Below are 57,671 nucleotides of genomic sequence, written 5' to 3'. Positions count from 1 at the left end.
CCAGGCTCCCTATACGAACCCCCGCAGATTTCGGTCTGCGGGGGTTTTCGCTATCTGCGGCTACAATTCCTCTTCTTTAGAAAGCAAGTGCTCATCCGGACGCCATGACTGAAGAATCTCTTTTTGGGACGACTGAATCGCCTCCCGTTATTGCCAGGCACGATCGCGGAGCCGCCGGAAAGCATTCGGCTGCACTGCCGATACTGAAGCCTTTAGCTGAACGCATGCGGCCGCAGACTTTGGATGAAGTCATCGGCCAGAAGAAGCTTTTGGGACCCGGAGCACCGCTGCGGGTGGCGTTTGAGAATCATCGTCCGCACTCCATGATCCTTTGGGGACCGCCAGGCGTTGGCAAAACAACGATTGCTCGATTAATGGCGAATGCTTTTGATCTGCCTTTTATCGCTATATCGGCTGTTTTGGGAGGCGTAAAGGACATTCGTGAGGCGGTCGATGCTGCTAAGCAGACGCTGGCTGCAACGCAGCGCCCAACCGTTGTATTTGTTGACGAGGTGCATCGCTTCAGCAAGAGCCAGCAGGATGCTTTCCTGCCGCACGTGGAGTCTGGACTTTTTATCTTTGTGGGCGCCACAACGGAGAATCCGTCCTTTGAAGTGGTTAATGCACTGCTGTCGCGAGCCACGGTCTATCAGCTCGAAAGCCTTTCCAAAGAAGAAACCGGGGAGCTAATCGACCGCGCCATGACTCGGGAGTTCAGCGAACTCACACTGAATCCGGAAGCACGCGGCATCTTGATTGAACTGGCCGACGGAGATGCCCGCCGTTGCCTGAATGCTTTGGATGTGTGCTGTACGATGGCCCGAGAGCGCCGCATCGGGACGATTGATGCTGCATTTCTCAGAAAAACGACACCCGCAACACTGCGCCGCTTTGATAAGGGCGGAGACAATTTCTATGACCAAATCAGTGCGCTTCATAAGTCCGTACGCGGATCGGACCCAGATGCAGCACTTTATTGGCTGATGCGTATGCTCGACGGCGGGTGTGATCCGCGTTACATCGCCAGACGTTTGATGCGTATGTCGGTGGAAGATATTGGTTTGGCCGACCCCCGAGCGATGGATGTTGCGGTCAATGCGGCTGAGATCTATGAACGTCTCGGCAGTCCTGAGGGTGATCTGGCGCTAGGCGAGGCTGCGGTCTATTTGGCGTGTGCGCCAAAGAGCAATGCCATTGAAGTTGCGATGAATGAGTTAAAGGATTTTATTCGCAGCGACGGATCTCGTCCTGTGCCCATGCATCTGAGAAATGCGCCTACAAAACTAATGAAGGATTTGGGATACAAAGAGGGCTATCGATACGCGCACGATGAACCGGGCGCTTTTGCTGCCGGTGAAATCTATCTGCCTGAAGGTTTAGAGGGCCGTCGCTGGTATCACCCGACGGACCGCGGGACGGAAGCGCGGATCGCAGAAAAGCTCAGGGGCTTGGCCGAACTCAATCAAGCGGCATGGAAAGCCGGTAAAGGACGCCGTCGCGGACAAGGTTGATTTGCAATAGAGCTCTGAAACCGCGACAATTATTATTTCAGCCCGAAGCGGTGCCCTGTGCCGCCTCACCTTATGCTCGCTGCCCGCAGATGCGTGCTGCGGACTGTTTTTTCCCTTTAGGACATATAAGAACATGCTCGATGTGACGATGCTCAGGAAGAACCTCCCGGAAGTGGTGGCTCGCCTGAAGACGCGCAATTTCGATTTCCCCGTGGACGCCTTCAACGAACTTGAGGAGCGCCGCAAGTCTGTCCAGAAGAAGACCGAAGAGCTGCAGGCCCGCCGCAATTCGCTCTCCAAGGACATCGGCATGATGAAGAAGAATGGGGAGGATGCTTCCGAGCTGCTCGCTCAGGCAGCTGCTATTCCGGGTGAACTTAAAGCGCTCGAGGATGAACTCGAGGAAATCCGTGAAAAGCTTCACGATCTGATGCTGCGTGTGCCGAATCTGCCTTCTCCCACCACGCCGATCGGCAAGGATGAAACGGAAAATGTGGAAGTGCGCCGCTGGGGTACGCCGCGTACGTTCGACTTCCCCGTTAAGGACCATGTGGATGTCGGTGCTCCGCTCGGTCTGGACTTCGATACGGCAGCCAAACTTTCCGGTGCGCGTTTTGCTTTCATGCGCGGCGAAGTCGCTCATCTGCACCGCGCGCTCGCTCAGTTCATGCTGGATGTGCATACGCGTGAGCAAGGCTATACCGAATGCTATACGCCGTACATCGTTACCGCTTCCACAATGACCGGTACGGGTCAGCTGCCCAAGTTTGAGGAAGACCTCTTTGCTGCGAAGAAGGGCGGTGCCTACAGCGATCTCGAGCAAATGTATCTGGTTCCGACCGCTGAAGTCACGCTCACGAATTCGGTGTCCGGTCAGATCCTCAAGGCTGCAGATCTGCCGATCTTCCTCACGGCCCATACGCCCTGCTTCCGTTCCGAGGCCGGTGCTTACGGTCGTGATACCCGCGGCATGATTCGTCAGCATCAGTTCGACAAGGTCGAAATGGTGAAGATCGTCCGTCCGGAAGAATCCTACGATCAGCTCGAAAGCCTGACCCATGATGCCGAAGTCATTCTGCAAAAACTCAATCTGCCTTATCGCGTAATGGCGCTTTCCACGGGTGACATCGGTTTTGGCAGCTGCAAGACCTATGACCTGGAAGTTTGGATTCCGGCACAGAACTGCTACCGCGAAATCAGTTCCTGCAGCAATTGCGAAGACTTTCAGGCTCGCCGCATGAGCGCTCGCTTTAAGGACGAAAACGGCCGTACCCGATACGTTCACACCCTCAATGGTTCCGGTCTCGCTGTCGGCCGTACGCTCGTGGCTGTGTTGGAAAACTATCAGAATGCCGATGGTTCCGTGACGATTCCTGAGGCGCTGCGTCCCTACATGAACGGCAAGGAAAAGATCGTTCCGGCGGCGAAGTAATGTACTGACGCTCTGCCAGAGATAGAGAGGCCGTCGAACACGGGAATGCTTTTCTCGGTCGGCGGCCTTGCTTTTTCTTGTAAGCGCAGATACAATCCGTCTTCTCTCTTGACGCGGAAGGGTGGCAGAGAGGTCGAATGCGCCGGACTCGAAATCCGGTATACGGTAATTCCGTATCGTGGGTTCGAATCCCACCCCTTCCGCCAGCATACACTGTGCCTCAGGCAATTCCGGGCAATATTTGCTGGGATCTAAAGTCTGGCCATAAGACTCGAAAAGAGCCCCGCACGGGATGATCCGTACGGGGTTTTTTGTTGATTGACTCTTCATAAACTGCCGACCTCGGAATTTTTGTTGAGCGTGCAATATCTCGTTCTCTCAAGGTCTTTCGCAGGCAAGGGTGTTGGTGATGGCTGAATTTACGACGCAGACTGTTTTAGAAGCTGCACTTCTCGCCGCGCGCAAGCCGCTCAGCATCCGGGAGATGCGGCGGCTCTTCAGCGACGAATTGTCGGCGAAGACAGTGCGGCAGGAGCTTGAGTCACTGCGGGTGTTCTGGGAGAATCGAGCTATGGTGCTTGAGGAACTCTCCGATGGCACTTGGCGGTTTCGCACTGCAGAGGGTGCAATGACATGGCTTGCCCGTATTGAAGAGGAGCGTCCGGCGCGCTACTCACGCGCGGCAATGGAAACGCTTGCCATCATTGCTTATCGTCAACCGGTAACCCGCGGCGACATTGAGGAAATACGCGGCGTGGCGGTCAATCCCGCGATTCTGCGTCAGTTTGAAGATCGCGGCTGGATTGAAACGGTGGGGTGGCGCGAAACGCCTGGTCGACCGGCGCTGCTTGGCACCACGAAGCATTTTTTAAACGATTTGGGGCTTAAAAGCCTTACGGAACTGCCGAGTCTGATGGATTCGGCGCCCGAAGAATTTGCGCTTGGGATCAATAACCCGAGCAATCATCTGCTAGACGACCCGTCTGATGCGGCGCCGACGCAGGAGGAGCTGAATTTTGACCAAGACCATGACGCGCAAAAAAGCGCCGGAAAAAAAGAGAACGCCGTTTCGCGCACCGATGAAGAAGCCTCGCTTCCCCAAGCCGCGCGATCCGAATCCTCTGACGGCTCAGATCAAAGCCGCTGAAGGCGATTTCCAGGGCGCTTTTGCGGCCATTGATCGCGCCGAAGCTCCTACGGAAAAGCTGCAGAAGGCGCTTGCCGATGCCGGTATGGGGTCGCGGCGCGAAATGGAGCGCTTGATTGAATCGGGCATCGTGACGGTGAACGGCAACCCTGCCAAACTCGGCGATCGCGTATCGGCTGAAGATGTGATCCGCGTTGAAGGACGTCTCGTGCGCCGTCTGTCGCCCGAGGCAGCCGACACGCCTCGTGTGCTTCTTTACCATAAGCCCGCGGGCGAAATCGTTTCGCGTGACGACCCGGAAGGCCGCCCGAGCGTCTTTAATCACCTTCCGCGCGTGCCGGGCGGCCGTTGGATTGCGGTTGGCCGTCTTGACTTCAATACCGAAGGACTGCTTCTCTTTACGACGTCGGGAAGTCTGGCCAATCGGCTCATGCACCCGCGCTACGAAATGGAGCGCGAATACGCAGTGCGTACGGTTGGTGAACTGACGCCTGAAGATGAGGCCAAACTGCTCGCCGGCGTTGAGCTCGAAGATGGTCCGGCCAAATTCGAAACGCTCACCGATGAGGGCGGCAAAGGGTTGAACCACTGGTATGTGGTGACCATTCGCGAGGGCCGCAACCGTGAGGTTCGTCGTCTCTTCGAGTCGGTGAATCTGACGGTTTCCCGTCTTATCCGCGTGCGATACGGCGCTGTGGAGCTGCCGCCAGGGCTGGTGCGCGGCAAGCGCGAGGAAATGGATCCGGCGGATGTGCGCCGTTGGATTACAGAGCTCGACCGCATGGATCGTGCCAGTTCGCCCGAAGAGGCGGCTGCCAAGGCCGCAGAAGTCAAGGCGCTTAAAGCTGCGGCGCGTCTGAAGTGGCGCGAGCGGCTTGAGCGGGAGGCTGCAGAAGCTGAACGCGCGCCTCGCCGCGGTGCGCCGGGCAAGTCTGACCGCACGGGCGTTCCTTTCTCTGAAAGCCGAGATCTGTCGGACCGCCGCACGCAGCGCGCTTACGGCAAGTCGAACGCCTCTTCCCGCACGCGCAATGAGGAAGACGGCCAACGCTCCGAGGGGGTGAAGCGTACACCTTTCGGCAAGCGCGGCAGCGGCGGCGCGAGCGGCCGGGGTCCGCGCGGCGGACGCCTCTAAGAGCAGCGTGTCCAAAGCCTCCCGCAGGTGCGGGAGGCCGAGCTCAATGTTATGCAGGGCTGTGCCTTGCGCGGCCGCACTATTTCTCCTAAAATCACGCAAAATCTTCAAGGCCGGTCAGAGCCGCCCAGCGCGTAGAGTCTTAAAACTTTACAAGGCGCAAATGGGTCGGAGACCGAATGTCCCTCTCAGCCTTTCGCAATCGACGGATTTTCGTCCGTTAAAAGACTTCCGGCAGGGACAGGCGCCGAACGCTCCTGAGGGCGTGCGCGCGCATGATGCCTTGAGACGTCGCATTCTGGCGTCTGCAGTGGTCGAATGATTTGACTGCGCAGCAGCGCCGCCTGCGGTTCCGATGATGAACTATCCGCACTGAAAAATGTTTGGACGGTGCGTTTTGGGGCCGACGGGAGAGGGAAATGGGCATTAGGCCCATTTTTTTTTGGTTTTGAGGCGACGGCGGTCGGTGTATCTGCTCCGATTCCGCCGAGGTCTCTATTTTTCGAAGGTTTTGTCAATGAATTCATCCGGAGCGCTCAGCGCCCTTGTGAAGAAGACGGTCGAAGGTCTCGGCTACGAGTTGGTAGACGTCGAGCGTTTGCAGCGCGGTCTTGTTCGCGTCACGATCGACATCGAACGCGACGGCGGTATTTCGCTCGAAGACTGCGAGCGCGTGAGTGATCAGCTCACGCATCTCTTCACAGTCGAGGATGTGTCTTATGAACGCCTGGAGGTCTCCTCGCCCGGTGTGGAACGCCCGCTCAAGCGTGCGCGTGACTGGGAGCGTTTCACGGGAGAACTCGCTTGGGTGGAGCTCTTTGCGCCGCTTAAGGCTGAAGGTTTTCCGGAAGCCGGCCGCCGCAAGCTCGAGGGCCGCATCGTCGGCATTTCGGGGGAATCCGGCGCAGAGCAGATTGAATTCGACTACTTCGAAGTCGACATTGCCCGCACGCCGCGCGCTGCCGCGCTGCGCGCCCGCAAAAAGCAGACCGTCGAAGCTGCGCCCGTGCGCGTTGTCTTCCCGCTTTCAGAGGTCGAGCAGGCTCACCTCCTCGTAGAATTGAATTTCAAAGGGTAATACACCAATGAACAGCCGCGATATGCTCGAGCTCGTTGACGTGCTCGCAAGCGAAAAGAACGTTGCTAAGGACGTCGTGTTCGGCGTTCTCGAACTGGCTCTGGCGAGCGCCGTGAAGCGCGCTCGTTTCCCGGGCGAAGACGCCGACATTGTCGTGCGGGTTGACCGCACGACCGGTGAGTTTTCCGCCGTGCGCCGCTGGCTCGTTGTGCCCGATGAAGAAGGGCTGCAGGAGCCCGATCATCAGGAAATGTATTCGGACATTCACGATGAATTTCCGGATCTGCAGCCTGGAGACTATATCGAACGTCCGCTTGAGAACGTGGATGTTGACTCTGCCGGCCGCCGCTTTGCTCAGGACGCCAAGCAGGTGATTCTGCAGCGTCTGCGCGACGCAGAGCGCGAACAGATCCTCGCGGAATTTCTTGAACGCCACGAAACGATCGTGACCGGTACGATCAAGCGTATGGACAAGGGCGATGCGATTGTTGAAGTGGGCCGTCTTGAAGCGCGTCTGCCGCGCAACCAGATGATCCCGCGCGAAAACATGCGCACCGGCGACCGCGTTCGCGCCTACGTCGATCATGTGGGCGATACGCCGAAGGGACGTACTGTGATCCTTTCGCGCACTTCCCCGGAATTCATCAAGAAACTCTTCGAACTCGAAGTGCCTGAGATTGAAGAAGGCATCATTGAGATCAAGGCTGCAGCCCGCGATCCGGGAGCCCGCGCCAAGATTGCCGTGGCTTCTCACGATCAGCGTGTAGACCCGATCGGCACCTGCATCGGCATGCGCGGCTCGCGCGTCAATGCCGTGACGACGGAGCTTTCGGGTGAACGCATCGACATCGTCGTCTGGAATGCCGATCCTGCTCAGTTCGTGGTTGGCGCTCTTGAGCCCGCCAAGGTTCGTTCGATCGTGATGCTCGAAGACTCCCACACCATGGAAGTGGTGGTTGACGAGGATAATCTCGCAGTGGCGATCGGCCGCGGCGGCCAGAACGTGCGCCTTGCCTCAGAACTCACCGGTTGGCAGATCAACATTCTGACGGCTCAGGAAGCCAGCGAAAAGCGCGCTGCCGAAGTGAACCGCATCCGCGAAGAGTTCATGAAGAGCCTTGACATCGATGAGGCTGCCGCGAATGTGCTGATTGACGAAGGCTTCTCGTCGGTGGAAGAAATCGCCTATGTGCCTGAAAAGGAACTCTTCTCGATCGAAGCTTTCGACCATGAAACGATCGAAGAGCTTCGTCAGCGCGCCCGCAACAAGCTGCTTGCTGATGCCATTACCCGAGAAGAAAACCTTCGCAAGGCTGATCCCAAGATGCTTGCGCTCGAAGGCATGGACAACGATCTTGCCAATAAGCTCGTTGCCCGCGGCGTGAAGACGCTTGACGACTTGGGCGACCTCGCCGTTGAAGAACTCGTTGAAATGACGGGGCTTGATGAAGAGCGCGCCAAGAAGCTCATCATGGGTGCCCGCGCACATTGGTTCGGCGACGGTGAATCAGCCGATCAGCCCGCTGAAACCAAGGCCGAAGAACAGAAGTAACCGCTCGAGCAGAGCATCCAATAAACCCTAATCCCGCAGTAATGCGGCGACTGGAGTTCCCGCCGAGGAAGCGTTGAAGAGCGTTCAAATGAATCGCTCTCCGCTCCGCGGGAACTCCCCGGCCTCCCCCGGAAGAGGGACCGCGTCTGCAGTTTCTCGACTGCACTCGCCGCATTCGAAGGAGAACATCACACATGACCAGCATGACGGTTAAAGAATTTGCGCTCGAGTTGAAGCTTCCCGTCAAGACGCTTCTCGCGCAGCTGCGCGCTGCCGGCGTCTCCAAGGACGCCGAAAACGACGTCCTTTCCGACGCCGACAAGAGCCGGCTGCTCGACAGCCTGCGCATTGAGCGTACGCAGACAAGTCAGCGCAAGATCACCATCAACCGAAAAGAAAAGAGCGTCATCAAACAGACCGACGCTTCGGGGCGTGCCCACACCATTCAGGTTGAAGTTCGTAAAAAACGCGTCTTTATGAAGAATCCCCAGATTCAGGCCGAAGAAGAGGCGAAGATCGAGCAGGCGGCTCGTGAAGAAGCCGCTCGCCGCGAAGCAGAAGCCAAGCGTCAGGCCGAAGAAGAAGCTCGCCGCAAGGCCGAGGAAGAACGCCGCGCAGCTGAAGAAGCAGCGCGCCGCGAACGCGAAGAAGCTGAACGCCGCGCTGCCGCCGAACGTGCGGCCGAAGCCAAGCGTCTTGCCGAGGAAGCCAAGGCTCGTGAAGAGGCCGCTAAGAAGTCGGCCGACGAGGCTGCGCTTAAGGCTGCCCGCCGTGAAGCCGAAAAGGCCAAGCTCGACGCTGAAGTTGCGCAGGCTACGGCTGCCCGTATGGAAGCTGATGCCAAGCGTCGTGACGATGCTCGCCGGCAGGCCGAAGAAGAAGCCCGCCGCATCCGCGAAATGATGAGCCGCAAGGCCGGTGTTCTGACGGCTAAAAAGCCCGTTAAGGAAGAAAAACCCAAGCCTGAAGCGAAGCTCGCTCAGAAGACTGAAGACGGTCAGTCTCGTCAGAATGCGGGTGAGAAGAAGCAGCAGCCGCGCCGCAGCAACGCCACGCGTCCGGCCGCTGCGCCTGCCGCGGAAAAGAAGGGACATGGCGACAAGAAGGGCAGCCGCAACAACGCTAACCGCAGCAACGGCGCCTGGGACGAGGAAAATCGGTCACATCGCTCCATCAAGACGCGCGGCGATTCCGGCGACGAGTCGACTGGCTGGCGTACCGCCCGCGGCCGCCGCAGTCAGGATCGTCATCGTCAGAACGAGCCCGCGCCGCAGCCAGCAGAAAATGTCGTGCGCGAAGTGCAGGTGCCGGAAACGATTTCCGTTGCCGATCTTGCCCACAAGATGTCCGTGAAGGCTACGGAAGTCATCAAGACGCTGATGACGATGGGTCAGATGGTTACGATCAACCAGATGCTCGATCAGGATACGGCGATGCTCGTCGTCGAGGAAATGGGCCACAAGGCGATTGCTGCTAAGGCCGATGATCCGGAAGCATATTTGGGCGAACTCGAAACGAAGGAAGAGTATCCTGCTCGTCCGCGTCCGCCGGTTGTTACGATCATGGGCCACGTTGACCATGGCAAGACCTCGCTGCTCGACTACATCCGCCGCGCTAAGGTCGCTGCGGGTGAAGCGGGCGGCATTACCCAGCATATCGGCGCTTATCATGTGAAAACGCCGCGCGGCATTATTACGTTCCTCGATACCCCGGGGCATGAAGCCTTTACGGCCATGCGCGCCCGCGGTGCTCAGGCGACTGACATCGTCATTCTGGTGGTAGCGGCTGACGACGGCGTGATGCCCCAGACGCTCGAAGCTATTTCGCATGCCCGCGCTGCCGGCGTGCCGCTGGTGGTGGCGATCAATAAGATCGATAAGCCCGAGGCCAATCCTGACCGCGTCAAGCAGGAGCTCGTCAATGCGGGCGTCCTGCCTGAAGAGTACGGCGGCGATGTGCCGTTCTGCCCCGTGTCAGCCAAGTCTGGCCAGGGCGTGGACGAGCTGCTCGAGAATGTGTTGCTGCAGGCCGAAATGCTTGAACTCAAGGCGCCCAACGAAGGTCCGGCTCGAGGTCTGGTGATTGAATCTCGTCTTGACAAGGGGCGCGGCCCGGTCGCTTCGATCCTTGTGCAGTCCGGCATGCTGCACCGCGGCGATGTGGTGCTTGTCGGCGCCGAGTTTGGCCGCGTGCGTGCCATGCTGAACGAATTCGGCAAAGCTCAGCAGTCCGCTGGTCCGTCGATCCCGGTTGAAATTCAAGGTCTCTCCGGTGTGCCGCAGGCGGGCGACGAAGTGATCGCGCTCTCTGACGAACGCAAGGCCCGCGAAATTGCGCTCTTCCGTCAAGGCAAATACCGCGACGTGAAGCTCGCCAAGCAGCATGCGACGAACCTCGCCAATCTCTTTAGCGATGTGGGTGAAGGCGAAGCCAAGACGCTGCCGCTCATCATCAAGGCCGACGTTCAGGGTTCGCAGGAGGCGCTGATTCATGCCCTCACGCAGCTCTCGACGAGCGAAGTTCGCGTGAGCGTGGTGCACGCTGCCGTGGGCGGTATTTCCGAGTCCGACGTGAACCTTGCGGCCGCTTCCAAGGGCGTCATCATCGGCTTTAACGTCCGTGCTGATGCGCAGGCCCGCAAGGTGGCAGAGGCCGAAGGCGTTGACATCCGCTACTACAACATCATTTACGATGCTGTGGACGATGTGAAGGCTGCGCTCTCGGGCATGCTTTCGCCCGAGAAGCGCGAAACGGCGCTTGGTCTCGTCGAGATTCGTCAGATCATCCGCGTGCCGAAGGTGGGCAACATCGCCGGCTGCCGCGTGCTCGAAGGCGTGGTTCGCCGCAATGCGAACGTGCGGCTCCTGCGCGACAACGTGGTCATCTGGACGGGCGAGCTCGCCAGCCTGAAGCACTTCAAGGACGATGTCCGCGAAGTGAAGGCCGGTCAGGAATGCGGTCTGTCGCTTAAGGGCTATGACGACATCAAGGTGGGCGACCAGCTTGAAGTCTTCGAAGTGACGGAAGTTGCCCGCACGCTCTAAGCGTGCTCTTCCCTGCGGACAAAATCCGCAAAACTGCGCTGCTGGGGGCGTTGCTTCGCTCCCGGCAGGTATCATTCCCGCCCGGCAGACAGTGCGCATGCTCTCACGCAGAGAATGCGTCCTCCTTCCGGGCGATTTAACGCTGAAAGAATTTTTTATGAAGAATGTCAAACCCGGCCGCGCTCAGCGCATCGGCGAGCAGATCGCACGCGACCTCGCGGAATTGATTCCGCAGGAAGTGCGGGATCCCCGCGTGGGACTCGTCACCATTACGGGCTGCGAAGTGACGCCGGACTATGCGCATGCAAAGGTCTACTTCACGGTGCTCGGGAGCGACCCGGCTGCATCTGCTGCTGGTCTGAATGCCGCTGCGGGGATGCTGCGCAGCATTCTCTTTAAGCGCCTGCACATTCATACGGTGCCGACGCTGCATTTTGCCCATGACCAGAGTACGGTGCGCGGCTTCGAAATGGATGCGCTTATCAAGCAGGCCGTTGCAAAGTCCGGCGACGCCGACTGATTTGGAGCACCGCATGAAGAAAAAAGGCGATCCGATCGACGGCGTTCTGCTCTTTGACAAGCCCGAAGGTCTCTCGTCCAACGCAGCGATGCAAATCGTGCGCCGGCTGGCCAATGCACAGAAAGCGGGACACACCGGCACACTCGACCCCATGGCAACAGGTCTTCTGCCGTTATGTTTCGGCAATGCAACGAAGTATTCGGCAGACCTCCTCAATGCTGAAAAAGGGTATGAAGCCCGCGTGCAGCTCGGAGCAGAAACCGATTCGGGGGACCGCACGGGCACCGTCACACAGACGTTCGATGCGTCGGGTGTGACCGCAGACATGGTTCGCGAGGCGGCGGCCGCATTTTTAGGCGAAATTGAACAGATTCCGCCGATGCATTCAGCACTCAAAAAGGACGGCCAGTGCCTCTATACGCTCGCTCGCCGAGGCGAAGTCGTAGAGCGCGAACCGCGCCGCGTGACGATTCACGAGCTCTCCATTTCGGATTTTGCCGACGGCGCCTTCACCATGAAGTGTTTGGTTTCCAAGGGCACGTACATTCGCGTGCTGGCCGAAGACATCGGCCGCCGACTCGGCGTCGGCGCTCATTTGATCGGTCTGCGCCGTACGCGTGTTGGTTATTTGATGATTGACAACGCGACAACGCTTGAAGATCTGCGTACGCTCGGCACACCTGAGGCGGTGCGCGCTAAACTCTTGCCCGCTGATACGCTTATCCTTTCGCTTGCCCGCGTCGACCTTGACGAAGCGGGCGAGTCGCGTTTTCTCTGCGGCCAGCGCCTGGCGCTTGGCCTTACAACACGCGGGCGCACCCGCGTCTACGGCCCCCGCCGCGGCCTTCTGGGCACTGCCCTAGTCGGTGACCGCGGCGTGCTGGAGCCCGAACGGCTCGTTACCGTAGAACATTGATCCATTTTTATTAGAACCTTCAACATTAGATTCCCATGACTCGAGCTATCCGCAATATTGCGATCATCGCCCACGTCGACCACGGCAAGACCACAATGGTCGACCGTCTTCTTCAGTGTGCGGGCACCTTCCGCGCCAACCAGCAGGTTGAAGAGCGCGTGATGGACTCCAACGCGATCGAACGCGAGCGCGGCATCACCATTCTGGCCAAGAACTGCGCAGTTGAATATGAAGGGGTGCACATTAACATCATTGACACCCCGGGTCACGCCGACTTCGGCGGCGAGGTCGAGCGCGTCCTCTCGATGGTCGACGGCGTATTGCTGCTCGTTGATGCCGTTGAAGGCCCGATGCCGCAGACGCGCTTCGTTACCCGCAAGGCACTCGCACAGGGGCTTAAGCCCATTGTCGTTGTCAATAAAATCGACCGCCCGGGCGCTCGTCCGGACTGGGTCCTTAACCAGACATTCGATTTGTTCGACAAGCTCGGCGCGACGGAAGATCAGCTCGACTTCCCGGTGATCTACGCCTCGGCGCTCAACGGCTATGCCGGCACGACTGACAACGTCGAAGAGCTCAAGAAGATCGGCAACATGCGTGCGATCTTTGACGCGGTTATCAAGTACGTTCCGGTTCGCGACGACAATCCCGACGGTCCGCTGATGCTGCAGATCTGCTCGCTCGATTACTCGACCTATGTGGGCAAAATCGGCGTCGGCCGCGTGCACCGCGGCCGCATCTATCCGAACTCCGAAGTGGCCATCATGGACGGTCCGGATGGTACGCCCCGCCGCGCCAAGATCAATCAGATTCTTGAGTTCGAAGGGCTTGAACGCAAGGAAGTCAACGAAGCTCAGGCCGGTGACATTATCCTCGTGACTGGTATTGAAGAACTCAATATCGGCACGACGATCACCGACAAGGATCATCCGGAAGCGCTTCCGATGCTCACGGTTGACGAACCGACCCTTACGATGAACTTCCAGGTGAACACTTCGCCGCTCGCCGGCCGTGAAGGCAAGTTCGTCACTTCGCGTCAGATTCGCGAACGTCTCGAACGCGAACTGAAGTCCAACGTTGCAATGCGTATGCGTCCTACCGCCGATGAGACCGTTTGGGAAATCGCCGGCCGCGGTGAACTGCATCTTACGATTCTGCTCGAAAACATGCGCCGCGAAGGCTATGAACTGGCCGTTTCCCGCCCGCGCGTTGTTATCAAGGAAGTCGACGGCGTCAAGATGGAGCCGTATGAACTCCTGACGGTCGACGTTGAAGAAGAGCATCAGGGTGCCGTGATGGAAGAACTCGGCCGTCGCCGCGGTGACCTTCAGGACATGGAACCCGACGGCAAGGGCCGCGTGCGTCTGGAATACCGCATCCCGGCTCGCGGTCTGATCGGCTTCCAGAGCATGTTCATGACGATGTGTCGCGGCACGGGCATCATGAGTCACGTCTTTGACGACTACGGGACTATCAAGACGGGTGATGTCGGCGAGCGTCGCTCCGGCGTGATTATTTCGCAGGACGACGGTGCCGCAGTGGCCTATGCGCTCTGGAAGATTCAGGAACGCGGCCGTCTGTTCGTCAATCCGGGCGACGAGCTCTACGAAGGCATGATCATCGGTGAGCATTCCCGTGAAAATGACATTGTCGTGAATCCGATTCGCGGCAAGCAGCTCACGAACATTCGTGCTTCCGGTTCCGACGAAGCGATTCGTCTGGTTCCGCCGGTGAAGCTCACGCTTGAATCCGCCGTTGAATTCATTAACGACGACGAGCTCGTGGAAATCACGCCCAAGACGATTCGTCTGCGTAAGCGCTACCTCAAGGACTTCGAGCGTAAGCGTGCTGCTCGTGCCGAAGGCAAAGAATTTGCCTAAGGCCAAGAGCAGCCTCAGCGTCGGCCTCTGTCCCTGCGGCAGCGGCCGACGCTTCGCCGATTGCTGCGGCGTCTATCTGAGCGGCGGCAGTCAGGCGCTCGGGGCGCCGACGCCGGAAGCCTTGATGCGAAGCCGCTACAGCGCTTATGCCTGCGGTGACGATGCATATGTGCTCGCCACCTGGGCGCCGGAAACGCGGCCCTCAAGGCTCTTTGAGCCAGGGGAAGCCCGGCCGAAGTGGATGAAGCTTAAAGTGCTCGGGCATTCAACGGCCGCCGACGGACAAAGCGGCGAAGTGCATTTTCGAGCCGTTGCTCGAACGGCGCACGGCGCACTCAAAATGGAAGAGCATTCGCATTTTCGCCGAGATGAGGAAGGGCATTGGCTCTATGTTTCTGGTGAAGTGCTCGGCACCTGAAGACGAGCCGCAATGCGGTGAGTCTCTCGATGAAGCCTGCCGCTGATACCAAGCGTCCGTTCCGCTCTCTGTGCGGCTCGGGCGCTTTTCTTTTTTTCTCCGGGGCTCTCTTAAGCGCTCATTTCTGCAAAAAATAACCTTCAGACCAGACGCTGAAAGATTTTGATGAACGACAACGCAACGCCTTCTTTAACGCCCAATACGCCCTCAGAAGCCTCTCCCTGGCTCTTTTGTGTCGCGCCCATGTTGGATTGGACGGATCGTCCGTGCCGCTTCTTTGAGCGGCTGCTGACGCGCCGAGGCCGGCTTTACACCGAAATGGTGACAACCGGAGCTATTCGCTTTGGCAGCCGTGATGCACTGCTCGGCAACAGCCGCGTAGCGGGACCCACTGCACTGCAGCTGGGCGGGTCTGATCCCAAAGAGCTTGCTTTCGCCGTGGAGGCAGCGGCTCCTTATGGGTACGATGAATTCAACCTGAACTGCGGCTGTCCGTCACCGCGCGTGCAGAAGGGGAGTTTCGGCGCCTGTCTGATGCTTGACGCGAAACTCGTGGCAGAGTGCGTGCGTGCCATGCGTGATGCAACGGATAAGCCCGTCACGGTCAAACACCGTATTGGCGTCGATGAGCGTTCGGATTACGGCTTTGTGCGGGACTTTGTGGGTGAGGTCTACGATGCGGGCTGCCGCACCTTCATTGTTCATGCGCGTGCCGCTTGGCTGCAGGGGCTTTCGCCCAAAGAAAACCGGGAAGTGCCGCCCCTCATGCGCAGCCGCGCTTGGGAGCTTAAGCGCGATTTCCCCGACGCAGTGATTGTGCTCAATGGTGCCGTCAAAACGACAGCCGAATGCCGTGCACTGCTCGACGAAGTGCACGATGGCGTTCGCATTGACGGCGTGATGGTCGGACGTGCGGCCTATCAGACGCCCTGGATGCTTTCTGAGGTCGATAGTGTGCTTTACGGTGAAAGCTGCCGCACACTCACCCGCGAAGCGGTGATTGCGGCTGTTGAGGCAGAAGTAGAGCAGTACTATGCCGCCGATGAGCATGTGACTCGCGCATTTGCACGGCACCTCAATGGGCTCTGTCAGGGGCTTTCGGGCGCACGCGTGTGGCGTCGAACGCTCGCGGATCCGAAGATCATCAAAGCTGAAGGGCCCAATCTCTACCGCCGAGCCTGGCGTGAGGCGTTCGGCACAGATTTTTGATGGAGACGCTTGGCCGGCGCCTGAGGTCCAGAAAAACCTCAGGCCTCTCTAAATGCCAGAAAGCTTCGCGCGGCTACTTTGCCCGGCTCTGCGCTTTCTGTTCGGCTTCCCAAGCCGCGCGCTGATCTGCCGTCAGACGAATGGCATCCGAAACCGCGTCGGCGGCTACGGCGTTGAAGCGCCACTGCTCATCAAGCACGGGTTTGCCGGCAAGCCAAAGTGCGGCAGGACGAACCTGCGTAGTGGTCTTTCCGCGCTGCTTCACGCGTTCTTCGGCAAAGGCAAGACGAAGGGCATCGCGGTGCGTTTTGAGAAAACCGTAATTGGCGGGGGAGACTTCGTCGGGGAAGGTGAAAGAAATGACCCGAGTGCCGTTCACATATTGGAGATTCCACTGTGCGGCTGCGGTCTGACTGCCTTCAGCTGCGCAAAAAAGGGTGTTCTTCTTTACCGGATAGAGCATCGCTTCACCCGATTGTGCGACTTCTTCCGTGCGGGTGCGGCCGCGGGTGAGCTTTACGGTCTTCGTCTGCTTGACGATGGCCTTTGGGAACCGCAGCCCCAAAGGTTCGGCATCACGGTTGGGAATGAAGCGCAGGCAATAGGGAATATCTTTGGCAAAGCGCTGGGAAAAGTCTTCGATTTGGGCTGAGCCCGTGAAGGCTTTTTGGGTCGGAACGAGCACTTCGGTTTCATCAACCGACGCGACGGTTCGATAGCCCACCGAGCCTTCGGGGAAGACATAGCGATTGGCAATCAGCCAACCAGCAGGAGTCGATTTGCCCGCTCGGGTTTTGAGGTATGGCCCAATAGGGAGACCCGAGAGGTCATAAGCAATGAGTTTGATGCTCAAACTCATCGGCTTGGCATTTTTAGCCTTCAAGGGCGGGTAGTGCAGACGCACATTGCCGGACTTTTCAACAGACAAGGCCTGCGGGCTTGTCAGAGGCTGCGGCTCTCCGTTGCGGAGAATGGTTGCGGCACCAGCTCCCCAGGTGAAGCCTTTGGCAACGCCGCGAGGCGCTTCTTCCTTGAGCGGCAGTCGTCCATTTACTGCAATCGTGTCGGAGATGTAGAGCCTGGAACGGACATTGTCATCGAAAAAGAAGATGCCGCTGCCGCGGAAAGCATCCACTACCGGCATGGAGATCTTGACGGGCTCCGCCTTCATTTTCTTTGCCGATGCTTCGGCAGCCGGCACGGCGGTTGAGCCAGTGATCGATGTGGCTGCACAGCCCGAGAGCGTAAGGACAGCAGCACAGGCAAGGCCGACGGCAATGGTCGACCGCTGAAGTTTGAATTGATGCATGACGCGTACGTTTAAAGAGGCGCATTGATAAAAAAGTGCCTCATTATCGAACGGATGGCGATGAATTGCGCAGACGCAGATAGGGACTTTTCCGAATTCATCGCCAATTGCATGAAATATATGTAAATCAATCTTTAAGCATCTTTTAATCCCACGCTTCCGCTGGATTACGCCAGACGTTGTCGGGCCAACGCACAACACGTCCGGGATTGAGGATGCCTTTAGGATCGAGTGCGGCGCGGATGGTCTTCATGAGCTCAAGCTCTACCGGATCTTTCGTGCGTTCGAGAAGCGCTGCCTTTGCTCCAACGCCGTGTTCGGCCGCAACGGAACCGCCGAAACGGATGACCGCGTCGTTCACCATGCGGTGGACTTCACGTTCGTGCTGCTTCCAGAACCCCTTGCCCAGCTCCGGGCGGTTCCCAAGGTTGAAGTGCAGGTTGCCGTCGCCGTAATGACCGAAAACGGCCGGGGCGAGCCACGGCGTTTTTTCCTCGAATTCGGCAAAGGTTTCCCGAATGAAGCGGCAGAGACTGCCGCGCGGGACACTGATGTCATTTTTAATGTTTCCGCCCGAAGACCGAACAGCCGTGGGAATTTCTTCGCGCAGCTGCCAGAGCGCCTGAGCTTCATCTTCGTTTTTGGCGAGCACAGCGTCGAGCACATCACCGGAATCAAAGAGCGGCTCGAGTGCTTCAATCAGACCTTCCGTCATGTTGTCGGGGTCGTCGCGCCCCGTCAGCGCGAGGTCAAAAAGCACTGTCCAATCAGACTTTGCCGTGGTGGGCGATGTGCGTCCCTCGGCATAGACGAAGTCGAGGGAGGCTTCGGACATGAGTTCGAATGCAGTCAGCGCGGAGCCGGCGAATTTTTCGACCGTCTGGAAAAGTTTTTCCACGGCTTCAAGACTGCCGAGCGGCGCCCAAACTGTGAGGCGTCCGGCAGGGAGCGCAGATAAGTCGAGTACGGCTTTCGTGATGATTCCCAATGTGCCCTCAGAGCCAATAAAAAGGTCTCGGAGGTCGTAGCCGGTATTGTCTTTGCGGACGCTGCGCATGAGGTTTACCACTCGTCCGTCGGCGAGCACGACTTCAATGCCGAGGCAGCTGCGCCGTGCCATGCCGTAACGCACCACATGAACGCCGCCGGCATTGGCGGCAAGCGTTCCGCCAATCTCGGCGGTGCCTTCGGCTGCCAGAGAAATTGGATAGAGGTAACCTGCTTCGCGGGCCGCTTCGGCCGCTTTAGCGAGAATGACGCCGGCTTCCACCGTCATTGCAGCATTGACCGGATCAACGCTGAGGATCCGGTTCATGCGGGAGAGACTGAGAATGATCGTGCGGCGGTTGGCAGGGCTTTCTGGTTCCGGTGTTGCGCCGCCCACGGTTGAAGTGTTGCCGCATTGCGGCACGATGCAGAGTCCCCATTCTCCAGCCAAGCGCACAACGGCAGATACTTCCTCTGTGGAGGCCGCTCGAACGAGTGCCAGAGCGCTGCCTTGGCGGCGGCGGCGTGAGTCTAGGGACGCTGCGGCGATTTCATCCGGAGCAGTAACGAGCCCGCGGGGGCCGACGATTTCGAGAAGGGCTTGGAAAATTTGGTCGCGTTCGGCGTCCGTGAGCGGCGCGCAAAAGGCGCAGTCAACGCATTCGGTCATCTCAGCATGTCCTTGCAAGTGAAAGCAGAGCGTCGACAACGATAGCACCGGTACAGGCGGCGGTCTGCATAAACGAAAACCTTCCGCTGCAGGACAGGAGAAATGCCGATAAAAAAGGTCCGTACGGCACAAACCGTCGGACCTTTTCGTCCACCCTCTCTGCGAGAGGATGCAGCTGTGAATTACTTCAGGGCGTCGAAAACGCGCGCGGTAATGGCATCAATAGCGCCGAGACCGCTGATCGAGCGGTACTTCGGAGCATGTTCACTGCCGCTTTGGGCAAGCTTGGAATAAAAGTCCACAAGGGCTTCTGTCTGGTCGTGGTAGACCTTCAGGCGCTTGAGGACGACATCTTCATGGTCGTCTTCGCGCTGCACGAGATCTTCGCCCGTCACATCGTCCTTGCCCGCAACCTTCGGCGGGTTGTACTTGATGTGATAGGTGCGGCCGCTCGCCGGGTGCACGCGGCGTCCGGACATGCGCTCAACGATTTCAGCGTCAGGCACGCTGATTTCAAGAACGTAGTCAATAGGAATGCCGGCGTCGATCAGGGCGCGAGCCTGCGGAATTGTGCGGGGGAAGCCGTCAAAGAGGGCGCCATTGGCGCAGTCGGGCTGAGCGAGGCGTTCCTTCACAAGGCCGATGATGATGTCGTCGGAGACGAGCTGGCCCTTTTCCATCACGGCCTTAGCGGCCAGACCAAGGGGAGTGCCGGCCTTGACGGCGGCACGCAGCATGTCGCCTGTAGAGATCTGCGGAATGCCGAAGCGTTCGCAGATGAACTTGGCCTGCGTGCCTTTGCCGGCGCCCGGCGGTCCGATGAGGATAAGACGCATTGTGAAAATCTCCTGATTCAATAAAGCCGGCGGCTGGAAAGGTTTGGCCGAACGGCGCATCCGAAAGCATGGACGCACCCGGGCGGAACGAAAATCCGCCGGCACAATTCTTAAATTGTACCGCTGCAGGCACAGAACGCTGAAATTTGCGCAGAGCGTGAAAACAGGTAGGTATCTTTGATGAGCGCTTTAGCAACGCTTTTGATCGCTGCGCTCTCAAAGGACCACACTGATGCCGTCGACGTGCTCGAGCGTCGGTCGGCTTTTCAGATGCATTTCTTTTATTCGCCGTGCTTCCAGAGCTGCTGCCGGCGCTTTAAGAGCCGCGCCGCGCTCGTTGGTGTCCGAGACGGCGAGCGCGGCATGGGAGAAGAAAAAATGGAGGGCTGCAATTGGCATTTGGCAGCCTGGCGCATAGGTGTGTTATTCAACCCATTCAGCGTTATAGAACTCGAAACTCTGATCGACCATCATGTTGAAGTTTTTCAGGTGTTTGTTCGAAGCACCGGTGGACATCTCAAAGAGGAGGAATGCCCACGGCGCATCTTCCCAAGCGGTCTTTTGCGCATCTTCATAAAGCTGATTGCGCTTGGCTTCATTGGGTTCGACCAACGCTTTGTCGATGAGTTCATCAAAGTGCTTGTTGGCGTAGTAGGTCGTATTCATATAGACGGGCGGCTGCTGCGTACTGTGAAGAATCGGACGAAGCACCTGATCGGGGTCGAATGAGCCGTCGCTCCAGCCGATGTAAAAAAGCCGCGATTTAGAGTCAGCCGCTCCTTTGACGTGAAGGATCAGTTCGGTGCGCACGCCCGGTTCAAGCAGCTTCGTTTCCACCTTGATGCCGACCTGCGCGAGCTGCTGCTGCAGGAACTGCACGACCTTGCCGGAGGTCGTGTCGTTGTAGCCTGACCACAGAATTGTGGAAAAGCCGTTGGGATAACCCGCTTCCTTGAGCAGTTCACGCGCCTTTTGGGGGTTATAGGGCCACGGTCCAAGCTTGACGGCCCCCGGATATTGACTTGCCAGAATGCCGTACTGGGGCACAGCATAACCGTTGTAGGCCACCTTCACCAAGGCATCCTTATTGATCGCGTAATTGATCGCCTGACGGACACGCTTGTCAGAGAAGGGTTTAAAGAAGTTGTTGAGATCGAGGTGCTTTTGCATGATCGACGGGATCGCCGTCACATTGAGGGTTTCGTCGGCCTCTAGCGACTTGATCTGCTCGAGCGGCACCGTTGTGATGAAATCAGCTTCACCGGTACGGATCATTGCGGCGCGCGTAGAGTTTTCCGGAACGGGAATAAAGGTAATGCCGTCGAGCTTAGGCAGACCCTTGATGCGGTAATTTGGGTTCTTTTTGACGACGAATTTTTCGCTCGGATTGAATTCTTCCTGAATGTAAGGGCCCGTGCCGTAGCTTTTCAGCGCCAGGCCCGCTTTGTTGCCGCCGGCGGCTTTAATGAGGCTTGGGCAGACCATCATTGTGTTATTCATGGCCAGACGCCGGATGAAGCCGCCGTGCGGATACTTGAGCGTGAACTGCACCGTGTATTTATCGACGACCTTCACCGTGTCAATGAAGGTGTAGATCGCTCGGCGGGTGAGGCCGGAATTGGGACGAAGCACTCGGTCAAAATTGAGTTTCACCGCTTCGGCGTCAAATTCTGTGCCGTCGTGAAACTGCACGCCTTTTTTCAGACGCACCGTATAAGTCAATCCGTCGGCACTGCGCTCATACCCTTCTGCGAGAAGCGGCACCGGATTCATGTCGTTATCAAAAGTAAAGAGCCCTTCATAAACGGCTCGTGCCACGGCTTTTGTGATGGTGTCAGGCGAATCGTAGCTATCGAGTGTTGTGAAGGCTGCCGACAGCGCGACCGTAATGTGTTTGGCTTGTGCGGCCGGCGAGGCAGCAAGAATGAGCGCTGCGGACGCAGCGGCAGCAGTCAGGGCAGCAGCTCGCTTGGTGTACTTTAAAAGGTGTTCGCAATGCGAAAGTGTGAGGAAAGCAGCATTCGTCATGACGGCTCCGGAATCACTGATGAAATCTGTGATGAATAGGCGCTTCACCTTTGAAGGTCGTGTCGCCGTGCCGGAAGCAAAAAGGGCGGTACGCCTTCATTTCGAAGCGCCCGCCCATCGTTCGGATGAGAAAAATTGTGCTTGCGGCGGGCGATGCTACACCCGCCACCAACGTTGCGGCAGTTTGGAGAGAGAGGATGAGCAGATGCCGCTCATAGCCGTGCACAGAGCCGCGGCAAGCGGGCTCTTCAATTCGGCGCTCGAGGACAGTGCTTGCATCAAAGGGAATCTCCAAAATACCAATTAAATGTGACTGAATCGACTGCTGCGGCACGCTGCCGCAACACCCGACCCCCACAATAATGACCTGCTTCGGGCGTTTTGGAAAGAGCCGTCTGTTAGGTAAAACGCCTAGTGCACAGATGAAGCCATCAAGGCGAGCAAAAATGAATTTGCGGAAATTGGGCAAAATTTTGAGAAAAAAGCCCCGATGCATTCGCTTGAGAGACAGGCAGAATAAAGGTGTGAATGGTTTTTGAGCCGGAGAGCTTTTTATGTCTGCTGCCCATAATTCTGTACGCCGTCGTCTGCTTTTAGGCGGCGCAGCGGTTGCCGGTCTGGCCGCGGCCGGTGCGGCCGCCGGCAGCGCAGTAATGGCACGGGCAGACTTCGGCGCACTGCCGACTGGAGAGCGTTTAAAGCGCATTCAGGCCTCACCGCATTGGCAAGATGGGTCGTTTCACAATCTCGTGCCGATGGAGCTTTCTGCGAGCGGCCGCTCACGCTTGGAGATCATGCGGGATTTTCTTTTGGACCGCAATCCGCAGCGTTTCCCGTCTGCACCGGTGCCGCACATCAAAACCCATTTCGCGGCAGTGCCTGACAACCATATGGTCTGGCTTGGACATTCGGGTTTCTTTATCCACTGGGCGGGTCTCAAGGTGCTGATCGACCCTGCACTCCATCAAGCTTTTCCGGTGCCCGGGTTCTATAAGCCTTTTCCGGGGACGGACTGCTGGGAGCCAGCCGATCTGCCGGCGGCCGATCTTTTGCTCATTACGCATGACCATTACGATCATTTGGACTATCGCACTGTACTGGACCTTAAAAATCGAGTGAGGCGTGTAGTTTGTCCGCTCGGTGTGGGCGCTCACTTTGAGGCCTGGGGCTGGGAGGCAGAGCGCATCACCGAGCTGGATTGGCAGGAATCTGTCAAAGTCGGCGGCCTCACAGTTTCAGCTGTTCCCGCGCAGCACTTTTCAGGGAGAAGTTTTACGCCGAACCCGACGCTTTGGTGCGGATACATGCTCGAAGCTGACGGCATGCGGATTTATCACTCGGGCGACACCAGCTTCGGGCCGCATTTTGCGCAGATTGCGCAAACTTTTCCGAAGATTGATTTGGCGCTCATCGAGGACGGTCAGTACGACGACGATTGGCCGGGCGTTCATCTGATGCCGGCCGCTTGGCGTCAGGCTGCCGCACTGCTGAATCCTCAGGCCATTGTGGCGATTCACAATTCAAAATTCTGCCTTTCGCATCACAAATGGACCGACCCCATGAATATGGCCAAGCAGTCGGCAAAAATGTTAGGCATCGCGCTTGCGACGCCTTTGATTGGCGAGCCTATGCCGCTCGATCCGGCGCGGCGCCGATCCTTTGAAGATTGGTGGCTCAAGGTGTGAATGAAAAAACGCGGAATCACGCTGCCGATTCCGCGTTTAAGTTTTCAGCTAAAAAGTGCAATGCGTCATTGGCGGGAAGCAAAAACAGCGCGCACGCGCTCGAGATCTTCCTCTGTATCTACACCCGCAGGGAGTGCCTGATGAAGGACGAGAACGGCAATTTTTTCTCCGTTCCAGAGTGCGCGCAGCTGTTCAAGACTTTCAGCTTCTTCGATCGGTGCCGGTGCAAGTGTCGGGAATTTCTTTAGAAAGCCGACTCGGTAGGCGTAGAGCCCCAAATGGTGGAGCGGGCGGAAGCCTTCGGGCAGCTTGGTCTGATCTTTACGGAAAGCGTCCCGCGGCCAGGGAATAGGGGCGCGTGAGAAGGTGAGCGCATTGCCGCGGCTGTCGAGCTCAACTTTGACAACGTTGGGGCTAAAGAAGTCTTCAATGGACGTGAGCGTATGGGCGGCGGTTGCAACGGCGCATTCCGGGCGATCCGCAAGAAGTGCAGCCGTCTGATTAACGGCTTCTGCGGGCATCAGAGGCTCATCGCCCTGAATGTTGACGACGATTTCGTCGGCAGCAAGCCCAAGCAGCGAGGCAGCTTCGGCAAGGCGATCCGTGCCCGTGGGATGGTCAGCCCGCGTCATGACGCATTCAATGCCGGCCGTTCGGCAGGCTTCATAAATGGCTTCATGATCGGTAGCAACGGCAATGCGTGAAGCGCCGGTACGGCTGGCGGCCTCTGCGACACGAACGATCATCGGTTTGCCGCAAATGTCCTTCAGGGGTTTTTCGGGCAGACGCGTGGACTTCATGCGGGCAGGAATAATGACGGTGAAGCTCATGAGAGGTCTCCTGCGGTTTCTGCATTGGGTCCCTGGCCAGAAAGCGCTCGGGCCTTGCTCTGCCAGCTGAGCGTTTCAGCTTCGGAAAGCTTTCTGGCGTCGTGCGGCACCATCATTGGAATGTGATCTTTCACCGCAAAGGCAAGGCTGCAGTGCGGGCAAATGAGCTCTTTGTCGCCTTCGGCATCGTTGGCCTGCTCTTCTGGGACGGATGCAAAAAGGCGTCCTCGGCAGTTGGGACAGACAAGAAATTCAGGAATGAAGGAGGACATAGCAAATATTTTCTTTTTGGAATAAGCGTTGCGAAGCTGACGAGATCAAACCGATTGAGCATTCACTCAATTTTGTCGTTGCGCGTTTCCGGATGGCGCCCCATGCGTTGGGCTGCCGCGGCGGCTTTTTGGTCGACGATGTCAACGAGATAGGTGTCCAGAACGACTTCAAGTCCGACGACCCAAATTCGATCGTCGTTTTTGATTTCCGGAATACGCGCACACTTCACAGCATCTTTTGCGGTGATGAGAATGATGGATTCCTTGCGGCCGGCAAACGGGTTCTTGGCAAAGTCGTAGTGGTCGCCGAGTTCAAGTTCGGTACAGTCGATGTCGTGAGCACGCACCATAGCGAAGAATCGGCTGGGAGAGGCAATGCCGGCGGCAGCCAGAGCCTTTCCTTGGGAGGCTTTCAAATCGTGCGAGACTTCGTCTATGTCGCGGATGTCGCCGTTGGAAAGGCGCCGACATGCTCCGAAGCAGCTTGAAACGGCGAATCGCGGTGTGCGGCTCTCGACCTCCACATCCGTCGTGGTGTTGAGGATGAGCGCATCCACTTCATCGAGCCGGGAAACAGGCTCACGCAGGGGACCGGCGGGCAGCAGCCAGCCATTGCCCAGCCCGCCCGCGCCGATGACGGCGAGTTCTACGTCGCGGGCGAGTGCCGTGTGCTGCAGTCCGTCATCAGACAAAATGATATTGACGCCGGGGTGAGCATGCAGGAGCGCAAGGCCGGCCTGATAACGTGCACGGCCGACCGCAACCGGCGCCATGGAGTCGCGGGCGATGAGGAGCGGTTCGTCCCCCACTTCCCGCGCATCCGATTCGGGCGTCACAATCTTGACTTCTTCGGCTTGGCGGCCAAAGCCGCGGGAGATGACGCCGGGGGTCCAGCCGCGAGCTCGAAGCTCCCGTACGAGCGCAATCGTAACCGGCGTTTTACCGGTGCCCCCAACATAGATGTTGCCCACAACGACGACCGGTACGGGAAGGTGCTGCGGCTTGGTGCTTTTGCGTTTGGAGGCGCTTATGGCCTCATAAATGAGTGAAAGCGGGTAGAGCAGGCAAGCCGTTGGGCCGCGGTGCGACCAAACGCGGTGGAGCCAGGCTTCAATGCGCGGATGACTGCTCATGACAGTGTCTCCTGAGATGCCGGCAGTGCCGATGGAACTGAAGCGTAAATGGAGTCGGGTCGACTCTCAGAAGAATCCGTGGATATTCGCGGGTTGTCGTCAGACATGGAGGATTGTCAGGTCGAGCCGCTTGGGTATTGAAAGTTTCGCGGATCGCCGTCGAAAAGGTTGGAAGAGACGCAGCAGTCGAAATGCCAAAACATGACTGCTCGGACGTCAATCTCTGATGATAGCCGCTTTATCTGTGAACTATTGAGAGTCATCTGTGCGTTTTTGCGGCTGAGTGCAGATTGTTGGGTCGCCATTGTTCCATAGCGGTGCTGCCGCTCGGCGACCAGTCACAGATCATCGGTTCTCGGTGGACAATTGGCTCTAAAAGACCCCTGTTCCGTCTGCTGGTGAAGAAGTACTCGCTTTTTTATTTTCACTTGCTGCACAACGACATCATGGTGACATAAAGGGGTGTGTCATCGATCAGTAGATGACTGAGTTTGCGGTTGTGGGTAACTATGTGGATAGTTTGGCGAGATCAAGTCCGAAAACTCAAAAATTCGCTTGCTGAACATTGGGATGATCTTCTGTCATATTTGTAAATTCACTGGGGCAGTAACTGTTGACTTATTGTAAAACCAAGTTTTGATCTAGTTTGGGGGCTTTTCATGGCTTGACAAAACGACGGCAATATGCTGTGGACAAATCCGTGCAGAAGTTGGGTGCCAAAGGTTGTTCACCTAGAGGGAGGACAGACTTGTGGACAACTTTGGGGGCATCTTCACAACCCTGTCACAGACATGTAAAAAATTTCATTGCCTAAAAAATGGGCAGCGTGTGGATTCTTGGGAAAACGATTGTCTCAGACAAAAAGACGCTGACTCGGTAGGATGTCTATTCAATCCTTCCTTCGTCAGAGGGCGTTGTCCTCGAACTGCACGCCTTGAAGAAGTTTTTTGGGGCATTTTGATGACTGCAAAGCATTCCGGTTCGGCTGGCGGGCCGCCTCCCGATTTCTTTGATGATCCGGCTTTCGCTGCATCGCTTTATGCGGAAGCTGACCGCAGGGCAGGAGGAGCAGATCGCTCTGCGCGTTCATCGCGTGAGACTCGGGACGGCCGATCCAAAGCCCGCCAAGCTTCTGTGCAGAATTTTTCCACGGTGCAGCCCTCAAAGCGTGTGCCTGCCTTTGCGAAGCCGAATCAGCCGTACAGCGGGATGCCGCCCGTGAGCTGGAGTGATGCGGACTTGGAACTCAAGCCGCGTATTGAGCCGATTGCAAAGCGCTCCTCAACTCGTGCTGCATGGGGGCCTCAGACAGTTGACTCAGCCGCTTCAGGCGTCGAGTCGTCTCCCGCAGCAGCGCCTAGGCGCGAGGAACCGCTGAGTGTGTCTGCCGCCTTGCGCCGAATGACCAATGCGCTTGAGGGCGTCCTGGACGGCATCTGGATTACCGGTGAAGTTGCAGAAGTTTCCCTGTCGAGTCTGGGACACCTTTATTTTTCACTCAAGGATGAGGCTGCACTGCTTTCTTGCGCCATGTTTCGCAGTGCACTGGGACGCGGTCCGATATTTCAAAAGGGCGACCGTATAGAGCTTCTTGGACGTGTGGATATTTATGCCCCCCGCGGGCGACTGCAAATGGTCGGAACGCGGTGGCGGCCAGCCGGCGTGGGAAGTCTCTATGAAGCTTTTTTAAAACTCAAGGCCAAGCTGGAGGCAGAAGGACTCTTTGCCCCAGAGCGCAAAAAGCCGATTCCTCGATTTGTACGGCGAGTTGTACTGGTGACGAGCGCTCAGGCTGCCGCCTACGGCGATGTGCTGCGTACGCTTGAACGCCGCACGCCTTGGGTGAAAATCATGCATGTGGACAGTCTGGTTCAAGGTACCGACGCTCCCGCTGCACTCATTTCGGCGCTGATTGCAGCACAGGCGCTTACCCCTGATGTCATTTTGCTGGTTCGCGGCGGCGGCTCCTATGAGGATCTGCAGGCTTTTAACGATGAGGAGCTCGCTCGTACGATCGCAGCGCTCAACGTGCCCGTCATTTGCGGCGTGGGACATGAGGCGGACTTTACCATCGCCGATTTTGCAGCCGATCTGCGGGCTTCGACGCCGACAGCTGCAGCGGAGTCCATTGGGCCGGATCGAGATACTTGGCTGAGGCGTTTGGATAAATGTTCAGACATGCTTGAGCGGGCTGTTGAACGAGCTTATCAGCATGCCGCACAACGGTATGACTCGGCGGCTGCGCATCTTCCCGCTGAAGATCGATTGCTGCAGCCCTGGGAACAGGCGATGATCAACGCTCGGGTGAGGCTTTGCAATGCCGCCCAAGGGAGACTTACGGATGCTGAGCGAGCGGTTGAAGGTGCCGGTTTGCGATGGCGTACTGCCGCAGACTTCATTACTCCGAGGCAAATACGGCTCGAGCGGGCAGCACGCTTCCTGGCACAGCCGGATTTATGCCTCAGAGCTCCTGTGCAGCACTTGACGGCTGCAGCGGAACGCTTTCGGAGGCTTGGACTCGCAGCACAAGAACGGCGAGAGACGGAGCTGGAACGACAAACAAAGGCCCTCTCTTTTTTTGCGCACCATGCGCTTGATGCTGCTGCTGAGCGTCTGGATCGAGCTTTGCGTCTGCGCCCGGATCCCATGCGCGAAATTAACGCCGCTCAAAGACGTGTGGAGCTCGCTGCCAATGCGCTCAGCCTCGCGGATCCCAATCGTCCTCTGCGTGCTGGATATGCTCGGATTGTGACGGATGCCGACAAGGTGGTATCGCATGCCGCAGAGCTTCGACGAGGCAGCGCCGTACGGATTCTCTTTGCGGATGGTTTTGCAGCCGCAGAGGTGCAGGAGGTCGCTATGAATACGGAATCCTCAGGGACAGGTGAGCAGATGCCTTAAGAATCATTTCGCGTCGGGTGCGAAAAAGCTTCGTCGCTTGAAGGCTGGACAGCAAACTTTTGCCACAATTCGATGATACGGGTAACCACTAAATTAATGTATGAATAATATCCAAGAGGTAATATTCATAAATCAAAACTATCTTTGGAGACCCCAAATGACTGAATTCCAACTTCCCAAGCTTGATTTTGCTCCTGACGCTCTGGCCCCGGCCATGAGCGCCGAAACGATCGAGTACCACTACGGCAAGCATCATGCTTCCTATGTCGCCAACTTGAATGCGCTCCTCAAGGGCTCGGCCTTTGAAGGCAAGTCGCTTGAAGAAATTATTTGCGGGGCTGAAGGCGGTCTCTTCAACAATGCGGCTCAGCATTTCAACCACAGTTTCTTCTGGAAATGCCTCACCCCGAATGGCGGCGGTCGTCCGGAAGGTGCTCTGCTTGCCGCAATTGAAAAGACGTGGGGAAGCTTTGACGCTTTCGTCGCTGCGTTCTCAAAATCTGCTGCCGGCAACTTTGGTTCCGGCTGGACCTGGCTTGTGAAGAAGGCCGACGGCACGCTCGCAATCGTCAACACTTCCAATGCAGGTACGCCGGTGAAGCAGGGCGACAAGCCGCTGCTCACCCTCGATGTGTGGGAGCATGCTTACTACATCGACTTCCGCAATGCTCGTCCGAAGTTCATCGAAACGTTCTTCACGAAGCTTGTAAATTGGAAGTTTGCTGAATCCCAGTTCTAAGCTGCGCGCGAGAATCTCGCAGCAGCCTAAAGACGCAGCGAAAGCTGCGGCCGAAAAATTCGGCAGTCGATTGATGATCGGCTGCCGAATTTTTTATGAATGCAGTCCTAAGACTCAGAATTGAGGCGCTGCGCCTAAGAGCGTAAGCGTCAGCGGGACGGTCAAGGCCGAAAGAAAGGTTGAAACAAAGATACTGTTGCTTGCAGCCCCTTCTTCGGCTTTGAAGTCTTGGGCCATTAGATAGATGTTGATGGCTACGGGCAGTGACGCCATCAAAACAACAGCATTGGTTTCAAGTGTGCCGAGCCCGAGTATTTTGGCGATTATCCAAACGAGGAGCGGCTGCAGTACGAGTTTGACGGCGGTGATGATGGAGCCTTTTGTGAGCGCCGCTCGGAAACTGTGCTGTGCGAGTCCCATACCAACGACCATGAGGCACATCGGCGTGGTGCTCATGGCAACCAGTTCAACGGACTTTTCAAGGAAGTCAGGCAGTTTGATGCCGGTGAAGCTCCAAGCCGAGCCGATCAAAATGCCCAGAACAATCGGGTTTTTGAAGACGCGCAGCATGGGGGCTGCGGCAGACCGCCAATTGCCGATGCTGCCCGTCCGTCCGAATTCCACACTGGCAATGGCGACTGTCCAGAGCAGCAAAACGTTAAAGATGATGATCAAAGAGATGGCGGGAATAGCTTCATTGCCTAAACTGACCTGAACGATTGGTACTCCGAGCTGCACGTTGTTGCCGAAGATGCCTGCCATGGCAAGTACGGTTGTTGCAGCAGCGTCCGTTTTGAAAACGTGTTTGAAAAAGCTCCTGCCCATTGCGTAGATGATGGTGCAGGAGGCGAAGAAAGCAATCAGAATTCGCCAGTCCACTGGAGGCATGTCGGCAAATCCGCTCATTAGCTTAAAGAGCATCACCGGCATGAGCAGTCGGAACGTGAAACGGCCAAGGGCTTTGGTGACTTCATTCGTAAAGAGACCGATCTTCACAGATCCCCAGCCTAGTGCGACCAGAAGAAAAAGAGGGGCGCAAAGCGCAACGTGGTGTAGGAAGAGCTGCATGGGTGAATTTTTAGGAAAACGCAGTGCTTCGTCAAAGTATGCGCTTGAGCGATAGGAAGCGGCGGATCAAGAGTTTTTAAAATCTGATGATCATCACTATCTCAGAAAGGAGACGCGGCATGCAGCCTCGCGATTTGGAAGACGTTGAAGTTGACGAAGATATGGAGTTGGATGATGAACTCTGCCGAGACATTCAAATGAAGCTTCCGGACTGCCTTTGGCAGCTCGATTATGTTGGCCGCTATGCTGCGGGGAAGTTCAACGAGGACTTTGCCTCACTCGATTCCGGTGAGCGTTTTCTTTTCGGCGTGATTGAAGTGCCTTTTACGGAAGAAGCGGGAAGCTTCACCTGGGGCGTCTGGGCGGAAGTCGCTCCCGCGGATCACGATGCTTATCTGCTGTCCTTCCAGAGCGAAATGGCCGAGGGCCGTGTGATGGCAGGACGAATCGCTAACGATATTCCTGGCAGTCCTGATGCGGTTGGCGCTCGGGTGGAGCTTGTACTGCATGCAGATCGCCGACCGGAAATCCGAGTATTGGAAGGCAGTCTCGCAAAGCTGCAGGCTCGAGGTATGTCGCTCGCCGAGCATGAGGCGCTCGATAAATTGCTGTTCCCCGAGGACGATATTGAGGAAGAAACCGGTGATGAATGGCCTGAAGAAACGACTGTTCGTCCGACGCTGCAGTAATAAGGTTTCGTCGAGCTAGTGTTATTCGGAATGATTCCTATTTCTCTAGGAATATCGTTCTTCTTTTTAGGAATAACCGATACTTTAAAATTCTGATAACCGTCAAAAAGAGACGTACTTGGCGTAGCTGAGCATGTTCTGAGTCCGAGAAAATGGCTCAATAAGGTATGCCAACAGGCATACGCCTAAAAGGACAGAAAATCATGAACCGTCTCAATATCGCATTGACGCGCCGCGGCCTTTTGGCCGCCGGCGCAGCCGGCACTGCTGCTGCGGCCGGCATTTCATCTTCTGCTTCAGCCCAAACGGCATCTTCTGCAACAGCATCGACCGCCCGAAAGGGTTTCGATGCTGCAGCTAAGAACAGTGCAAAGTTTGCGCCTGAACCGCTCCCGATTCAGGATGCACAAGGACTGAAACTCACTCACACATTCAGCCTTGGCGAATCTACACTCAGCGAGTACGGCTTTATTACAGCCGCGCGTTGGGGTGTCGTCCGCGGTCATGTCAAAGGCGGAAAGATCATGGATCTGACGCCGTTTGAGCACGACTATGCACCGTCGATGAACCTTGAAGGACTTCGTGAGCTACCGTATACACCTTCGCGCATCCGTTATCCGATGGTGCGGGAAGGTTATCTGAAAAATGGCCCGGCAAGCCGCGATAAACGCGGCGAAGAAAAGTTCGTGCGCGTCTCTTGGGACACGGCACTTGATCTTGTTGCCAAGGAGATGAACCGCGTCTATGACAACTACGGCCCTTCTGCGGTCTTCGGTCGTTCATACGGCTGGATGTCGACGGGCAAGGTCAATGCCGCCATTAATCTGCAGCAGCGCCTCCTTAACCTTCGCGGCGGTTTCATACAGTGCATTAATTCTTATTCAACGGCGGCTATCAGCCGTATCCTGCCGTATGTCGTCGGTACGGGAGATCCCCGCTCGACGAGCTGGGAAATGGTTTTGAAGCACAGCGAACGCGTGATTCTTTGGGGTGCAGATCCTTTAGTTACTAATGACATCGACTGGCTGACGACGCTTCACAACGGAGCGGGCTACTTCCGCGCGCTGAAGGCTAAAGGAACGAAAACCATTTCGATCAATCCGATTGCAACGGATACGGCCGAATATCTGGGCAGTGAATGGATAGCGCCGCGTCCCGGTACCGACTGCGCCATGATGCTCGGCATGATTCATGAACTCGTGCGCACGAAGAAGACCGATGAGGCCTTCCTTGCCAAGTGCACTTATGGCTGGCCGGAGCTGCGCGACTATGTGATGGGCAAGACCGACGGAATCGAGAAAACACCCGCCTGGGCGGCGCAGGAGTGCGGAGTGCCGGCCGAAAAAATCGTCGAGCTCGTTCACGACATGCAGTCGCATCGCACGATGATCATGATGGGCTGGGGTATTCAGCGTATTCAATACGGCGAACAGTCGCACTGGATGGGCTTTGCGCTCGCTGCAGCGCTCGGCCAGATTGGCCTCCCTGGCGGCGGCATCGGCACGAACTATGCCTATTCGAACGGCGGTACGCCGATGGCCTACGGTCCCTTCCTAGGGGGCATTTCAAGCTCTGTGAAGCCCGTGAAGGCGTCGACGCTGCCCTGGAAGGGCAGCAAGGTCATTCCGGTGGCGAGATTTGCGGACTGCTTTGTCAACCCGGGCAAGGTCATTGACTTTAATGGAACGAAGGTGACCTATCCGGAAGTGCGGTTGGTTATGTGGGCGGGCGGCAATCCGTTTGCACATCAGCCCGATACGATGAATCTTGAACGCGCCTGGAAGAAGCCCGAAACAGTCATTGTCACGGATACGGTTTGGACGGCTACGGCGCGTCATGCTGACATCGTGCTCCCCGCTGCTACGGCTTTTGAGCACGCTGATATTACAAATATCGGTACTTATTCAAACGATGGCATTGTGGCCATGCAGCAGGCGATTGAGCCCCAGTGGGAGTCTAAAAGCGATTATTGGATCTTCTCGCAGCTTGCCGAGCGCCTCGGCTGTCAGGAGGCCTTCACCGAAGGCCTGGACGAAATGGGCTGGATTCGGCGCCTCTACGGCGACGCCCAGAAGATGGGCGAGCGCATTGGGGTGAAGCTTCCTAACTTCGAAGACTTCTGGAAGAAGGGTTATGTGCTCTTCGATGTTCGAGAAAAAGACCGCAAGTTCGTCGCATTTGAAGACTTCCGCAAGGATCCGAAGGCACACTCGCTCGATACGGAAAGCGGGCTGATTCAGCTTTATTCGCCTCAGATCGCCGGCTACAAGTACGCAGACTGCCTGGGGCATCCGAGCTACTTTGTACCGTCCGAAGGCGTCAACACAAAGACCCAGGACACGCCCTTGGCATTGATGGCATGCAAGAGCCGCTACCGCATGCACAGCCAGCTTGACGGTACGACCAGTCATCATTTTGCCAATATTGAAGACCGCGAACCGTGCTGGATCAATCCGGCGGATGCTAAGACACGCGGCATTGAGTCGGGCGATGTCGTGCTGGTACGCAATAAACGCGGTGCGCTGCTCGCGGGCGCCTACGTTACTGACCGTGTGATGCCGGGCGTCGTCGTCGTTCATCACGGCGCTTGGTTTGCTCCGATGGACGTCAACGGCCGCCGTATTGATGTGCACGGCAATTCCAATACGCTCACGATGGATGTGCCGACATCGTCGCTCGCCTGCGGCAACATCGCCTCGACGGCACTGGTAGAGGTAGAAAAGTGGAAGGGCGAATTGCCCCGCGTTTATGTCTACGATCAACCGGAACGCGTGTTGGTCTGAGTTTTTGACGGCCTCAAAGCTCAGAGCTCTCTCGTTGAAAGGTCTCTGACGAAAATAGAAACGCTCAAGCATTTTCTCGTTGCTTGAGCGTTTCTGTTTCGGATGATATTTCGTGAGGTGCAAAAGCTATTTCGTTCCGCTTGAGCCGAAGCCGCCCGTGCCGCGTTCAGAATCCACAAAAGCGTTGACGACAGTAAATTCAGGCTGCACGACGGGAATGACGACAAGCTGTGCAATGCGTTCCATAGGCTCAATCGTGCAGGGGGTGCCGCTGCGGTTCCAGAGCGACACCATAATTTCGCCCTGATAGTCGCTGTCAATGAGGCCGACTAGATTGCCGAGCACAATCCCTTTTTTATGACCCAGACCAGAACGCGGCAGGATTACGGCGGCATAGTGCGGATCGCCGATGTGGATGGCGATGCCGGTATGTACGAGTTTGGTTTCGCCAGGCGCTAAAACGAGAGGGGTATCCAAGAGTGCACGAAGGTCGGCGCCTGCGGAACCAGGCGTGGCGATTTTCGGGAGGTTCTCGCTCACACGCGGATCCAGAATCTTCAGTTCGATATTCATGAGTGCTTTTGAGTTCATTATTTTTCGGAAGGTGCGGCTGTTCCGCCGGCATTGCCTGAGAGCTGCTTGGCAGCTTCGGTCAAAATGAATTGGGCGCAGGCAAATTTGTCGGCAGGACCAAAGGGAATCGCGGACGTAAGGCTGACGAGCTGAATGCAGTTGGCTTTGGATTCCAGCGCTTGACGGGCGTCGTTTGCCACAATAAAAGCGGCGTGCTTGCGGAAGCACTTTTCACGAGCAAACGCAGTGAGACTGGCGCCTTCGGCTGTTTCTGCAGCAAAGCCGATGGTAAGCGGTTTGTCCGGTCGCTCACCCACACGGGCGAGAATATCGGGATTCTCCACCCAGTTGAGGTCGCTTAAGAGAATGCCGCCGGTGGGATCTTTTTTGATTTTCTTTTCAGACACGGCGCCTGGCCGCCAGTCGGCGACGGCGGCGACCGACACGAAGAGATCAAACCGTTGACGGTCGAGCTCTATCTGCACGGCCTCGTCCATTTCACGGGCACTGACAACATCGATGCGTTTGACGCCGATGGGTTCAGTGAGATGTGTGGGGCCTGCGATCAGCGTGACTTCAGCGCCAAAGTCGCGGGCCGCACGGGCAATGGAAAAACCCTGCAGACCGCTTGAACGGTTGGTGATGCCGCGAACGGGGTCAATGGCTTCGTAAGTCGGCCCAGCTGTGATGAGTACGCGTTTCCCGGCGAGGTGCTTCGGTGAAAAGACCATTTCCATCATGTCGACGACCTCTGCAGGTTCGAGCATTCGACCCGCACCCGTATCGCCGCAGGCTTGCAGACCTTCGGCAGGCCCGAAGATCAGTGCACCCTCGCGCCGCAGAAATTCAATGTTGCGGCGCGTTGCCGGGTTGCGCCACATGGCGGCGTTCATGGCGGGCACAAAGGCGATCGGCGTGCGTCTGGCGCAGATCAGTGTGCTCGCAAGGTCGTCGGCGATGCCGCGAGCGGCCTTGGCAATCAGATTGGCTGTTGCCGGCATGACGAGCAGCAGGTCACTCTCGCGGTTGACGTCAATGTGCGGCATAGGGCCTTTGGGACCAGGCTGCCACTCTGTCGTGAGCACAGGAGAGCCAGTGAGCGCTTCGAATGTGAGAGGCGTGACGAACTTCGTGGCGTGTTCGGTCATGACGACGCGCACATGGGCACCAGCCCGCATCAGTGCGCGGGCTGTTTCGCAGCTTTTATATGCGGCGATGCCGCCCGAAACGATAAGAGTGATGCGCTTGTCTTGGAGCATGAGCCTATAGCATCCATAGCATTAAAGAGTCGGCGTTCATTTTGCCTGAACTCCTGACGCTCGGCAGAGAATGTGTATGGATGAAGATCGAAGTCTGTCGGTCTACGGCTGATGCGGTTCGTGCTGCCGGATGACGTTATCGAGAACGCTTTCCCACTGATTCCAAATTTTCTCAGGGGCATATGCTTTCATGTCCTCAATGCCTTGGCGGCCGAGTTGTTGGCGCAGTGCTTCATCCTGCATAAGTGTTTCAAGCGATAAAGCAAAGGAATCTACCGAGTCCTCTGCAAGCAATCCGTTTTCATGATCACGCACAAGGTGATTGGCACCGGGACAGGACCTGAAACAGACGACAGGAACGCCTACGGCTAAGCTTTCACAAAGTGCCAGCGGGAATCCTTCTTTGGGAGAAGGAAGCGCAAAAATCGAGGCGCGTGCAATGACCGCACTGACCGTATTCGTTTGCCCGCAGATTCGTATTTGTCTTTCAAGTCCCAGGCGATGAATGAGTCCTTTAAGTTCGCCGATGTAATCAGAGTCGATGGATGTATCTCCCCAAAACTCTACTTTCCAGTCCGGAAATTTCGATTGAAGCTCGGCAAAGGCTTCAATCAAAAGATGCTGACGTTTTTCAGATCTTGAAATTCTGGCAACACAAATGATGGTTTTTTCCTTTTTTATACTTTCATATAAAGAAGGCGGCTGCTCTTCAATTGCATTGGGTATGCTGATTGCATGAGTGACACCATAGAGTTGCCGCACTTGCTCAACGTATTCTGGCAGCAGCACGACGGTGAGATCAGATTCAGCTAGAAAAGCTGTTTGCGGGTGCTTTAGAAAGGCTGCCGGCGATGCATGCATCATGGTGATGATCGGAGGGCGATCCATGAAATACTGCGTAATGCAGCATGCGCTTTCCGGCTGGAAAGCGATAATGATATCGGGCCTGAATTTTAGAATGGCAGGTGAAATCTGGCAGGCTCTTGCTTGATCCATTCGATGGCTGCGAAAGGCTTTTCGGCGGTTTTTATCGCGAATGAACCAACTGCGAATACGCAGCACCTTTTTTCGCCATCGCCAAGGCACCGGATTTTTTGCACAGTTCTCAAGTTCAACTCTGGCATCGAGCGGATAGGCTGGTTCGCCAGCAGCATTTTGGAGAAAAACGATCTTAACGGCGTGGCCTCGCTCAACGAAAGCATTGGCCATTTTGCTCATAACATGCTCTGCGCCGCCCTTGGTATTAAGGACTGAATAGAAGTTCAGCAAAAGAATGCGGTGTTTCTCAGATGGGAGGGGGGGGGGATTGGTATTCATACAGATATTATAAAATCCTGCAGAAAAATGAGAATTTCTCTACAGGATTTCATTTTTATTAAGCAATCAACGGTACGGAATGATGATAATTGAAAAGGGTTTATGATCGTTCTTTAGATACGCCGATTAGCTCATCAATAATAATGCCGGCAGCTCCCAAACAGATGGCGGTATCCGCGATATTGAAAGCCGGCCAATGCCAAGTGCCAAGGTAGAAGTCGAGAAAATCGATCACATAACCCCACAGTGAGCGGTCAATGAGGTTGCCCAAAGCACCCGAAAGAATGAGCGTGAGCGAGAGTGCAAAGAGCGTTTGTCTGCTGTGTTTCCAAAGCAGACGCAGCGACACGACAATCACAGCCAATGCAATAGCCGAAAATAGCCAACGCTGCCATCCCCCCATCGAAGCGAGGAAACTAAAGGCCGCTCCGTAGTTGTGTGCGAGCGTAAGGTTGAAGAACCCATCAATGACAGGCACGAAATCGCCCGGATCCAGATGCCGCTCAAACCAGAACTTAGTTGCCTGATCGAGGATAAGAATCAGAAATCCGAAAGCAATCCAGAGACTGAAGCGGGCGGGCGAAGCGCTCGTCCGCCCGCCCGACCGAGCGGTCGAGCGGGCAGTCTTCGCAGAAGAGACGCTCTTCGCCATTTATGCGAAGAGGCGCTTTTCGCCGGCGCCGAAGAGATTGGAGACGCAGCGCGGGCACAGCGTCGGGTGTTCGGCATTGCTGCCGACGCCCGGCACATAGTGCCAGCAGCGTTCGCATTTCTTTTCGGTCGAAGGCTTGACGGAAACCGTCGTCTCAGCGCCGTCAGCTGCCTTCGTGAGTTTCACTTCACTCATGATCATCACAAAGCGAAGTTCGTCGCCGAGTGATGCGAGCACTTCGTACAAGGGAGAAGCTGCGCAGATTTCTCCCGTGGTCTGCAGGGACGAACCAATCGTACCGCTGGTGCGCTCGTCTTCAATGGCTTTTTGCACATCAGCACGCACGGCGCGGATCTGCGCCCACTTAGCGAGCAGCGCATCAGCATCCTTTACTTCGGGGAGCTTGAGGAACGTTTCCGTAAAGATCGTTTCATCGGCATTCGGCGAGAAGAGCTTGAAGGCTTCTTCGGCTGTGAAGGAGAGGATCGGAGCGATAAGACGCAGGAGCATCGCCGTGATGAGATAGAGCGCGGTCTGCGCGGATCTGCGGGCAAAACTCTGGGCGCCGGTCGTATAGAGGCGGTCTTTGAGTACGTCGAGGTAGAAGCTCCCCAGATCGGTCGAGGCGAAAGTCTGCAGCAGCGTTACCACATTGTGGAAGCGGTAGGAACCGTACTCGACCAGCACGCGCTTTTGGAAGTCGGCGGCATAGGCAACAGCCCAGCGGTCAAGTTCGAGCATGTCTTCGACCGGCACGGCATCCTTTTCCATCGAAAAGTCGGACGTGTTGGCCAGCAGGAAGCGCAGCGTGTTGCGAATGCGGCGATAAGACTCAACGACGCGGTTAATGATCGTAGGACCAAGGCGTAGCTCACCCGAATAGTCGGTCGAAGCAACCCACAGACGCAGAATTTCGGCGCCGTACTTGTCATTGATTTCCTGCGGACGGACGACGTTGCCTTTGGACTTCGACATCTTCTCGCCCTTTTCATCAACGCAGAAACCGTGGGTGAGAAGCTGGTTATAGGGCGGACGGCCGTCAAGCATCGTGCCCGTGAGCAGCGACGAGTGGAACCAGCCGCGATGCTGGTCAGATCCTTCAAGATAGAGGTCTGCGGGCCATCCGAGGATGTCCTTGTGCGAACCGCGCATGACCGTATAGTGGGTCGTGCCGGAATCGAACCAGACGTCGAGAATATCGGTCGACTTCACGTAGTTCTTGGCGTCTTCGCCGATCAGCTCTTCGGGTTTGGCTTTCGTCCAGGCCTCAATGCCGCCTTCGGCAACGAGCGCTTCGACCTTCTTCATGATTTCAAACGTATCGGGGTGCAGATGTCCCGTTTCCTTGTGAAGGAAGAAGGGCAGCGGCACACCCCAGTTGCGCTGGCGAGAGATGCACCAGTCGGGACGATTCTCAATCATTGAATAAAGACGGTTGATGCCCCATTCTGGGAAGAACTTCGTTGCTTTGACGCCTTCGAGCGCGGCTTGACGCAGGGTCTTCTCGGCAGCGGGCAGACCGAGCACGCTCTTCGTGTCTTCGTCGGGTGCGTCCATGCGCACAAACCACTGTGCAGTGGCGCGGTAGATGAGCGGGGTCTTGTGGCGCCAGCAGTGCATGTAGCTGTGGGTCATTTCGCCCGAAGAGAGTAATGCCCCTGCAACGCGCAGTGTGTCAAGAATCTTCGGGTTGGCCTGCCAGATGTTCATGCCGGCAAAGAACGGGAGCCACGAAGCATAGGTGCCGTCGCCCTGCACAGGATTGAGCACTTCGTCGTTGGACATGCCGTGCTTTTTGCAGGAAACAAAGTCGTCCACGCCGTAAGCCGGAGCCGAGTGGACGATACCGGTGCCCGATGTTGCCTCCACATAGTCGGCAAGGTAGACCGGAGAATAGCGGCGGTAGCCCTCGTGCATGTCGTAGAGCGGGTGCTTGAAACGCACCCCCTCAAAGAGAGCACCTTTGGCAGTGGCGACGACAGAGCCCGTCAGACCGTAGCGTTTCAGGGCTTCTTCAACAAGGCCTTCGCCGAGGATGAGATAACGATCGCCGACATCCACCAAAGCGTAGGTGAGGTCGGGGTGCATGTTGAGCGCCTGATTGGCCGGGATGGTCCACGGGGTCGTTGTCCAAATGACAACTGAACAGGGCTTTTCAATCGTATGGCCGAAGATACCCTCTACGCGCTGATGATCCTCATCAGTGAGCGCAAAGGCGACGTCGAGCATCGGGGACTTGCGGTCCATGTATTCGACTTCAGCTTCTGCCAAGGCGGACTGGCAGTCAAAGCACCAGTTGACGGGCTTCAGGCCACGATAAACGTAGCCCTTTTCCATGATCTTGCGCAGCGCCGTGATTTCCGCGGCTTCCGTGTCATGGCGCATCGTGCGGTACGGATTGTCCCACAGGCCCAGAACGCCTAGGCGCTTAAAGTCTGCGAGCTGCAGGTTTGACTGCTCCATCGCATAAGCACGAGCGAGCGACTGCATCTTCTCAACCGGGAGATTCTTGCCGTGGAGCTTTTCGATCTGCACTTCGATCGGCATGCCGTGGCAGTCCCAGCCGGGCACGTAAGGAGCCTGATACCCTTCGAGGGTTTTCTCCTTGACGATCATGTCTTTCAGGATCTTGTTGACGGCATGGCCGATATGAATGGCACCGTTGGCATAAGGAGGACCGTCATGAAGAATGAACTTCTTGGCGTCGCGACGCTTATCAAGAATGCGGTAGACGATCTTTTTCTCATCCCATTCACGCACCCAGCCGGGTTCGCGTTTGGGGAGATTCCCGCGCATCGGGAAGGGTGTATCCGGAAGGTTTAACGGATACTTCTTTTGCGCGTCCTGAGACGCTTTTTCAGCTTTTGCCATGATCAGACAAGCTCCTGGCCCCCTCGGGCTCTTCAGGTCAAGCGCGCCTTCCCGGATCTTCGATGTTGTCCGAGTCGAGCTGCGCTCGTTTGTTGCGGATTGCCTGCCGGCTGCATTCGTACCAACCGGCTGGCGGTTTTAACGTGCTGCGGAGAAGCGACAAGAATGTCGAACTATTCTCCGTTCGGCGCTAGGCCGAGGATCTGACGCGCACGTCGAGCGTCAGCCGCTATGGCAGCCTGGAGTTCTTCCAAGCCGCTGAATTTCTTTTCGCCGCGTATTCGCTCGATGAAGCGAACCGTGACAGGGCGGCCGTAAGCATCCCCCTTCCAGTCGAAGACATGGGTTTCGAGAAGCCAACGACGAGCACTCGATACTGTAGGACGAAGTCCCAAAGAGGCGACGCCGCACTGTTCGGCCGGGCCCAAGCCGGAAACTTTGACGGCAAAGACTCCGGCGAGCGCCGGACGAGCACGGCTTCCCGGCGGAATCGGTGCGATATTCAGGGTGGGGTAGCCCAGCGTACGGCCGAGCGCCTGACCATGAATGACGCGTCCAGACATTGTGTAAGGGTGTCCGAGCATCATTTCGGCTTCGTAAAAATCGCCCTCCGACAGGGCGGCGCGCAGGCGCGTTGAGCTCACCTTCGCTGTGCCGTGAAAGAGAAGCGGCGAAATCCACGTTTCAAAGTGATGCTCTTTGCCAAGGCGTTCAAGATCGTGTGCTCCCGCAGCGCGGCCGCTGCCGAAACGGAAGTCTTCTCCGACCGTTACCCAACGGGCATCCAATCCGTTGACAAGCACATTGGTCACGAATGCTTCTGCGCCTTCACGAGCAATGTGTTCATTAAAAGGCATCATGTAGATGCGTTCGATGCCGCAATCGAGCAGTCGCTTGACTTTGTCGCAGAGCGTTGAAATCCGCGGCACCGGATCGAGATGCGGGAAAAATTCTCGCGGATGCGGTTCAAACGTCAATACGCTCGGAACCAAACCACGCTCGCGTGCGGCTTCAACAAGTCCGGCTAAGAGCGCTTGATGTCCGGTGTGAACGCCGTCGAAATTACCGATGGCGACGGCGCTCGGAATGCGCTGCAAAGGGCTGGGGAGACCGCGGAAAACGTGCATGGCAATATGGGAAGAGTTGGAGCGTGGGCTTAAGTTGAAATCCATTGGAGAATTTCGGAATTATAACGAGCGGGTTTTCTCTTAAGGTCTTTACGGATACTGCCGTTCAGGCACCAGATCCGCTCGTTATTGCACCAGAGTTGACCAGCTAAGATAAATCGCTCAGATCGCCCGAGTGACGGCATTTGCACTGCAGCGGTGATTGACGCGTGCAGCAAAACACAATACAGAAGCGTCAAGAGAGCGGAGAAAACGACGGCGTACGTTTAAAATATCGGCCTCTCTCGTGCGCACTCGATTTCAATAAGTGCCGCATCTATGCACTTTTTCTCAATAACATCATGAAGAACATCGTCGTCCTGATTTCCGGCCGAGGCAGCAACTTTGAAGCCATACTGCGCACGGCTCGCAGCGAAGACTGGGAGGGCCGGTTCGGCCTCAAAATTGCGGCGGTGATCTCCAACCGCCCCCTTGCCAAAGGTCTTGACACCGCCCGGCGCGAAGGCATTGATGCCGTTGCCGTTGACCACAAGGCTTATCCGACACGCGAAGCTTTTGAGGAAGCGCTCGCTGCCGCGATCGAACCTTATAAGCCCGCGGTCATCGTATTGGCTGGCTTCATGCGTATCCTCACGGAGTCGTTTGTCGCCCGCTGGGAAGGCAAAATCCTCAATATTCATCCGGCACTTTTGCCGCTCTTTCCTGGACTTGACACGCATCAGCGTGCCATTGACGCCGGCTGCCGGGTACACGGCTCGACCGTGCACTTTGTTTCTTCGGTGCTTGACGGCGGCGCAATCATTGGGCAGTCGGTTGTACCGGTGCTTCCTTCTGACACGGATGAGACGCTCGCGGCAAGACTTCTCCCTTATGAGCATAAGCTTTACCCGCAGTGCGTCAAGGCTGTTGCCCTTGGTGAAGTGAAGCTCATTGACGGCAAGGCCGTAATGAGTGACGAAGTAGCTCACCACCTCGCTATTTTCTGGCGGAAAGACTAAAAACATCTCGTGCGCTGGAGCTGCCGCAGGCAGGTTGTCGGCGCCCATATTAAGGAATTCATTCCATGGCTGAAAACCATCCCAAGCGTCGGGCTTTCGAGTTTCAAAAGAAACCTCGCCGTCAACAGGAAGAACCGCGCCGCAAGCGTACGGAACGTCAAATTGCTGCCGATAAACGCCGACAGGCCGAACGGGCTGCGGAGGGCTTTAAGAAGCATTCGGGTGAAAAAACGCCCGAGCGCCGTATGGCCGCGGCCAATGGCCGCGTGCGTATTACCGGATTAATCGTTGACGAGCTGTCCCGTGCGCTTAAAGTTATTTTGAAGTTCGACGGTCCCGCTGACGTACTCATGAAGCTCTTTTTTAAGAGCAATCCGCAGCTCGGCATGCGTGACCGCGGCCTCATCGCGGAGGGTATCTACGATGCGCTGCGCCGCTACGGAACGCTGCGTGCTGCGATGCGGCCCGTGCATCCGGATCGTGCACCGCGGCTTGCTGCCCTGACGGTGCTTGCTCGTCAGCACGGCATTGATGCGCTTTCGCCTTCGTCCATCGGTTCCGAGGAAGGTCCGCTCAAGAATGTGCTTGCTTTCGATGTTTCAAAGGCGCCGGCGCACGTTCAGGCAGAACTTCCGCAGTGGCTCTTTGACCTGATTGAGGCTCAGTATCCTGATAGTCAGGCGCTTTATGCCGCGATGAAAGAGGGCGCGCCGCTTGACCTCCGCGTGAATCTTTTAAAGGCGACGCGAGAAGAAGTTTTAGCTGAACTGGCCAAAAACGGCGTGGAAGCTTACCCGACGCCGCTCAGCCCCGACGGGGTCCGCCTGCCTACGAAGCCAGGTCTTACCCGTTGGCCGATCTATCAGGATGGGCTGGTCGATGTACAGGATGAAGGCAGTCAGCTGATTGCTCGTCTGCTCACGCCGCGCCGCCGCGAAATGATCTGTGACTTCTGCGCGGGTGCCGGCGGCAAGACTCTGGCGCTCGGCGCACTGATGCGCTCAACGGGAAGTCTCTATGCTTTTGACGTCAATGAAAAACGTCTCGCCGGTCTTGCGCCGCGTATGCGCCGTGCCGGCCTTTCGAATGTTCATCCGGTAGCTATTAAGAGCGAAGCGGATCCGCGCGTGCGCCGTCTGGCTAATAAATTTGACCGCGTGCTCGTGGATGCCCCCTGCACAGGGTCGGGCACGCTGCGCCGCAATCCTGATCTCAAATGGCGGCTTTCGCCCGAAGAGCTCGACCGCATCAATGACATTCAAAAGCGTGTTCTCGAATCGGCGAGCCGGCTGGTGAAAAAAGGCGGACGACTGGTCTACGCGACCTGCTCGCTGCTCAAGCGCGAAAATCAGGATGTTGTAGAGGCGTTTTTGGCCGAGCACCCAGGTTGGCGCCTTGTTCCGGTGAAGGAAGTGTTCGAGCAGCAGGGCATTCACTTTGAACCCGGTCAGCTTGAACGCTTTGAGGGCTATATGCAGCTTTTGCCGCATGTGAACAACACCGATGGATTCTTTGCAGCCGTGCTGCAGCGTGACGAATAAAACGGAATCGAACCGGTCTATGACAGAAAAAGCGGTGTCCTCTTCAGCAAGAGACACCGCTTTTTCAATTGACCGAAGCGGAATTAGTCCGGATTGGCGCAGTTCACCGGTTTGGCGCCGAGGACATCGGTGAGCACTTTCGGATCAATGCCAACCTGATAACCGCGGCGGCCGCCGTTAATGAAGATCTTGTCGAGCTCAAGAATCGAAGACTCCACATAAACGGGCATGTGTTTTTTAGTGCCAAATGGGCTCGTACCCCCCACAAAGTACCCCGAATTGCGCTGCGCCTGTTCGGGCTTACACGGAGAAACGTGCTTGGCGCCGATCTGACGGGCGAGATTTTTGGTGGAAACTTCGCAGTCGCCGTGCATCAGGATGACAAGCGGCTTGGCGTTTTCGTCTTCCATGATGAGCGTCTTGATGACGTGATGGTGGTCAATGCCGCAGGCCGAAGCTGCCAGCGCAGTACCGCCGTGCTCTTCATATTCATAGGAACGTTCTTCAAAGGGAATCTTGTGTTCCTTGAGCCACTGCGTTGCAGGCGTAAGGCTCTGATGCTTTTCTTTGGACATGAACGAATGGTCCTGAATGAGATTGGAGAATTCTGCGGAGGATGCTGTATGGCGTCCTTCGGGAAAGTACTGAGCATTCTGCCTCAATCCAAGCAGTTCGGCGTTTTAGCTGCCGCTCGGTTTGTTCGAAAGCGACTCATCGAGCGGTTCTTTGCGCTCCTGAGTTTTACCCGCGTCTCGTGCGGCCTCCAGATCGCTTTCCCAGAGTCCCTTGGGCAGCGGAAATGCAACATTTTCTTCTTCGCCCGGCATGGTGCGCACGGTGTCTGCGCCGAGATGCTCGCGAAGCCACTCGACGACGCCCTGTACTAACGATTCCGGAGCCGAAGCACCCGCGGTGATGCCGACTTTATCGGCGCCTTTAAACCATTTGGGATCAACGTGCTCGGCGGAGTCGACCAGGTAGGCGTGTACGCCTTCTCGTTCAGCCACTTCCCGCAGACGATTGGAGTTGGAACTTGTCGCCGAGCCGATGACGAGCACCAAGTCGACACCGGCTTGGGCCAGCTGTTTCACGGCTTCCTGACGATTCTGCGTTGCATAGCAGATGTCCTGACGCTTGGGTTCATGAATGTGCGGGTAGCGACTCTTCAGGGCTTCAATAACGCTTCTTGAATCGTCCGCACTGATTGTGGTTTGAGTGACATAGGCGAGTGCATCCTGATCGGTATAGGAGAGGTTCGCCACATCCGCCGGTTTTTCTATGAGGCGGATACCGTCCTCAACTTGCCCCATAGTGCCTTCGACTTCCGGATGTCCTGCGTGGCCGATCATGAGAATCATGCGGCCCTCTCGACGCATGCGCCCCACTTCTTTATGCACTTTAGTGACGAGGGGACATGTGGCATCAAAGATGCGCAGCCCTCGCTCTTCGGCTTCTCGGGCAACGGATTTGGGTACGCCGTGGGCAGAAAAAACCACCGTTGCACCTTCTGGAACATCGGAAAGCTGATCTACAAAGATGGCGCCGCGGGCGCGCAGGCCTTCAACTACCGTTCGGTTGTGTACGATTTCATGGCGTACGTAAATAGGAGCGCCGTAGATGGCGAGCGCTCGCTCAACGATGGCAATGGCGCGGGTAACGCCGGCGCAAAAGCCGCGCGGCTGCGCAAGAAGAACCTGCATGTCGTGAAAGCCTGGGTGTGTTGGGTCTGGGAATAGGATCGCAAAGCAGTCGGAACCACATCTCTGATGTGCGAATGAGCGGTCAGTTCCGGTCAAGAATAAAGAAAAACGAAGATTTCCGCACACGAGCCCGATTGAACCGAGTAGAATGCGTCCCTTGTCAAATTCTCCGCGTTGCCCGGAGCCCTGTACTGACACTGTGGGGAGCCAAGCGCGGCGGCCCGCGCAAATTAGGGCGCGGCCCGTGCGGCGACGCATTTGGGATTGACATCATCACTTAACTTTTGAGCTCGTTTGGTGTGCCGCAGCCGTTTGTGCTGCGACTGTCCCCTGCGAGACGTCATATTTTTTGGAGTTAGAGATGGCACGAGTGTGTCAAGTCACCGGTAAGGCGCCGATGGTCGGCCATCAGGTCTCGCACGCGAATAACAAGACCAAGCGTCGCTTTATGCCGAATCTGCAGTATCGCCGTTTCTGGGTTGAGAGCGAAAACCGCTGGGTTCGTCTTCGTCTGACGAATGCGGGCCTGCGTACGGTCGATAAGCTCGGCATTGACGCGGTTCTCGCGGATCTTCGCGCCCGCGGCGAAATCTAATTAAAGGAGATTCACCATGGCGAAAGGCGTTCGCGACAAGATCAAGCTCGTTTCTTCGGCTGGTACGGGTCACTTCTACACCACGACCAAGAACCGCAAGACCACTTCGGGCAAGATGGAAATTTCCAAGTACGACCCGGTTGCTCGCAAGCACGTCGTCTACAAGGAAACGAAGCTCAAGTAATCTTGACGGCTTCATACTCTGAACGTTCAGAGTTGAAAGAGCCCGATGCAGGTTGTGCTGCACCGGGCTTTTTCGTATTGATTTTGTATTGACAAAAAATGTGCGGACAATAAAAGAGTTAGCCTCTTTCTTTTTGACAAAGAGGCTAAGGTCTGCTGCATGCTCTAAACCGTGAGGCGCTCCGGCAGCGCTGCCTTGGGCAGCATTTCCAGAGGCCAGCGAGGGCGAACTCCAAAGGAAATCTTCTCAATTAAAGCTTTCCGTTCCGCTTCAGTCATGGATTCCATACGGGCGATGCCTGCGGCGGCGATCATTGCGCCATTGTCTGTGCAGAGCCGCATTGGCGGAAAGAAAATCTTTCCGCGGCGTCGTTCCACTTCCTGCGTGAGACGAGCACGAAGCTGCTTATTGGCCGAAACCCCGCCTGCTACGACGACATTGTTGAGGCGGGTCATCTTAATGGCCCGAACGAGTTTGGCAGCCAGAACATCAACTACAGCATCCACAAAGCCGCGGGCAAGATCGGCACGGAACTGTTCGTCCTTGGGGTCCGGTGCCGAGCGCACCGCAGTCAGGACAGAGGTTTTAAGCCCCGAAAAACTCATCGACAGATTAGGGGCATGAATCATCGGGCGGGCGAGTTCAATCGCGCCGGGCGTCCCCTTTTCTGCTAAGGCGGAAACGGCAGGACCGCCGGGGTAAGGAAGATCAAGCAGCTGCGCGGTTTTGTCGAAAGCTTCACCGGCCGCATCGTCCAATGTTTCTCCGAGCAGTTCATAGCTGCCGAAGGAGGCCACCTTGAGGATTTGGGTGTGTCCACCGGAGACAAGCAGTGCAAGGAAAGGAAACTGCGGAGCGGGATCGGCCAAGCGCGCAGCTAAAAGATGCCCTTCCAAGTGGTGTACGCCTATGACGGGAATGCCCAGCCCAAATCCCATAGCGTGCGCGACTGCATTGCCTGCCAGCAGTGCGCCGGCAAGGCCAGGCCCTTCCGTCACGGCAATGGCGGAGATATCTGAACGTTTGAGATTCGCTTTGTAAAGCACTTCGTCGGTCAGCGCTATGACGCGGCGAATGTGGTCGCGGCTCGCAAGTTCCGGCACAACGCCGCCATAGGCGCGGTGCATATCAATCTGAGTATGGAGAGCATCTGCAAGCAGGCCCTTCGTGTCGGAGATGAGCGCTGCGCCGGTTTCATCGCAGGAGGATTCAATGCCGAGAACAATCATGGGTATTCGATCCGAAAAAGTCCGCGCAATTGTCCGCCGCAGTACCCAACAACGTCAAGGCGGATCGAGATTTCTTCCTTCGGCAGCATAAGAAAACGGCTGATCTGCCGACCAGCCGTTTGAATGTTTGTTCAGCAGGACGCTAAACGAATCAACCTGCAGCAACGACACCCATGGCAAGGAGCGTTCCGTTGGCTGCAGCAGCCTGAGTCGCCTTGGCTGAGGTCATGGCCAGAGCGGCCTCACGCGCTGAAAGCCGCGCTTCACGGGCTTCAAAGGAAGCCATGTCCATCATCACGAATGCCGGACGGCCATTTTCGGTGACGCACACCGGTTCGCCGGTACGGCGGCATTCAGCGGCAACTGAAGAGAGTTCAGGCGTTTCTGCAGAAAGCTTGCGAGTCAGCATTTTTTCATTCTCCGAAAAATGAAAAGAAAAGCGGGCTGATCGGTAATATCTTTATGAGTATCAGCCTTGGAAAGAAGAAAGGCGTGGTTTCTTCCTATCGCTTCATCATAGCGCTGCAACTTCCTGATAAAACAATGAGTTGAACGAGTTCTGCCTAATGGCATGGAGGGTAGGGTGCTTATGTTATAGAGGTAGGTAAAAACCCCTTATTGCTCGCTACAATATGGTGCGAAAGATTGTTTTTTCTCAGAAAAATGCCCAGTTTTTGTGCGTTTAATATGAACGCTTGACGATTCAGGCACCCAATCGGGGGGCAGGCGCCCGAGTCGTCAAGCTTAAAAGGGTTACGCCTTGCGATTGGCGGCTGCCTTACCGGCGACGCGGCCATAAACGATACAGTCGGCGATCGAAACGGTGCCTAGGCGAACCATTCCGTGTACGCCGCCGCATACCTCTCCGGCTGCAAAGAGTCCCGGAAGAATATTGAAGTCGGTATCGATCACCTCAGCTTTGGCATTAATAGTGAGTCCGCCCATGCAGTAGTGAACGCGCGGCCAGAGACGGCAGGCAAAGAAAGTTCCTTCATTGGCTTCGGTATCGTCGAAGATCTTCGCCTTGAAATCGGGATCAGTCTTCTTTGCGATGGCGTCGTTCCAACGGTCAACGCTTTCTTTGAGCAGCTTGGGGTCGATGCCGTAGTTTTGAGCAAGCTCTTCGAGCGAGGCAAAGCGCTTAATGGAGCCATTGTCAAGCCCGGCTTTGACTGTCGACATGGGCACGTGCTTTTTCATGTTGGTTTCGGAAATCAGAATGATTGCCGGGTGGCCGATTGCCAAAATGGCGTCGGCTCTGACCTTCCGATTGCCGGTTTCATTGATAAAGCGTTTGCCGGTTTTCGGGTCAATCATGAGACCGTAGCCGACAGAGGCTTCGACAAACTTCGGGCAGACCCCGAAACCTTTTTCATCTGGGCTCGTCCAAGGACCCAGCTGAATCCAATCCATCAAACAAGTGCCGGCTCCCACGCGCTGCGCGGCCTGAAGACCTTCACCCGTCGCTGCAGGGCTGTTTGTCGAATCCAGAGCAGCCGTAAGGCGCGGGTCGTGCATCGTGCGCATCTGCACATTTTGCGAAAAACCGCCGGTGGCGAGTACGACACCGCGTTTAACACGAATGAACTTGGTTTCTCCCGTCTCTTCCTTGGGGAATTGATAGTTGGCCCGGACCTCAACGCCAATGACTGCACCGTTGTCATCGGTAACAAAGTTGAGGAGCTTCGTGCGCAGACGCACAGGAACCTTCAGTGTGGAGAGCTTCGTGAGCATCGGGCCGATGATGTCGGCTCCGGTGCCGTTCATAAAGCTGCAGGAGCGTGCGACAGAATGGCCGCCCTGAAAGCCTAGCCGATCCCATTTCACGCCGAGATAGTCCGTGGCCCAACGGTATGTGTCGTAGGCACCGTAGGCGACGACCTTTGCGCACTCCACATGGTTTAGATGGCCGCCGGCACGGAGCATATCTGCAAGCAGCAGTTCAGGGCTGTCTTTGATGCCAGCCTTCTTCTGCATGTCATTGCCGGGGGCGGCAAAACCGCCGGCAGCGAGGATAGAGTTTCCGCCCGGAAGCGCCATCTTGTCGATGACAAGGACGGAGGCGCCGGCATTGTGAGCTTCAATAGCTGCCGCCAGCCCGGAAAAGCCGGTGCCGACACAGAGCACGTCGACAGTATCGTCCCATTTTTGAGGGACTTTGACTGGAATGAATGCGTGCGCAGACGGAATGGCGGCGGCAAGGCCGGCGCCGAGCAACTGACGGCGGTTGAGGGGAAAAGCCATGGCGGAATCCTTTAAAGCATTGCAAGATGAAGAGAGCAGAAAGCGGTCCATCTCTGCTCGTCATAAGCTAAAAAGGATTCTCGATTGTCTTCGGGGGCCGAGTCTTTAAACAAATGTTTTATAGATCTCTGGCGGCTTGTTGGCCGGCAATGCGCCCAAACACAACGGCATCGTTGATGCCGTTTCCGCCGAGCCGCTCTTTTCCGTGAATGCCGCCGGTTGCTTCTCCGGCAGCCCATAGACCTGCTACGGGGCGGCCGTCAGCGCGCATTGCCTGAGCAAGCTCATTAATGCGGATGCCGCCCATCGTGTAGTGAATGCTCATGCCTGCAAAGCAGGCCCAGTAGGGCGGATGATCGAGCGAAAAGTCACCGCGAGGCGCGACTTTTCCTAAAGGATCCTGACCAGTCTTCATGCCGGTGTTGTAGTCGTCGATGGTGGCCTGCAGATTCGCGGCAGGGAGTTTCATTAAGCGAGCTAGATCCTCAATGGTGTCTGCCGTCCACGCATCTCCGGATTCAACCGCAAGCACAGCCTCCTTCTGCATGAGAATGCTTAGGTTTTTCATGCCTTTGGAATCGATTATGGTGTAGGCAACTTTGCCCGGAAGCGCCAATATGGCCCGTGTAACGGCGGCTCGGCTGGCGTCCTCTCGGATGAAGCGGCGCCCGGTTTGGTCAACAAGGATGAACTGATCCACGAGCATATGGAAACGTGCTCGCATGATTCGGCCTGGAGGAAGTCCTGGATTACAGAGCACATCCTCCATATCGACAAGCTCTGCTCCGGCTTTTTGAGCGGCGAGCAGCATCTCGCCTGTCGATCCCGGCATATTGTTGGTCGTGAGTCCCGAAAATTGCGGGGCATAGCGGGCAATCATGGCGGGATTGGCACCAAAACCGCCGCTTGCAACAATGACGCCTCGTTTAGAAAAAATATTTTTTCGTATATTGTTTTCCGCTATTTGTACGCCGCAGACTCGACCGTCGTTATCGGTAAGCAGTGTCGTAACGGGGGTGCTTGTTTTAATGATTACGCCCAGTTTGACGGCAGCTGTGGAGAGAGTTCGGATATAACCTTCGCCATTAGGCATCAAGGGTTTATGACTGCGCGGCCAGCGAGAGCCATATGCTTCAGAAACGGTAGGCTGGAAGCGCATGCCAAGTTTCTCTAGCCACTTTAGGGCAGGCGTGGCGTTGTGTACCAAAATGGCTGCAAGTTTGGGGTTGGCGTGACCGCCGCCGCTCTCGAGCATCTGCGACAAAAAGAGCTGCTCACTGTCTTCAATGCCTTGCCGCTTTTGCCGAACCAAGTCAACACAGGCATAAAATCCGCCCGAAATTCGGGTATTGCCGCCGATATGCGGCATCTTCTCCAACAGCAGCACTTTTGCGCCAGCCTCAGCGGCACTCACAGCCGCGGAGAGCCCTGCGCCGCCTGCGCCGACCACAATGACGTCCCAGACGCGCTGCGCTGCCTGAACGGCAGGAACTGCCAGTGTTGAAAGCAGAAGGCTGCCAAACATTCTGCGAGAAAACCGCCGCATCATGAATTTTCCTTGTGGAAAGTGGAGTCGTTTGGATGACGAAAGAGCGGATGGTCCGTATCGGATTCAGATTCTGCGGCAGCAATAGCACGGCTGAATGCCACGGCGCTGCTGCCGCCGAGTTTTTTAGCAGCACTCCATCGGTGGATGCGTACTGTTTGCTCTGCAATGCAAAGCTCTTTTGCAATCGCTTTATTCGAGAGCCCGGAAGCAGCTAAGCGGCAAACTTCCAATTCCTTGGGGGTGAGTGCTTTGAGTTTTTCAATGGCGTGACGACGCTGAGTAAGCCGCTGGGTGTATTGCTGATGCCAGGCAACGAGCTCATGCGTCAGGGCGGCTAGGCGCTCGGCTTTGACGGGTTTTTGAATGAAGTCAGCGGCACCGCGCTTTAGCGCATCAACGGCCATGGCGACGTCACCATGGCCCGTCAGGAAAAGAATGGGCAGTGATCGGCCTGTTCGGAGCAGTTCTGACTGCAGTTCCAGACCATTCATGCCAGGCATGCGGATATCGAGCACAATGCAGCCGGCACGAGACACATCATCAAAGTGAAGAAAGTCTTCTGCACTGCTGTACTCACGCACATCGAATCCTTCCAGGCGCAAAACGAAGGCTTCGGATTGGCGCACTCGATCGTCATCGTCAACAATGCGCACCAACGGCGGCAGTCTGGGATCGAGCAATTCGTTACTCATGGTGCGTTTTCCTTTGCCCGCTATCTTGGAGAACGGTTGTGCCCGCCTCACTCGGGCTGGTATTTAAAAGGCAAGGCAGCTCGAGAACGGCGATAAGGCCGTTGGGCTGAGCACGAACAAAGTCGATGTGCCCGCGGTGACGTTCGGCAATGCTTTTGGCGAGACTCAGTCCAAGTCCTAAACCGTGAGGCTTGTGACTGACAGTCGGGTGAGAGAGCGTTTCGAAAACCTCGTTCGTTAACGGAGGTCCAAAGTCACGAACCCTAAAAACAATGTTGCCGCCAGATTGCTGGGCAGACAAGTGAATGACCTTCTCTGAAACATCCGCCATGGCATCCGCGGCGTTTTTGAGGAAATTGAGAATGACCAATGTGAGCTCTAGAGGATCTCCCAAAACGCATGCATTGGTACGGCAGTCCGTGCGGACGGTGACGCCGCTTGATAAAGCCGAATGGCTGAAGGCGCGGACAGCGGAGGCAATCAGATCTTTGGCGGCAATCGGTATTTTTTGAGCATGCGCCGTTTTATCGTAACCGCGGACACGGTCTACGATCGCTGAGGCGCGTTCTGCTTCTTCGACAATAACGTCGGCGGTCTGGGCAACAACCGGATCGGCCGGATAAGTTTTTCTCATGTACAGGCTGAGGCCGCCGACGAAATTCATAATCGACATCAGCGGCTGACGCAGTTCGTGCGCCACCATGGAAGAGAGCTGCGCGACGATGCCGGCACGCTCCATTTGCGCGAGCATCTGTGCATTTGCTTGATTGGCTTTCTCGAGCGCATCGCGTTCAGCTATCGAGGCCTGAAGCTCTGCTGTACGCCGCTCAACCAAGCGGTCCACTCGAAGCGTGTGAATGATCAAAAGCATGAGGAGTCCGAATGCGGCAAAGATCCATTCTTGATAATTCGCCCACAATGCGGACCAATTTGTGTCATTGAGATAGGAGTAAGGCCCTGTTTTTAAAAGCTTATAGAGGTTGAGTGCCTCGCTGTTGTCAGTGCTGATGCCCCAGGCGCTGCCATTTTCGGACGGCGGTTCGGTGAGCAGCGCCAAAGTAATCTGCTTGGTCAATGCGGGGTCCGCATGGGGAAGCGAGGCGAAAACGGGACCGGGATACAGTGCCGTTGAACGGCGGCAGCGCAGGGCGTTGCTGGTTTGCTCATGGAGTACACGAAAGTCCTCTAGGCGATAGCCGTGCAGCGCCGTTTGTTCCTCCAAGGCGCAGGCTGCCAACAGGCCTGCATCCGTTTCCCCTGCCGAGACGCTGTCGAGAACATTGGGATATTCATATTCGGTGAATAGTTCTGCGCCCCAAAATTTTTTAGGATCAAATCCCGCTCGAACGAGTTCGCCTTGAAAGGTAAGCCAAGAGGTGAAGTCATTGGGATTCTGCGCGGCAATTTTGCGGCCGCGCAGATCGCTAAGCGTCTGAAGGTCATTGCGGTCAGCACGAACAAAAAGCACCGCGCCGGTGCTTTTGGCCGGATCAGAACTAAAGCGGTTTTGCCTTGTCGCTAAATCGTCTGCATGTTCTGTAGAGGCTAGGAAGGTGAATAATCCGCTGTCGGCTATGAAAAAGCTGATGGATTTCGTTTGGATGGCCTGTGACAGCTCCGCTATTGAAAAGGTTTCGGCATGAAATCGGAGATGAGGAAAGCGTTTGCGCAGATGCCGCATTGTCGGCCCTAGGGTGTCGACAAAGAATTCCGGATCAAGCGTCTCTTGAATGCCAATATGGACAACGCCACCGTCTCCTTGTTCTTGGCCCGATGAGGCTGCATCCGCGAAGGGGGCTGAACCGGTCAGGAGCAGAAAAAATCCTAAAAGAAAAGGCAGACGAATCATGGTCAGAGGCGACAGAGCGATCCCATTCATCTTAAGAGCTGTTCGGGTAGCTGCAATTGGGGTTCGGCACGTCTAACAAAATAAAAACTGGAAAAAATCGCCTCAAAGCGTTGAATCTCCTGTCCAAACATGAGAAAATTCGCGCTTCGACTTGGCTGCATCTTGCCCCGGAACCAGACGCAGCTCAAGATTTTCATACATTTCCGGGTCATCACAACTAGGTGTCGAATGCCTACTATCCGCGTTAAAGAGAACGAACCCTTCGAAGTCGCCCTGCGCCGCTTTAAGCGCACCATCGAAAAGTCCGGCCTGCTGACCGAACTCCGTGCGCGCGAATTCTATGAAAAGCCCACCGCAGAACGTAAGCGCAAGAAGGCTGCCGCGGTCAAGCGCCATTACAAGCGCCTGCGCAGCATGATGCTCCCGAAGAAGCTCTACTAATCGCTTCTTCCTCGCCCAGCAGAAGTTTTCTGTTGGTGCTTAACTCCTAGATATCGCTCAAGGATGGTGATGATTAAAGAGAGAATCCGCGAAGATATGAAGGCCGCCATGCGTGCGCATGATGCCGACCGTCTGAGCACGATTCGTCTCCTTCTTGCCGCAGTGAAGCAGCGAGAAATCGATGAAAAGATCGAGGCGACGGATGCGCAGGTCACGGAAGTGATTGCCAAGATGGTCAAGCAGCGCCGCGACTCGATCCAGCAGTATCGTGCGGGCGGCCGTGAAGACCTCGCTCAAAAAGAGCAGGCTGAAATTGATGTGCTTTCGGGATATCTCCCCAAGCAGCTTTCCGATGAGGAAATCGGGGCAATCATCGACGAAGCTATTGCTCAGTCTGGTCTTTCCGGCATGGCCGCAATGGGCAAGGTGATGGGAGCCGTCAAGGCTAAGGTTGCAGGTCGCGCCGATCTCGGCAAGGTCTCTGCACTGGTCAAGGCTCGCCTGACTGCCTAAGTCCAAAGCGTCCCAAAAGGCCGCGCAGCCGAAGACGGAGATTCATCGACCTCTGTCGTCGGCGGCACATATCGGACTGTCTGCGGGCAGTCAAAAGAGGGGCCCTGGTTAAACCCAGGGCTTTTCTTTTATCTTTGGATGAAGTGGGATATCTTGTTGCATCGGAGCTGTGACAATGCGCTCCTGATCAGCAAGTCTGATTTTCTCGACATCTTCTTTACTGTTAAATTTTCATGATTCCTGAGGGCTTCATCTCCAGTCTGCTTGAGCGTGCCGACATCGTTGATGTGATCGGCCGTTATGTGACCCTCAAGAAGAGCGGACGCAATTTCATGGCGTGCTGTCCGTTTCACAAAGAAAAGACGCCGTCCTTTTCCGTCAGTCCCTCCAAGCAGATCTTTAAGTGCTTCGGCTGCGGCAAAGCAGGCAATGCCATCGGTTTTTTGATGGACATTGAACACCTCGAGTTCCCCGAGGCTGTTCGTCGTTTGGCCGATATCTACGGCATGCAGGTGCCGGAAGACAACTCGCCGCACCGTCAGGAGGAGCGTGCCCGCGCAAAGACGCTCGGCGAATACATGAAAGAGGCGGCGGACTTCTACAGCGAAACACTGAAGGCAACGCCGCGTGCGATTGACTATTTAAAGCAGCGCGAGATTACGGGTGAAACGGCATTGCGTTTCGGTCTGGGTTTCTCTCCGGATGGCTGGCACGGTCTGCAGGCGATCTTCCCCGGCGAAAAATATCTCGCTAAAGAGCTGCTTGAAGTAGGGTTGGTGCTCGAAAAGAACGGTTCGCGCTACGACGCCTTCCGCGGCCGCATTATGTTTCCGATTCGCTCGCCCAAGGGGCTGGTCATCGGATTCGGTGCACGCACGATGAAGGGTGACGAGCAGCCGAAGTATCTGAACAGCCCAGAAACGCCTATTTACCACAAAGGCAGCGAACTCTACGGTCTTTATGAAGGCCGAAGCGCTGTCATTGACCGTGCCCGGGCGATTGTCTGCGAGGGCTATATGGATGTCATCCAGCTCTCACAGGCGGGCTTTCGCGAAGCCGTCGCGGCGCTCGGTACCTCCATTACGCCCGAACACGTCAAGAAGCTTTTCAAACTGACGGATACGGTTTATTTCTCATTTGACGGGGACTCCGCCGGCCGAAAGGCGGCTCGGCGTGCGCTCGAGGCCGCGCTTCCAGTGATTCAGGATGGACAGGCTGCGCGCTTTGTACTGCTTCCGCCCGAACACGATCCCGACAGTCTTATTAAGGCAGAGGGCGCTGAGGGTTATGAACGTGAAATCGAAAAGGCGCTGCCGCTGACGGAGTTTTTGAAAAGCCTTCTCATTGAAGGAAAGTCGCTCACCTATGCTGAAGAACGCGTAAAACTCACAGCGGAAGCTAAACCGCTGATCCTTTCGATGAAGCAGGCGCCAGTCTTAAGACTGGCTTTGATGCGTGAGATTGCCAGATTGGCTCGACTGCAGCTCGAAGACCTTGAACGCGAGTGGAATACTGGCGCGCCGGAACGAACTGTGCTTCCGCCTATGGATATCAGCACGGACTTTGGCCCGGCCGGACAGCGTTGGAACAGCGGACCAACGGCCGCAGGCCGCTTCAGCCGTTGGGGCGGAGCCGGCAGTTATGGCCGCGGCTGGCAGCCTCGGCGGCAGTCTTATTTTGAGCCCCGCGTTCGTGCTAAAGATGTCCGAGAACGCATGCTGCAGTGTTTCCTTGCCTATCCGGCCCTTCTCTCGGATTTCACGCCGCAAATTGAAGATGAATTCGTGACGAGCGAAAGCGCATCCTCGCAGTATATTGTCGAAGTTTGGCGTGCAGCCGCGCACGAGGACGGTTCGGTAACGAATACGGCTGCGCTGCTGGCTTGCTTGGAAAAATCCCCCAACTATGATCACTATGCGAGGCTGCTTGCAGAAGAAATGACCATCGAGACGCCGCAGGAGGCGGCTCGGCTGGAATTGAAGCGCGGCTTTCTGGAGCTCGAACTCGATCAGGTGAAAGATCGGCTTCTGAAACTCTCCGAAGAACCTGCCACAGCAGATACGCTTGCCAAAATGAAGCCGCTCGCGAAGCGAAGCCGAGACATTGAAGCATTGATTTCAGAAGCGGCCGAAGAGGAAAAGGACTGGCGCCGCCGAGCAGAAGAGCAGTCCCGTACGGCTGCTTTTGCGCAGTCGGAAAAGGGGCGTGCAGATGTGGCCTATTCCAATAATCCTAAGGTGCGTGCGCTTCAGGAGCATTTATTCGGCAAGGCAGCAATGGATGAAGCAGCCAAAACTGCTTTGAGTGTGCGGGAGCCGACGGCTGCCCAGACCTCTGTCGCGGCTGTTGCCGCGAGAAATGGCGCCTCAGCCACCCATCCGCCCAGATCTGCCGGTAAGTCTGAAAACACTCAGGTCTCTTCAACGCAAACCAGTGCTGTTGCTGCACGGGCCGCCCGTGTCTTTGGGAGTTTCGGGGCTCCTCCGCCTTCTGGCGGAGCGTTGGGAGTGCATCCTCTGAATGCGGGCGTTTCTGCTCCGGCGGCTGCGGTTCCTGTGCAGTCAG

At 56.4% G+C, this 57,671-nt stretch carries 48 protein-coding genes and 1 tRNA gene (1 of these 49 only partly in view); 26 read left to right on the top strand and 23 right to left on the bottom strand.

Annotation, left to right across the window (positions count from 1 at the left end; translation table 11 throughout):
• The first annotated feature begins 104 nt into the window (after positions 1 to 104).
• The 13 genes from DES29_RS04750 to dusA all read left to right on the top strand — a co-directional run bounded on the left by DES29_RS04750 (position 105) and on the right by dusA (position 15,842).
• Positions 105 to 1,511, top strand: coding sequence for a replication-associated recombination protein A (locus DES29_RS04750; protein ID WP_021995874.1), 1,407 nt, complete (start codon positions 105 to 107; stop codon positions 1,509 to 1,511).
• 133 nt (positions 1,512 to 1,644) lie between these two features.
• Entirely contained in the window at positions 1,645 to 2,943 is a 1,299-nt protein-coding gene (serS, locus tag DES29_RS04745) for a serine--tRNA ligase (RefSeq protein ID WP_005431256.1), read from the top strand.
• A 115-nt stretch (positions 2,944 to 3,058) separates the two neighbouring features.
• Positions 3,059 to 3,149: transfer RNA gene (locus tag DES29_RS04740), tRNA-Ser, on the top strand.
• Positions 3,150 to 3,352: 203 nt separating this feature from the next.
• Positions 3,353 to 4,090, top strand: a complete 738-nt coding sequence (gene scpB / locus DES29_RS04735; RefSeq protein ID WP_021995875.1) for an SMC-Scp complex subunit ScpB — start codon at positions 3,353 to 3,355, stop codon at positions 4,088 to 4,090.
• On the top strand, positions 4,023 to 5,225 hold the full coding sequence (rluB, locus tag DES29_RS04730; protein WP_038024846.1) for a 23S rRNA pseudouridine(2605) synthase RluB: 1,203 nt from the start codon (positions 4,023 to 4,025) through the stop codon (positions 5,223 to 5,225). Before scpB ends, rluB begins: the two co-directional genes overlap by 68 nt.
• Positions 5,226 to 5,742: 517 nt before the next feature.
• A complete protein-coding gene (gene rimP, locus DES29_RS04725) occupies positions 5,743 to 6,303 on the top strand; it encodes a ribosome maturation factor RimP (RefSeq protein ID WP_005431243.1) in 561 nt (186 codons plus the stop codon).
• Between the two features lie 7 nt (positions 6,304 to 6,310).
• On the top strand, positions 6,311 to 7,855 hold the full coding sequence (nusA, locus tag DES29_RS04720; protein WP_005431242.1) for a transcription termination factor NusA: 1,545 nt from the start codon (positions 6,311 to 6,313) through the stop codon (positions 7,853 to 7,855).
• A 194-nt stretch (positions 7,856 to 8,049) separates the two neighbouring features.
• A complete protein-coding gene (gene infB, locus DES29_RS04715) occupies positions 8,050 to 10,899 on the top strand; it encodes a translation initiation factor IF-2 (protein WP_021995878.1) in 2,850 nt (949 codons plus the stop codon).
• Between the two features lie 157 nt (positions 10,900 to 11,056).
• On the top strand, positions 11,057 to 11,419 hold the full coding sequence (rbfA, locus tag DES29_RS04710) for a 30S ribosome-binding factor RbfA (protein ID WP_038025051.1): 363 nt from the start codon (positions 11,057 to 11,059) through the stop codon (positions 11,417 to 11,419).
• A gap of 13 nt (positions 11,420 to 11,432) precedes the next feature.
• Positions 11,433 to 12,335 (top strand): tRNA pseudouridine(55) synthase TruB, encoded by a 903-nt coding sequence (gene truB / locus DES29_RS04705; RefSeq protein WP_005431237.1) that lies wholly within the window; start codon positions 11,433 to 11,435, stop codon positions 12,333 to 12,335.
• A 35-nt stretch (positions 12,336 to 12,370) separates the two neighbouring features.
• Positions 12,371 to 14,215 (top strand): translational GTPase TypA, encoded by a 1,845-nt coding sequence (gene typA, locus DES29_RS04700; protein WP_005431235.1) that lies wholly within the window; start codon positions 12,371 to 12,373, stop codon positions 14,213 to 14,215.
• Complete coding sequence (locus tag DES29_RS04695; RefSeq protein WP_236578851.1) at positions 14,190 to 14,633, top strand: YchJ family protein; 444 nt, start codon at positions 14,190 to 14,192, stop codon at positions 14,631 to 14,633. Before typA ends, DES29_RS04695 begins: the two co-directional genes overlap by 26 nt.
• Before the next feature lie 165 nt (positions 14,634 to 14,798).
• Positions 14,799 to 15,842, top strand: coding sequence for a tRNA dihydrouridine(20/20a) synthase DusA (dusA, locus tag DES29_RS04690; RefSeq protein WP_021995879.1), 1,044 nt, complete (start codon positions 14,799 to 14,801; stop codon positions 15,840 to 15,842).
• A 73-nt stretch (positions 15,843 to 15,915) separates the two neighbouring features.
• Here dusA and DES29_RS04685 read toward each other — a convergent pair whose 3' ends face one another.
• The 5 genes from DES29_RS04685 to DES29_RS04665 form a co-directional block, all read right to left on the bottom strand.
• Positions 15,916 to 17,151, bottom strand: coding sequence for a hypothetical protein (locus DES29_RS04685; RefSeq protein WP_021995880.1), 1,236 nt, complete (start codon positions 17,149 to 17,151; stop codon positions 15,916 to 15,918).
• Positions 17,152 to 17,296: 145 nt separating this feature from the next.
• On the bottom strand, positions 17,297 to 18,808 hold the full coding sequence (locus tag DES29_RS04680) for an FAD-binding oxidoreductase (protein WP_046446227.1): 1,512 nt from the start codon (positions 18,806 to 18,808) through the stop codon (positions 17,297 to 17,299).
• Between the two features lie 182 nt (positions 18,809 to 18,990).
• The gene (adk, locus tag DES29_RS04675) at positions 18,991 to 19,644 is read right to left on the bottom strand and encodes an adenylate kinase (protein WP_005431228.1); all 654 of its coding nucleotides are present in this window, start codon (positions 19,642 to 19,644) and stop codon (positions 18,991 to 18,993) included.
• A gap of 216 nt (positions 19,645 to 19,860) precedes the next feature.
• On the bottom strand, positions 19,861 to 20,043 hold the full coding sequence (locus tag DES29_RS04670) for a hypothetical protein (RefSeq protein WP_021995885.1): 183 nt from the start codon (positions 20,041 to 20,043) through the stop codon (positions 19,861 to 19,863).
• A gap of 24 nt (positions 20,044 to 20,067) precedes the next feature.
• Positions 20,068 to 21,672 (bottom strand): glutathione ABC transporter substrate-binding protein, encoded by a 1,605-nt coding sequence (locus DES29_RS04665; RefSeq protein ID WP_113854508.1) that lies wholly within the window; start codon positions 21,670 to 21,672, stop codon positions 20,068 to 20,070.
• On the opposite strand from DES29_RS04665, the gene DES29_RS12350 reads away from it, so the two are divergent.
• Together DES29_RS12350 and DES29_RS04655 are read left to right on the top strand one after the other, a co-directional pair.
• Entirely contained in the window at positions 21,671 to 21,979 is a 309-nt protein-coding gene (locus tag DES29_RS12350) for a hypothetical protein (protein ID WP_147145856.1), read from the top strand. The two genes, DES29_RS04665 and DES29_RS12350, sit on opposite strands and share 2 nt — an antisense overlap.
• Positions 21,980 to 22,226: 247 nt before the next feature.
• Positions 22,227 to 23,357 carry an MBL fold metallo-hydrolase gene (locus DES29_RS04655; RefSeq protein WP_021995888.1) on the top strand — a complete coding sequence of 377 codons (1,131 nt, stop codon included), beginning with the start codon at positions 22,227 to 22,229 and terminating at the stop codon, positions 23,355 to 23,357.
• 65 nt (positions 23,358 to 23,422) lie between these two features.
• On the opposite strand, the gene kdsB is transcribed toward DES29_RS04655, so the two are convergent.
• From kdsB to lpxK, 3 genes are all read right to left on the bottom strand, one after another.
• The gene (gene kdsB / locus DES29_RS04650; protein WP_021995889.1) at positions 23,423 to 24,187 is read right to left on the bottom strand and encodes a 3-deoxy-manno-octulosonate cytidylyltransferase; all 765 of its coding nucleotides are present in this window, start codon (positions 24,185 to 24,187) and stop codon (positions 23,423 to 23,425) included.
• Complete coding sequence (locus tag DES29_RS04645; RefSeq protein ID WP_016473757.1) at positions 24,184 to 24,459, bottom strand: Trm112 family protein; 276 nt, start codon at positions 24,457 to 24,459, stop codon at positions 24,184 to 24,186. Before DES29_RS04645 ends, kdsB begins: the two co-directional genes overlap by 4 nt.
• A 62-nt stretch (positions 24,460 to 24,521) precedes the next feature.
• Positions 24,522 to 25,592 (bottom strand): tetraacyldisaccharide 4'-kinase, encoded by a 1,071-nt coding sequence (lpxK, locus tag DES29_RS04640; RefSeq protein WP_021995890.1) that lies wholly within the window; start codon positions 25,590 to 25,592, stop codon positions 24,522 to 24,524.
• A 960-nt stretch (positions 25,593 to 26,552) separates the two neighbouring features.
• On the opposite strand from lpxK, the gene xseA reads away from it, so the two are divergent.
• Positions 26,553 to 28,493 (top strand): exodeoxyribonuclease VII large subunit, encoded by a 1,941-nt coding sequence (xseA, locus tag DES29_RS04635; protein ID WP_236578850.1) that lies wholly within the window; start codon positions 26,553 to 26,555, stop codon positions 28,491 to 28,493.
• 157 nt (positions 28,494 to 28,650) lie between these two features.
• Complete coding sequence (locus DES29_RS04630; protein WP_016473760.1) at positions 28,651 to 29,232, top strand: superoxide dismutase; 582 nt, start codon at positions 28,651 to 28,653, stop codon at positions 29,230 to 29,232.
• 114 nt (positions 29,233 to 29,346) lie between these two features.
• Here DES29_RS04630 and DES29_RS04625 read toward each other — a convergent pair whose 3' ends face one another.
• On the bottom strand, positions 29,347 to 30,300 hold the full coding sequence (locus tag DES29_RS04625) for an AEC family transporter (RefSeq protein ID WP_016473761.1): 954 nt from the start codon (positions 30,298 to 30,300) through the stop codon (positions 29,347 to 29,349).
• A 119-nt stretch (positions 30,301 to 30,419) separates the two neighbouring features.
• On the opposite strand from DES29_RS04625, the gene DES29_RS04620 reads away from it, so the two are divergent.
• Positions 30,420 to 30,989 carry a DUF2199 domain-containing protein gene (locus tag DES29_RS04620; protein WP_016473762.1) on the top strand — a complete coding sequence of 190 codons (570 nt, stop codon included), beginning with the start codon at positions 30,420 to 30,422 and terminating at the stop codon, positions 30,987 to 30,989.
• Between the two features lie 203 nt (positions 30,990 to 31,192).
• Complete coding sequence (locus tag DES29_RS04615; protein WP_021995892.1) at positions 31,193 to 33,772, top strand: molybdopterin-dependent oxidoreductase; 2,580 nt, start codon at positions 31,193 to 31,195, stop codon at positions 33,770 to 33,772.
• A gap of 126 nt (positions 33,773 to 33,898) precedes the next feature.
• Here the strand turns inward: DES29_RS04615 and dut are convergent, their stop codons facing one another.
• From dut to DES29_RS04585, 6 genes are all read right to left on the bottom strand, one after another.
• On the bottom strand, positions 33,899 to 34,345 hold the full coding sequence (dut, locus tag DES29_RS04610; protein ID WP_113854512.1) for a dUTP diphosphatase: 447 nt from the start codon (positions 34,343 to 34,345) through the stop codon (positions 33,899 to 33,901).
• A gap of 17 nt (positions 34,346 to 34,362) precedes the next feature.
• Positions 34,363 to 35,604, bottom strand: coding sequence for a bifunctional phosphopantothenoylcysteine decarboxylase/phosphopantothenate--cysteine ligase CoaBC (coaBC, locus tag DES29_RS04605; RefSeq protein ID WP_021995894.1), 1,242 nt, complete (start codon positions 35,602 to 35,604; stop codon positions 34,363 to 34,365).
• Positions 35,605 to 35,706: 102 nt separating this feature from the next.
• On the bottom strand, positions 35,707 to 36,921 hold the full coding sequence (locus tag DES29_RS04600; protein WP_236578849.1) for a glycosyltransferase: 1,215 nt from the start codon (positions 36,919 to 36,921) through the stop codon (positions 35,707 to 35,709).
• Positions 36,922 to 37,021: 100 nt separating this feature from the next.
• Positions 37,022 to 37,573 (bottom strand): signal peptidase II, encoded by a 552-nt coding sequence (lspA, locus tag DES29_RS04595; RefSeq protein WP_021994798.1) that lies wholly within the window; start codon positions 37,571 to 37,573, stop codon positions 37,022 to 37,024.
• Entirely contained in the window at positions 37,574 to 40,444 is a 2,871-nt protein-coding gene (ileS, locus tag DES29_RS04590) for an isoleucine--tRNA ligase (RefSeq protein WP_046446231.1), read from the bottom strand.
• Between the two features lie 173 nt (positions 40,445 to 40,617).
• Complete coding sequence (locus DES29_RS04585) at positions 40,618 to 41,616, bottom strand: bifunctional riboflavin kinase/FAD synthetase (protein WP_021994804.1); 999 nt, start codon at positions 41,614 to 41,616, stop codon at positions 40,618 to 40,620.
• A 296-nt stretch (positions 41,617 to 41,912) separates the two neighbouring features.
• Between DES29_RS04585 and purN the strand changes: the two genes are divergently transcribed.
• Both purN and DES29_RS04575 read left to right on the top strand, forming a co-directional pair.
• Positions 41,913 to 42,569, top strand: coding sequence for a phosphoribosylglycinamide formyltransferase (gene purN / locus DES29_RS04580; RefSeq protein WP_005431195.1), 657 nt, complete (start codon positions 41,913 to 41,915; stop codon positions 42,567 to 42,569).
• A 65-nt stretch (positions 42,570 to 42,634) separates the two neighbouring features.
• A complete protein-coding gene (locus DES29_RS04575) occupies positions 42,635 to 44,110 on the top strand; it encodes an RsmB/NOP family class I SAM-dependent RNA methyltransferase (RefSeq protein WP_005431193.1) in 1,476 nt (491 codons plus the stop codon).
• Between the two features lie 83 nt (positions 44,111 to 44,193).
• Here DES29_RS04575 and ybaK read toward each other — a convergent pair whose 3' ends face one another.
• Both ybaK and ispH read right to left on the bottom strand, forming a co-directional pair.
• Complete coding sequence (gene ybaK / locus DES29_RS04570) at positions 44,194 to 44,685, bottom strand: Cys-tRNA(Pro) deacylase (protein WP_005431191.1); 492 nt, start codon at positions 44,683 to 44,685, stop codon at positions 44,194 to 44,196.
• A 105-nt stretch (positions 44,686 to 44,790) separates the two neighbouring features.
• The gene (ispH, locus tag DES29_RS04565) at positions 44,791 to 45,810 is read right to left on the bottom strand and encodes a 4-hydroxy-3-methylbut-2-enyl diphosphate reductase (RefSeq protein WP_046446232.1); all 1,020 of its coding nucleotides are present in this window, start codon (positions 45,808 to 45,810) and stop codon (positions 44,791 to 44,793) included.
• Positions 45,811 to 46,171: 361 nt separating this feature from the next.
• On the opposite strand from ispH, the gene rpmB reads away from it, so the two are divergent.
• On the top strand, positions 46,172 to 46,405 hold the full coding sequence (rpmB, locus tag DES29_RS04560) for a 50S ribosomal protein L28 (protein ID WP_005431189.1): 234 nt from the start codon (positions 46,172 to 46,174) through the stop codon (positions 46,403 to 46,405).
• A gap of 16 nt (positions 46,406 to 46,421) precedes the next feature.
• Positions 46,422 to 46,589: a 50S ribosomal protein L33 gene (gene rpmG, locus DES29_RS04555; RefSeq protein ID WP_005431188.1), complete on the top strand. Its 168-nt coding sequence runs from the start codon at positions 46,422 to 46,424 to the stop codon at positions 46,587 to 46,589.
• 164 nt (positions 46,590 to 46,753) lie between these two features.
• Here the strand turns inward: rpmG and tsaD are convergent, their stop codons facing one another.
• The 6 genes from tsaD to DES29_RS04525 form a co-directional block, all read right to left on the bottom strand.
• Positions 46,754 to 47,818 (bottom strand): tRNA (adenosine(37)-N6)-threonylcarbamoyltransferase complex transferase subunit TsaD, encoded by a 1,065-nt coding sequence (gene tsaD / locus DES29_RS04550; RefSeq protein WP_005431187.1) that lies wholly within the window; start codon positions 47,816 to 47,818, stop codon positions 46,754 to 46,756.
• 151 nt (positions 47,819 to 47,969) lie between these two features.
• Positions 47,970 to 48,227, bottom strand: coding sequence for a type II toxin-antitoxin system prevent-host-death family antitoxin (locus DES29_RS04545; RefSeq protein WP_005431186.1), 258 nt, complete (start codon positions 48,225 to 48,227; stop codon positions 47,970 to 47,972).
• A 344-nt stretch (positions 48,228 to 48,571) separates the two neighbouring features.
• Complete coding sequence (locus DES29_RS04540) at positions 48,572 to 50,062, bottom strand: flavocytochrome c (protein WP_021994807.1); 1,491 nt, start codon at positions 50,060 to 50,062, stop codon at positions 48,572 to 48,574.
• 118 nt (positions 50,063 to 50,180) lie between these two features.
• A complete protein-coding gene (locus DES29_RS04535; RefSeq protein ID WP_236578848.1) occupies positions 50,181 to 51,587 on the bottom strand; it encodes an FAD-dependent oxidoreductase in 1,407 nt (468 codons plus the stop codon).
• A 20-nt stretch (positions 51,588 to 51,607) separates the two neighbouring features.
• Entirely contained in the window at positions 51,608 to 52,303 is a 696-nt protein-coding gene (locus DES29_RS04530; protein ID WP_016473774.1) for a response regulator transcription factor, read from the bottom strand.
• Positions 52,296 to 54,182 (bottom strand): sensor histidine kinase, encoded by a 1,887-nt coding sequence (locus tag DES29_RS04525; protein WP_021994809.1) that lies wholly within the window; start codon positions 54,180 to 54,182, stop codon positions 52,296 to 52,298. Before DES29_RS04525 ends, DES29_RS04530 begins: the two co-directional genes overlap by 8 nt.
• Before the next feature lie 198 nt (positions 54,183 to 54,380).
• On the opposite strand from DES29_RS04525, the gene rpsU reads away from it, so the two are divergent.
• The 3 genes from rpsU to dnaG form a co-directional block, all read left to right on the top strand.
• Positions 54,381 to 54,593, top strand: coding sequence for a 30S ribosomal protein S21 (rpsU, locus tag DES29_RS04520; protein WP_005431181.1), 213 nt, complete (start codon positions 54,381 to 54,383; stop codon positions 54,591 to 54,593).
• Between the two features lie 66 nt (positions 54,594 to 54,659).
• Positions 54,660 to 55,106 (top strand): GatB/YqeY domain-containing protein, encoded by a 447-nt coding sequence (locus tag DES29_RS04515; protein WP_038025056.1) that lies wholly within the window; start codon positions 54,660 to 54,662, stop codon positions 55,104 to 55,106.
• 233 nt (positions 55,107 to 55,339) lie between these two features.
• Positions 55,340 to 57,671: the 5' portion of a DNA primase gene (gene dnaG, locus DES29_RS04510; protein ID WP_021994810.1), read on the top strand. Its footprint extends 269 nt past the window's final position; the window shows 2,332 of its 2,601 coding nt (coding positions 1-2,332); it begins with the start codon at positions 55,340 to 55,342; the stop codon falls past the right edge of the window.

This window comes from Sutterella wadsworthensis (assembly GCF_003315195.1).
In the GTDB taxonomy this organism is placed as follows: domain Bacteria; phylum Pseudomonadota; class Gammaproteobacteria; order Burkholderiales; family Burkholderiaceae_F; genus Sutterella; species Sutterella wadsworthensis.
Note: the sequence above shows the minus strand (reverse complement) of the source record. Positions and strands in the feature narration are given on the sequence as shown.

Excerpts from the sequence above, each read along its gene's own strand:
- DES29_RS04540 (WP_021994807.1), bottom strand. The coding sequence starts at position 50,062 with ATGGCTTTTCCCCTCAACCGCCGTCAGTTGCTCGGCGCCGGCCTTGCC.
- ybaK (WP_005431191.1), bottom strand. The coding sequence starts at position 44,685 with ATGTCCAAAGAAAAGCATCAGAGCCTTACGCCTGCAACGCAGTGGCTC.
- DES29_RS04680 (WP_046446227.1), bottom strand. The coding sequence starts at position 18,808 with ATGACCGAATGCGTTGACTGCGCCTTTTGCGCGCCGCTCACGGACGCC.
- DES29_RS04645 (WP_016473757.1), bottom strand. The coding sequence starts at position 24,459 with ATGTCCTCCTTCATTCCTGAATTTCTTGTCTGTCCCAACTGCCGAGGA.
- ispH (WP_046446232.1), bottom strand. The coding sequence starts at position 45,810 with ATGCAGGTTCTTCTTGCGCAGCCGCGCGGCTTTTGCGCCGGCGTTACC.
- typA (WP_005431235.1), top strand. The coding sequence starts at position 12,371 with ATGACTCGAGCTATCCGCAATATTGCGATCATCGCCCACGTCGACCAC.
- DES29_RS04530 (WP_016473774.1), bottom strand. The coding sequence starts at position 52,303 with ATGAGTAACGAATTGCTCGATCCCAGACTGCCGCCGTTGGTGCGCATT.
- DES29_RS04630 (WP_016473760.1), top strand. The coding sequence starts at position 28,651 with ATGACTGAATTCCAACTTCCCAAGCTTGATTTTGCTCCTGACGCTCTG.
- xseA (WP_236578850.1), top strand. The coding sequence starts at position 26,553 with ATGACTGCAAAGCATTCCGGTTCGGCTGGCGGGCCGCCTCCCGATTTC.
- rpmB (WP_005431189.1), top strand. The coding sequence starts at position 46,172 with ATGGCACGAGTGTGTCAAGTCACCGGTAAGGCGCCGATGGTCGGCCAT.
- DES29_RS04665 (WP_113854508.1), bottom strand. The coding sequence starts at position 21,672 with ATGACGAATGCTGCTTTCCTCACACTTTCGCATTGCGAACACCTTTTA.
- kdsB (WP_021995889.1), bottom strand. The coding sequence starts at position 24,187 with ATGAGCTTCACCGTCATTATTCCTGCCCGCATGAAGTCCACGCGTCTG.
- DES29_RS12350 (WP_147145856.1), top strand. The coding sequence starts at position 21,671 with ATGACGGCTCCGGAATCACTGATGAAATCTGTGATGAATAGGCGCTTC.
- rimP (WP_005431243.1), top strand. The coding sequence starts at position 5,743 with ATGAATTCATCCGGAGCGCTCAGCGCCCTTGTGAAGAAGACGGTCGAA.
- purN (WP_005431195.1), top strand. The coding sequence starts at position 41,913 with ATGAAGAACATCGTCGTCCTGATTTCCGGCCGAGGCAGCAACTTTGAA.
- truB (WP_005431237.1), top strand. The coding sequence starts at position 11,433 with ATGAAGAAAAAAGGCGATCCGATCGACGGCGTTCTGCTCTTTGACAAG.
- DES29_RS04655 (WP_021995888.1), top strand. The coding sequence starts at position 22,227 with ATGTCTGCTGCCCATAATTCTGTACGCCGTCGTCTGCTTTTAGGCGGC.
- lspA (WP_021994798.1), bottom strand. The coding sequence starts at position 37,573 with ATGGCGAAGAGCGTCTCTTCTGCGAAGACTGCCCGCTCGACCGCTCGG.
- rbfA (WP_038025051.1), top strand. The coding sequence starts at position 11,057 with ATGAAGAATGTCAAACCCGGCCGCGCTCAGCGCATCGGCGAGCAGATC.
- tsaD (WP_005431187.1), bottom strand. The coding sequence starts at position 47,818 with ATGATTGTTCTCGGCATTGAATCCTCCTGCGATGAAACCGGCGCAGCG.
- nusA (WP_005431242.1), top strand. The coding sequence starts at position 6,311 with ATGAACAGCCGCGATATGCTCGAGCTCGTTGACGTGCTCGCAAGCGAA.
- dut (WP_113854512.1), bottom strand. The coding sequence starts at position 34,345 with ATGAATATCGAACTGAAGATTCTGGATCCGCGTGTGAGCGAGAACCTC.
- rpmG (WP_005431188.1), top strand. The coding sequence starts at position 46,422 with ATGGCGAAAGGCGTTCGCGACAAGATCAAGCTCGTTTCTTCGGCTGGT.
- rluB (WP_038024846.1), top strand. The coding sequence starts at position 4,023 with ATGAAGAAGCCTCGCTTCCCCAAGCCGCGCGATCCGAATCCTCTGACG.
- DES29_RS04750 (WP_021995874.1), top strand. The coding sequence starts at position 105 with ATGACTGAAGAATCTCTTTTTGGGACGACTGAATCGCCTCCCGTTATT.
- rpsU (WP_005431181.1), top strand. The coding sequence starts at position 54,381 with ATGCCTACTATCCGCGTTAAAGAGAACGAACCCTTCGAAGTCGCCCTG.
- adk (WP_005431228.1), bottom strand. The coding sequence starts at position 19,644 with ATGCGTCTTATCCTCATCGGACCGCCGGGCGCCGGCAAAGGCACGCAG.
- serS (WP_005431256.1), top strand. The coding sequence starts at position 1,645 with ATGCTCGATGTGACGATGCTCAGGAAGAACCTCCCGGAAGTGGTGGCT.
- DES29_RS04670 (WP_021995885.1), bottom strand. The coding sequence starts at position 20,043 with ATGCCAATTGCAGCCCTCCATTTTTTCTTCTCCCATGCCGCGCTCGCC.
- dusA (WP_021995879.1), top strand. The coding sequence starts at position 14,799 with ATGAACGACAACGCAACGCCTTCTTTAACGCCCAATACGCCCTCAGAA.
- DES29_RS04620 (WP_016473762.1), top strand. The coding sequence starts at position 30,420 with ATGCAGCCTCGCGATTTGGAAGACGTTGAAGTTGACGAAGATATGGAG.
- DES29_RS04575 (WP_005431193.1), top strand. The coding sequence starts at position 42,635 with ATGGCTGAAAACCATCCCAAGCGTCGGGCTTTCGAGTTTCAAAAGAAA.
- DES29_RS04600 (WP_236578849.1), bottom strand. The coding sequence starts at position 36,921 with ATGAATACCAATCCCCCCCCCCTCCCATCTGAGAAACACCGCATTCTT.
- DES29_RS04535 (WP_236578848.1), bottom strand. The coding sequence starts at position 51,587 with ATGTTTGGCAGCCTTCTGCTTTCAACACTGGCAGTTCCTGCCGTTCAG.
- DES29_RS04585 (WP_021994804.1), bottom strand. The coding sequence starts at position 41,616 with ATGGATTTCAACTTAAGCCCACGCTCCAACTCTTCCCATATTGCCATG.
- ileS (WP_046446231.1), bottom strand. The coding sequence starts at position 40,444 with ATGGCAAAAGCTGAAAAAGCGTCTCAGGACGCGCAAAAGAAGTATCCG.
- DES29_RS04525 (WP_021994809.1), bottom strand. The coding sequence starts at position 54,182 with ATGAATGGGATCGCTCTGTCGCCTCTGACCATGATTCGTCTGCCTTTT.
- coaBC (WP_021995894.1), bottom strand. The coding sequence starts at position 35,604 with ATGCTCCAAGACAAGCGCATCACTCTTATCGTTTCGGGCGGCATCGCC.
- lpxK (WP_021995890.1), bottom strand. The coding sequence starts at position 25,592 with ATGAGCAGTCATCCGCGCATTGAAGCCTGGCTCCACCGCGTTTGGTCG.
- DES29_RS04545 (WP_005431186.1), bottom strand. The coding sequence starts at position 48,227 with ATGCTGACTCGCAAGCTTTCTGCAGAAACGCCTGAACTCTCTTCAGTT.
- DES29_RS04615 (WP_021995892.1), top strand. The coding sequence starts at position 31,193 with ATGAACCGTCTCAATATCGCATTGACGCGCCGCGGCCTTTTGGCCGCC.
- infB (WP_021995878.1), top strand. The coding sequence starts at position 8,050 with ATGACCAGCATGACGGTTAAAGAATTTGCGCTCGAGTTGAAGCTTCCC.
- scpB (WP_021995875.1), top strand. The coding sequence starts at position 3,353 with ATGGCTGAATTTACGACGCAGACTGTTTTAGAAGCTGCACTTCTCGCC.
- DES29_RS04685 (WP_021995880.1), bottom strand. The coding sequence starts at position 17,151 with ATGCATCAATTCAAACTTCAGCGGTCGACCATTGCCGTCGGCCTTGCC.
- DES29_RS04625 (WP_016473761.1), bottom strand. The coding sequence starts at position 30,300 with ATGCAGCTCTTCCTACACCACGTTGCGCTTTGCGCCCCTCTTTTTCTT.